At 66.3% G+C, this 56,384-nt stretch carries 51 protein-coding genes, 1 pseudogene and 1 riboswitch (2 of these 53 cut by a window edge); of the genes and pseudogenes, 27 read left to right on the top strand and 25 right to left on the bottom strand.

Annotation, left to right across the window (positions count from 1 at the left end; all coding sequences use genetic code 11):
• Positions 1 to 167, bottom strand: partial view of a threonine/serine exporter ThrE family protein gene (locus RAB71_RS03725; RefSeq protein WP_010340193.1) — the start only. 1,093 nt of this gene lie to the left of the window's left edge; only the first 167 of its 1,260 coding nucleotides appear in the window; the start codon lies at positions 165 to 167; the stop codon falls past the left edge of the window.
• Between the two features lie 100 nt (positions 168 to 267).
• On the opposite strand from RAB71_RS03725, the gene RAB71_RS03720 reads away from it, so the two are divergent.
• The 4 genes from RAB71_RS03720 (at position 268) to RAB71_RS03705 (ending at position 3,876) form a co-directional block, all read left to right on the top strand.
• Positions 268 to 1,380 carry an ABC transporter permease gene (locus tag RAB71_RS03720; RefSeq protein WP_010340194.1) on the top strand — a complete coding sequence of 371 codons (1,113 nt, stop codon included), beginning with the start codon at positions 268 to 270 and terminating at the stop codon, positions 1,378 to 1,380.
• A gap of 78 nt (positions 1,381 to 1,458) precedes the next feature.
• The gene (locus RAB71_RS03715) at positions 1,459 to 2,274 is read left to right on the top strand and encodes an ABC transporter ATP-binding protein (RefSeq protein ID WP_010340195.1); all 816 of its coding nucleotides are present in this window, start codon (positions 1,459 to 1,461) and stop codon (positions 2,272 to 2,274) included.
• A 4-nt stretch (positions 2,275 to 2,278) separates the two neighbouring features.
• Complete coding sequence (locus tag RAB71_RS03710; protein WP_010340196.1) at positions 2,279 to 3,205, top strand: MlaD family protein; 927 nt, start codon at positions 2,279 to 2,281, stop codon at positions 3,203 to 3,205.
• A complete protein-coding gene (locus tag RAB71_RS03705; protein WP_010340197.1) occupies positions 3,202 to 3,876 on the top strand; it encodes an ABC-type transport auxiliary lipoprotein family protein in 675 nt (224 codons plus the stop codon). The genes RAB71_RS03710 and RAB71_RS03705 overlap by 4 nt, the downstream gene beginning before the upstream one ends.
• Before the next feature lie 242 nt (positions 3,877 to 4,118).
• Here RAB71_RS03705 and RAB71_RS03700 read toward each other — a convergent pair whose 3' ends face one another.
• Positions 4,119 to 4,739 (bottom strand): alpha-ketoglutarate-dependent dioxygenase AlkB, encoded by a 621-nt coding sequence (locus RAB71_RS03700; protein ID WP_010340198.1) that lies wholly within the window; start codon positions 4,737 to 4,739, stop codon positions 4,119 to 4,121.
• Positions 4,740 to 4,852: 113 nt separating this feature from the next.
• Between RAB71_RS03700 and RAB71_RS03695 the strand changes: the two genes are divergently transcribed.
• On the top strand, positions 4,853 to 6,496 hold the full coding sequence (locus tag RAB71_RS03695) for an electron transfer flavoprotein-ubiquinone oxidoreductase (protein ID WP_010340199.1): 1,644 nt from the start codon (positions 4,853 to 4,855) through the stop codon (positions 6,494 to 6,496).
• Positions 6,493 to 8,559: a glycoside hydrolase family 99-like domain-containing protein gene (locus RAB71_RS03690; RefSeq protein ID WP_010340200.1), complete on the top strand. Its 2,067-nt coding sequence runs from the start codon at positions 6,493 to 6,495 to the stop codon at positions 8,557 to 8,559. The genes RAB71_RS03695 and RAB71_RS03690 overlap by 4 nt, the downstream gene beginning before the upstream one ends.
• Positions 8,560 to 8,577: 18 nt before the next feature.
• Here the strand turns inward: RAB71_RS03690 and RAB71_RS03685 are convergent, their stop codons facing one another.
• Entirely contained in the window at positions 8,578 to 9,210 is a 633-nt protein-coding gene (locus RAB71_RS03685; RefSeq protein WP_010340201.1) for a CoA transferase subunit B, read from the bottom strand.
• A 1-nt stretch (position 9,211) separates the two neighbouring features.
• The gene (locus RAB71_RS03680; RefSeq protein ID WP_010340202.1) at positions 9,212 to 9,949 is read right to left on the bottom strand and encodes a CoA transferase subunit A; all 738 of its coding nucleotides are present in this window, start codon (positions 9,947 to 9,949) and stop codon (positions 9,212 to 9,214) included.
• A gap of 133 nt (positions 9,950 to 10,082) precedes the next feature.
• On the opposite strand from RAB71_RS03680, the gene RAB71_RS03675 reads away from it, so the two are divergent.
• Together RAB71_RS03675 and RAB71_RS03670 are read left to right on the top strand one after the other, a co-directional pair.
• Positions 10,083 to 11,429, top strand: coding sequence for a phosphomannomutase/phosphoglucomutase (locus RAB71_RS03675; RefSeq protein ID WP_010340203.1), 1,347 nt, complete (start codon positions 10,083 to 10,085; stop codon positions 11,427 to 11,429).
• 55 nt (positions 11,430 to 11,484) lie between these two features.
• The gene (locus tag RAB71_RS03670; protein ID WP_010340204.1) at positions 11,485 to 12,888 is read left to right on the top strand and encodes a mannose-1-phosphate guanylyltransferase/mannose-6-phosphate isomerase; all 1,404 of its coding nucleotides are present in this window, start codon (positions 11,485 to 11,487) and stop codon (positions 12,886 to 12,888) included.
• Positions 12,889 to 12,975: 87 nt separating this feature from the next.
• On the opposite strand, the gene rfbD is transcribed toward RAB71_RS03670, so the two are convergent.
• The 4 genes from rfbD to rfbB form a co-directional block, all read right to left on the bottom strand.
• On the bottom strand, positions 12,976 to 13,890 hold the full coding sequence (gene rfbD, locus RAB71_RS03665) for a dTDP-4-dehydrorhamnose reductase (protein WP_010340205.1): 915 nt from the start codon (positions 13,888 to 13,890) through the stop codon (positions 12,976 to 12,978).
• Positions 13,887 to 14,444, bottom strand: coding sequence for a dTDP-4-dehydrorhamnose 3,5-epimerase (rfbC, locus tag RAB71_RS03660; protein ID WP_010340206.1), 558 nt, complete (start codon positions 14,442 to 14,444; stop codon positions 13,887 to 13,889). Before rfbC ends, rfbD begins: the two co-directional genes overlap by 4 nt.
• Positions 14,441 to 15,328 (bottom strand): glucose-1-phosphate thymidylyltransferase RfbA, encoded by an 888-nt coding sequence (rfbA, locus tag RAB71_RS03655; RefSeq protein WP_010340207.1) that lies wholly within the window; start codon positions 15,326 to 15,328, stop codon positions 14,441 to 14,443. Before rfbA ends, rfbC begins: the two co-directional genes overlap by 4 nt.
• A gap of 61 nt (positions 15,329 to 15,389) precedes the next feature.
• On the bottom strand, positions 15,390 to 16,445 hold the full coding sequence (rfbB, locus tag RAB71_RS03650) for a dTDP-glucose 4,6-dehydratase (RefSeq protein ID WP_010340208.1): 1,056 nt from the start codon (positions 16,443 to 16,445) through the stop codon (positions 15,390 to 15,392).
• A 236-nt stretch (positions 16,446 to 16,681) separates the two neighbouring features.
• Between rfbB and RAB71_RS03645 the strand changes: the two genes are divergently transcribed.
• The 10 genes from RAB71_RS03645 (at position 16,682) to RAB71_RS03600 (ending at position 27,602) form a co-directional block, all read left to right on the top strand.
• Positions 16,682 to 17,428, top strand: coding sequence for an electron transfer flavoprotein subunit beta/FixA family protein (locus RAB71_RS03645; RefSeq protein ID WP_010340209.1), 747 nt, complete (start codon positions 16,682 to 16,684; stop codon positions 17,426 to 17,428).
• Positions 17,428 to 18,369, top strand: coding sequence for an electron transfer flavoprotein subunit alpha/FixB family protein (locus tag RAB71_RS03640; RefSeq protein ID WP_010340210.1), 942 nt, complete (start codon positions 17,428 to 17,430; stop codon positions 18,367 to 18,369). Before RAB71_RS03645 ends, RAB71_RS03640 begins: the two co-directional genes overlap by 1 nt.
• 19 nt (positions 18,370 to 18,388) lie before the next feature.
• Complete coding sequence (locus tag RAB71_RS03635; RefSeq protein ID WP_010340211.1) at positions 18,389 to 19,366, top strand: lysylphosphatidylglycerol synthase transmembrane domain-containing protein; 978 nt, start codon at positions 18,389 to 18,391, stop codon at positions 19,364 to 19,366.
• A 121-nt stretch (positions 19,367 to 19,487) separates the two neighbouring features.
• Complete coding sequence (locus tag RAB71_RS03630) at positions 19,488 to 20,876, top strand: UbiA family prenyltransferase (protein WP_010340212.1); 1,389 nt, start codon at positions 19,488 to 19,490, stop codon at positions 20,874 to 20,876.
• Entirely contained in the window at positions 20,876 to 22,183 is a 1,308-nt protein-coding gene (locus RAB71_RS03625) for an FAD-binding oxidoreductase (RefSeq protein ID WP_010340213.1), read from the top strand. The genes RAB71_RS03630 and RAB71_RS03625 overlap by 1 nt, the downstream gene beginning before the upstream one ends.
• A 2-nt stretch (positions 22,184 to 22,185) precedes the next feature.
• The gene (locus RAB71_RS03620; protein ID WP_010340214.1) at positions 22,186 to 22,914 is read left to right on the top strand and encodes an SDR family oxidoreductase; all 729 of its coding nucleotides are present in this window, start codon (positions 22,186 to 22,188) and stop codon (positions 22,912 to 22,914) included.
• A 1-nt stretch (position 22,915) separates the two neighbouring features.
• Positions 22,916 to 23,860: an NAD(P)-dependent oxidoreductase gene (locus RAB71_RS03615; protein WP_010340215.1), complete on the top strand. Its 945-nt coding sequence runs from the start codon at positions 22,916 to 22,918 to the stop codon at positions 23,858 to 23,860.
• Between the two features lie 22 nt (positions 23,861 to 23,882).
• The gene (locus RAB71_RS03610) at positions 23,883 to 25,181 is read left to right on the top strand and encodes an NAD(P)/FAD-dependent oxidoreductase (protein ID WP_010340216.1); all 1,299 of its coding nucleotides are present in this window, start codon (positions 23,883 to 23,885) and stop codon (positions 25,179 to 25,181) included.
• Positions 25,178 to 25,582 (top strand): GtrA family protein, encoded by a 405-nt coding sequence (locus tag RAB71_RS03605; protein WP_010340217.1) that lies wholly within the window; start codon positions 25,178 to 25,180, stop codon positions 25,580 to 25,582. Before RAB71_RS03610 ends, RAB71_RS03605 begins: the two co-directional genes overlap by 4 nt.
• A gap of 49 nt (positions 25,583 to 25,631) precedes the next feature.
• Positions 25,632 to 27,602: a hypothetical protein gene (locus RAB71_RS03600; protein WP_234006605.1), complete on the top strand. Its 1,971-nt coding sequence runs from the start codon at positions 25,632 to 25,634 to the stop codon at positions 27,600 to 27,602.
• A 606-nt stretch (positions 27,603 to 28,208) separates the two neighbouring features.
• Here RAB71_RS03600 and RAB71_RS03595 read toward each other — a convergent pair.
• The 12 genes from RAB71_RS03595 to RAB71_RS03540 all read right to left on the bottom strand — a co-directional run bounded on the left by RAB71_RS03595 (position 28,209) and on the right by RAB71_RS03540 (position 42,205).
• Positions 28,209 to 30,674, bottom strand: coding sequence for a glycosyltransferase family 1 protein (locus tag RAB71_RS03595; RefSeq protein WP_234006606.1), 2,466 nt, complete (start codon positions 30,672 to 30,674; stop codon positions 28,209 to 28,211).
• Between the two features lie 52 nt (positions 30,675 to 30,726).
• Positions 30,727 to 31,695, bottom strand: a complete 969-nt coding sequence (gmd, locus tag RAB71_RS03590) for a GDP-mannose 4,6-dehydratase (protein ID WP_010340220.1) — start codon at positions 31,693 to 31,695, stop codon at positions 30,727 to 30,729.
• On the bottom strand, positions 31,692 to 32,612 hold the full coding sequence (locus RAB71_RS03585; RefSeq protein WP_010340221.1) for a GDP-mannose 4,6-dehydratase: 921 nt from the start codon (positions 32,610 to 32,612) through the stop codon (positions 31,692 to 31,694). Before RAB71_RS03585 ends, gmd begins: the two co-directional genes overlap by 4 nt.
• Positions 32,605 to 34,059, bottom strand: a complete 1,455-nt coding sequence (locus RAB71_RS03580; RefSeq protein WP_081481865.1) for a methyltransferase domain-containing protein — start codon at positions 34,057 to 34,059, stop codon at positions 32,605 to 32,607. The genes RAB71_RS03585 and RAB71_RS03580 overlap by 8 nt, the downstream gene beginning before the upstream one ends.
• Before the next feature lie 47 nt (positions 34,060 to 34,106).
• On the bottom strand, positions 34,107 to 35,351 hold the full coding sequence (locus tag RAB71_RS03575) for an ABC transporter ATP-binding protein (RefSeq protein ID WP_029561709.1): 1,245 nt from the start codon (positions 35,349 to 35,351) through the stop codon (positions 34,107 to 34,109).
• Positions 35,348 to 36,139 carry an ABC transporter permease gene (locus tag RAB71_RS03570; RefSeq protein WP_029561710.1) on the bottom strand — a complete coding sequence of 264 codons (792 nt, stop codon included), beginning with the start codon at positions 36,137 to 36,139 and terminating at the stop codon, positions 35,348 to 35,350. Before RAB71_RS03570 ends, RAB71_RS03575 begins: the two co-directional genes overlap by 4 nt.
• Positions 36,127 to 37,518 (bottom strand): glycosyltransferase family 4 protein, encoded by a 1,392-nt coding sequence (locus RAB71_RS03565; RefSeq protein WP_029561711.1) that lies wholly within the window; start codon positions 37,516 to 37,518, stop codon positions 36,127 to 36,129. The genes RAB71_RS03570 and RAB71_RS03565 overlap by 13 nt, the downstream gene beginning before the upstream one ends.
• 24 nt (positions 37,519 to 37,542) lie before the next feature.
• Positions 37,543 to 38,727 carry a cystathionine gamma-synthase gene (locus RAB71_RS03560; protein ID WP_010340226.1) on the bottom strand — a complete coding sequence of 395 codons (1,185 nt, stop codon included), beginning with the start codon at positions 38,725 to 38,727 and terminating at the stop codon, positions 37,543 to 37,545.
• A gap of 82 nt (positions 38,728 to 38,809) precedes the next feature.
• Entirely contained in the window at positions 38,810 to 40,180 is a 1,371-nt protein-coding gene (locus RAB71_RS03555; RefSeq protein ID WP_010340227.1) for a pyridoxal-phosphate dependent enzyme, read from the bottom strand.
• A gap of 190 nt (positions 40,181 to 40,370) precedes the next feature.
• Positions 40,371 to 40,589, bottom strand: coding sequence for a YdcH family protein (locus RAB71_RS03550; RefSeq protein WP_010340228.1), 219 nt, complete (start codon positions 40,587 to 40,589; stop codon positions 40,371 to 40,373).
• Positions 40,590 to 40,922: 333 nt separating this feature from the next.
• On the bottom strand, positions 40,923 to 41,795 hold the full coding sequence (locus RAB71_RS03545; protein WP_010340229.1) for an OmpA family protein: 873 nt from the start codon (positions 41,793 to 41,795) through the stop codon (positions 40,923 to 40,925).
• A gap of 17 nt (positions 41,796 to 41,812) precedes the next feature.
• Complete coding sequence (locus tag RAB71_RS03540) at positions 41,813 to 42,205, bottom strand: DUF4398 domain-containing protein (protein WP_010340230.1); 393 nt, start codon at positions 42,203 to 42,205, stop codon at positions 41,813 to 41,815.
• 99 nt (positions 42,206 to 42,304) lie between these two features.
• Between RAB71_RS03540 and RAB71_RS03535 the strand changes: the two genes are divergently transcribed.
• A complete protein-coding gene (locus RAB71_RS03535) occupies positions 42,305 to 43,444 on the top strand; it encodes a PilT/PilU family type 4a pilus ATPase (protein WP_010340231.1) in 1,140 nt (379 codons plus the stop codon).
• A 670-nt stretch (positions 43,445 to 44,114) separates the two neighbouring features.
• On the opposite strand, the gene maiA is transcribed toward RAB71_RS03535, so the two are convergent.
• On the bottom strand, positions 44,115 to 44,771 hold the full coding sequence (maiA, locus tag RAB71_RS03530; RefSeq protein ID WP_010343831.1) for a maleylacetoacetate isomerase: 657 nt from the start codon (positions 44,769 to 44,771) through the stop codon (positions 44,115 to 44,117).
• 89 nt (positions 44,772 to 44,860) lie between these two features.
• Positions 44,861 to 45,850, bottom strand: coding sequence for a fumarylacetoacetate hydrolase family protein (locus RAB71_RS03525; protein ID WP_010343830.1), 990 nt, complete (start codon positions 45,848 to 45,850; stop codon positions 44,861 to 44,863).
• A gap of 345 nt (positions 45,851 to 46,195) precedes the next feature.
• Between RAB71_RS03525 and RAB71_RS03520 the strand changes: the two are divergent.
• The 3 genes and pseudogenes from RAB71_RS03520 to RAB71_RS03510 form a co-directional block, all read left to right on the top strand.
• Positions 46,196 to 47,503 (top strand): annotated as a pseudogene (locus tag RAB71_RS03520) (DEAD/DEAH box helicase); the annotation flags it as partial.
• Positions 47,504 to 47,736: 233 nt separating this feature from the next.
• Complete coding sequence (gene queD, locus RAB71_RS03515) at positions 47,737 to 48,096, top strand: 6-carboxytetrahydropterin synthase QueD (protein ID WP_010343828.1); 360 nt, start codon at positions 47,737 to 47,739, stop codon at positions 48,094 to 48,096.
• A gap of 286 nt (positions 48,097 to 48,382) precedes the next feature.
• A complete protein-coding gene (locus RAB71_RS03510; RefSeq protein WP_010343827.1) occupies positions 48,383 to 48,760 on the top strand; it encodes a phasin family protein in 378 nt (125 codons plus the stop codon).
• A 271-nt stretch (positions 48,761 to 49,031) separates the two neighbouring features.
• Here the strand turns inward: RAB71_RS03510 and bioD are convergent, their stop codons facing one another.
• Positions 49,032 to 49,721 carry a dethiobiotin synthase gene (gene bioD, locus RAB71_RS03505; protein WP_010343826.1) on the bottom strand — a complete coding sequence of 230 codons (690 nt, stop codon included), beginning with the start codon at positions 49,719 to 49,721 and terminating at the stop codon, positions 49,032 to 49,034.
• A gap of 120 nt (positions 49,722 to 49,841) precedes the next feature.
• Between bioD and RAB71_RS03500 the strand changes: the two genes are divergently transcribed.
• The 3 genes from RAB71_RS03500 (at position 49,842) to btuB (ending at position 52,972) form a co-directional block, all read left to right on the top strand.
• Positions 49,842 to 50,324: a GAF domain-containing protein gene (locus RAB71_RS03500; protein ID WP_010343825.1), complete on the top strand. Its 483-nt coding sequence runs from the start codon at positions 49,842 to 49,844 to the stop codon at positions 50,322 to 50,324.
• Positions 50,321 to 50,743 carry a TfoX/Sxy family protein gene (locus tag RAB71_RS03495; protein WP_010343824.1) on the top strand — a complete coding sequence of 141 codons (423 nt, stop codon included), beginning with the start codon at positions 50,321 to 50,323 and terminating at the stop codon, positions 50,741 to 50,743. The genes RAB71_RS03500 and RAB71_RS03495 overlap by 4 nt, the downstream gene beginning before the upstream one ends.
• Before the next feature lie 25 nt (positions 50,744 to 50,768).
• A riboswitch (cobalamin riboswitch) is annotated at positions 50,769 to 50,987 on the top strand.
• 113 nt (positions 50,988 to 51,100) lie between these two features.
• Entirely contained in the window at positions 51,101 to 52,972 is a 1,872-nt protein-coding gene (gene btuB / locus RAB71_RS03490; RefSeq protein WP_010343823.1) for a TonB-dependent vitamin B12 receptor, read from the top strand.
• A gap of 184 nt (positions 52,973 to 53,156) precedes the next feature.
• Here the strand turns inward: btuB and gph are convergent, their stop codons facing one another.
• Together gph and dinB are read right to left on the bottom strand one after the other, a co-directional pair.
• Entirely contained in the window at positions 53,157 to 53,810 is a 654-nt protein-coding gene (gph, locus tag RAB71_RS03485) for a phosphoglycolate phosphatase (protein WP_029562215.1), read from the bottom strand.
• Between the two features lie 312 nt (positions 53,811 to 54,122).
• Complete coding sequence (dinB, locus tag RAB71_RS03480) at positions 54,123 to 55,193, bottom strand: DNA polymerase IV (protein ID WP_010343821.1); 1,071 nt, start codon at positions 55,191 to 55,193, stop codon at positions 54,123 to 54,125.
• Positions 55,194 to 55,393: 200 nt separating this feature from the next.
• Here dinB and fabA point away from each other — a divergent pair, with 200 nt between their 5' ends.
• Positions 55,394 to 55,909 carry a 3-hydroxyacyl-[acyl-carrier-protein] dehydratase FabA gene (gene fabA, locus RAB71_RS03475; RefSeq protein WP_010343820.1) on the top strand — a complete coding sequence of 172 codons (516 nt, stop codon included), beginning with the start codon at positions 55,394 to 55,396 and terminating at the stop codon, positions 55,907 to 55,909.
• Positions 55,909 to 56,384, top strand: the 5' end (the start) of a protein-coding gene (gene fabB, locus RAB71_RS03470) for a beta-ketoacyl-ACP synthase I (protein ID WP_010343819.1). 733 nt of this gene lie beyond the right edge of the window; only the first 476 of its 1,209 coding nucleotides appear in the window; the start codon lies at positions 55,909 to 55,911; its stop codon lies beyond the right edge, outside the window. Before fabA ends, fabB begins: the two co-directional genes overlap by 1 nt.

The raw sequence follows: 56,384 nt of genomic DNA, 5'->3' as shown, positions 1-56,384 counted from the left end.
GGCTCGCAGTCCAGGTCCAGTTGCTGCGACAGCGCCACCACCGCCGCCTCCAGCCGCTGCGCGGTGGTGCCGTAGGTGTGCAGTCGCCCGGCGATGTCGGAGACGAAGGCGATGCGCTGCGCGTAGGTCGCGTTGGCGGAGGGACTGACGGTGGGAGCGGCGGGCATGTCGGCTAGTATGGCGCGAACGCCGCGCCCGGCCACCCCGCCGCGATCACCACATCTGCAACACGGGCGAAACAGGTATGCTCGCGCACCGGACGCCCCCATGATCGAACCGCAACCGCCCAAACTCAGCCAGGACGACCGAGACCCCTCGCGGGTGCGGCTGACCGGCAGTTGGACCTTGGCCACCGCCCTGGCCTCCTCGGAAGTGCTGCGCGGCATGCCGGCCGGCACCACCGGCATCGACGCCAGCGGCATCGGCCAGCTGGATTCGGCCGGGGTGCTGCAGCTGATGCGCTACGCCACGCGCAACGGCATCGCCCACGAGGCGCTGGATTTCCGCCAGGATCACCGCGCGCTGGTCTCCACCATCGAGGACGTGGCCGACGACCGCCCCAAGCGCAAGCGCGACTATGGCTTCGCCGCGGCGCTGGAACGCCTGGGCTACGCGGTACACCGCAACGGCAAGGAAATCGTCGCCCTGGTCGGTTTCCTCGGCGAGACTCTGGTCAAGTTGCTGCGGCTGCTGCACGCGCCGCGCCGGTTCCGCCTGACCGCCACCGTGCACCACATGGAGCAGGTCGGCCTGGACGCGGTGCCGCTGGTGGCGCTGCTGTCGTATCTGGTCGGCGCGGTGATCGCCTTCCTCGGCTCCACGATCCTGCGCGACTTCGGCGCCGAGATCTACGTGGTGGAGCTGGTCAGCATCGCCTTCCTGCGCGAGTTCGCGGTGCTGCTGACCGCGATCGTGCTGGCCGGACGCACCGCCAGCGCCTTCACCGCGCAGATCGGCGCGATGAAGGCGCGCGAGGAGGTCGATGCGATCCAGACCCTGGGCCTGGACCCGATGGACCTGCTGGTGATCCCGCGGCTGGTGGCGCTGCTGCTGATGCTGCCGCTGCTGACCTTCGTGGCGATGATCGCCGGCCTGGCCGGCGGCGTCACCGTCGGCGCCTTCGACCTGGGCATCCCGCCGCAGATGTACCTGGCGCGCATGCACGACACCATCCAGATCCGGCACATGCTGGTGGGCCTGTCCAAGGCGCCGATCTTCGCCATCGTGATCGGCCTGATCGGCTGCCTGGAGGGATTGCGCGTGGAAGGCACCGCCCAGTCCGTCGGCGAGCGCACCACCTCCAGCGTGGTGCAGACGATCTCGCTGGTGATCATCATCGACGCGATCGCCGCGCTGTGGTTCATGAACATGGGGTGGTGAGTTGAAGCCGGGAATCGGAATTCGGGATTGGGGATTGGTTGAAGCCGGGCGCTGCGCGCCCGTGCGGGAGCTGTTGCTTTGACCAATCCCGAATCCCCAATCCCCAATCCCGAACTGGCCATCTCCGTCCGCGGCCTGGTCAATCGCTTCGGCAGCCAGACCGTGCACGAGGACCTGGACCTGGACGTGCGCCGTGGCGAGATCCTCGGCGTGGTCGGCGGCTCGGGGACCGGCAAGTCGGTGCTGATGCGCACCATCCTCGGCCTGCGCGATCCCGATGCCGGCAAGATCCAGGTGCTGGGCGTGGATACCGATTCCGGGCGCCGCGCCGATCGCCTGCATGTGGAGCGCAATACCGGCGTGCTGTTCCAGGACGGCGCGCTGTTTTCCTCGCTGACCGTCGGCGAGAACGTGCAGGTGCCGCTGAAGGAGCATTTCGGCGAATTGCCCGACAGCTGGCATTACGAGCTGGCGCTGCTGAAGGTGAAGCTGGCCGGCCTGCCCGCCGATGCGCTGAACAAGCTGCCCTCGCAGCTGTCCGGCGGCATGCGCAAGCGCGCCGGGCTGGCGCGCGCGCTGGCGCTGGATCCACCCCTGTTGTTCCTGGACGAACCCACTGCCGGGCTGGACCCGATCGGCGCGGCCGCCTTCGACCGGCTGATCCGCACCCTGCAGGAAGCGCTGGGCCTGACCGTGTTCCTCATCACCCACGATCTGGACACCTTGTACGCTATCTGCGACCGCGTGGCGGTGCTGGCCGACCGCAAGGTCATCGCCAACGCGCCGCTGGCCGAGATCGAGCAAGTGGACCATCCGTGGATCCAAGAGTATTTCCACGGCCCGCGCGCCCGCGCCGCGCGCGATGCCAAGACCGCCTGGACCGAGACCCCCTGAGCCCATGGAAACCAAAGCCAATTACGTGCTGATCGGCGCCTTCACCATCGTGGTGGGGATCGCGCTGCTGCTGTTCGGACTCTGGGCCGCCAAGTATTCCTCCGACCGCACCTGGCAGGAGTACCGCGTGGTGTTCCGCGAGGCGGTGACCGGCCTGTCGGTCGGCAGCCCGGTGCAGTACAACGGCATCGCGGTGGGCTCGATCACCGAGCTGACCCTGGCGCCGAACGATCCGCGCCAGGTGGTGGCGCGGATCCGGGTCAACTCGACCACGCCGATCAAGAGCGACACCCGCGCCAAGCTGGGCATCACCAGCCTGACCGGCCCGTCGATCATCCAGCTCTCCGGCGGCACCCCGGAAGCGCCGGCGCTGACCTCGATCGACAACAGCGACGCGCCGATCATCCAGACCACGCCCTCGGCGCTGCAGAACATCACCGACACCGCCAACCGCATCGTCGAACGCCTGGACGAGGTGCTCAGCGACCGCAACGTCGCCAGCATCACCGCCACCCTGCACAACCTGGAAACCATCAGCGGCGGCCTGGCCGACCGCGACCAGGGCATGCAGTCGCTGATCGTCAGCGCGCGCGATGCGGCGCGCAACCTGGACACCACGCTCAAGACCACCAACGGCACCATCCAGCGCCTGGACCAGAACCTGGTGCAGCAGTTGCCGCCGATCCTGGACAAGCTGGAGGACACGCTGAGCAAGCTGGACTCGGCCGCCGGCAATGCCGACAAGATCCTTGGCGAGAACCGCTCGGCGATCAACAGCTTCGCCAACGACGGCCTCGGCCAGCTCGGCCCGACCCTGACCGAACTGCGCGGTCTGATCCGCGACCTGCGCCGGGTCAGCGACCGCCTGGACAACAACCCCGCGCGCTACCTGCTCGGCCGCGACGCCCCGAAGGAGTTCAAACCCAAATGAAGCCGATGCGCGCCCTCTTCCTGCTCGCCGTGCCGGCCCTGCTGCTGGCCGGCTGTTCGCTGCCCGGCGGCAGCAAGGAGCCGGTGACGATCTACGCGCCGGACGTGCGGGTGACCGCCGACCCGGCCTGGCCGCAGGTGAGCTGGCAACTGGCGCTGACCAAGCCCAGCGCTGCGCGCGTGGTCGACAGTTCGCGCATCGCCGTGCGGCCGACGCCGGACGAACTGCAGGTGTACGGCGGCGTCAGCTGGGCGCAGCCGGCCACCGACATGCTTGAGGACATGCTGCTGCGCGCGTTCGAGGATTCCGGACGGATTCCGGGCGTGGCCCGACTCGGCACCGGGATCCGCGCCGACTACAAGCTGCTGCTGGACCTGCGCCGCTTCGAAGCGGACTACGCAGGGCGCACGGTGCCGTCGGCCACCATCGAACTCAACGCCAAGCTGCTGTACAGCGCCGACCAGCGCGTGGTCGCCTCGCGCACCTTCCTGGTGACCCAGCCCGCCGCCGGCACCGCCGAATCGCAGGTGGTCGACGCCTTCGGCCAGGCCATGTCGCAACTCGGCCACGACGTGGTCGGCTGGACCCTGCAGCAGGGCCAGGCCGACGCCTCGACCGCACTGGCGCCCAGCGTGCCACCGCCGGCCAGCCCGAAGCCGCCACGGCGCTGATTGGCCCCCCTCTCCCACCGGGAGAGGGGTAGGGGGTGAGGGTGCGACCGCCAGGGAGCCATCTCCTCCAGACGCCTCCCTGGCAACTCGTACCCTCATCCGTCCCTTCGGGGCACCTTCTCCCAAAGGGAGAAGGGATTAAGGCGTCGCCCCCCCCTCTCCCACCGGGAGAGGGGCCGGGGGTGAGGGTTCGGCCGCCAGGGAGCCATCTCCCCCAGACGCCACCCTTGCAACTCGCACCCTCATCCGCCCCTTCGGGGCACCTTCTCCCGAAGGGAGAAGGGATCATGCGCAATGCGGCGAAACGTCAGGTTGATCCGTTCGCCGACCGGCTTGGCGGTGCGCGGCAGGGCGTGTCGGTACAGGCGCTGGGTGTCGCCCGTCATCAGCAGCAGGCCGCCAGAGGTCAGCTCCAGCGCCTGCCGCAGCGCCGGCTGCTGACGATGGCGCAGCACGAAGCGACGCGTGGCGCCCAGGCTCAGCGAGGCGATCACCGGCGTCGGACCGAGTTCGCGCTCGTCGTCGCTGTGCCAGCCCATGGCGTCGCGGCCGTCGCGGTAGCGGTTGGCGAGCACGCTGTTGAATTCCACCCCAGTCTCGGCCGCCAGCCGCGCACGCAGCGGCAGCAGCGCCGCCGGCCATGGACGCGGCGCGAAGCGGGTGCCGGAATAGCGGTAGCTGGCGTCGGCGTCGCCGATCCAGCAGCTCAGCCGCGGCGAATCGACCAGCTTGCCGAACAGGCGGATGCGGTGCACCTCCCACGGCACTTCCTGCAGCAACTGCGCGCACAGCGCCGCCGCCGCGGCCGGGTCCAGCCACTCGGGATACCAGCGCAGATCGGCGCCGGGCAGGTCCAGTTCCATCGCGCCACGCTAGCATGCCTGCGGCCACCATACGCCTGCGTGCGGAATTTGCCCCTTCACGCGCAAACCCTGAAAATGCGGGCAGCCAGAACGAGCCAACGGGAGCGGAGCAGATGACGGGAACCGAGGGCGGCGCCAATGCGCCGGAGCCAGTGGAGCGCGACGTCATGGAATACGACGTCGTCACCGTCGGCGCGGGCCCGGCCGGGTTGGCGTTCGCGATCCGGCTCAAGCAGCTCAACCCCGACATCTCGGTCTGCGTGATCGAGAAGGCCAGCACCATCGGCGCGCATATCCTGTCTGGCGCGGTGATCGAACCGGGGCCGCTGGACGCGCTGCTGCCGGGCTGGCGCGACAACCCGCCGCCGATCTGCGTGCCCGCGGCCGAGGACGAGTTCTGGTACCTGAGCAAGGACGGCGGGCACAAGTTCCCGATGGTGCCGCCGGGCATGCGCAATCACGGCAACTTCATCGTCAGCCTCGGCGCGATGTGCGCCTGGCTGGCGCCGCAGGCCGAGGCGCTGGGCGTGGAGATCTACCCCGGCTTCGCCGCCGCCGAGACCCTGCACGCCGAGGACGGCACGGTGCTGGGCGTGCGCATCGGCGACATGGGCGTGGCCAAGGACGGGTCGCACAAGCCCGGCTACACCGCCGGCATCGATATCCGCGCCAAGGTCACGGTGCTGGCCGAAGGCGCGCGCGGACACCTGACCAAGCGCCTGATCGCGCGCTTCGCGCTCGACGCCGGGCACGATCCGCAGGCGTTCTCGATCGGCATCAAGGAGCTGTGGCAGTTGCCCGAAGGCCGGGTCAGCCCCGGCAAGATCGTGCACACCCTGGGTTGGCCGGCCGACAGCAAGACCTATGGCGGCAGCTTCCTGTATCACCTGGAGAACAACCAGGTGGCGCTCGGCTACGTCAGCGGCCTGGACTACCACGATCCCGAATACCGCCCGTGGGAGGCCTTCCAGCAGTGGAAGAACCACCCGATGATGAAGTCGCTGCTGGAAGGCGGCACCATCCTGTCGGCCGGCGCGCGCGCCATCGCCAGCGGCGGCTGGCAGTCGCTGCCGAAGGTGGAGATGCCCGGCGCGCTGCTGATCGGCGACACCGCCGGCCTGCTCAACGTGCCCAAGATCAAGGGCACCCACCAGGCGATCCGCAGCGGCATGCTCGCCGCCGAACACCTCGCCGCCGGCGCCGCGCTCGATCCGGCCGGCTTCGACGCGCGCCTGCGCGGCTCGGAGGTGATGGCCGAACTGCGCCAGGTGCGCAACATCAAGCCCGGCTTCAAGAAGGGCCTGTGGTTCGGCCTGCTCAACGGCGCCTGGGAGACCCTGGTCAAGGGCGCCTCGCCGTGGACGCTGAAGGTCGGCGCCGACTGGAAGAGCCTGGACCGGCTCGGCGAGCACGAGCAGCCCAAGCGCGACTACGTGCAGCGCGAACTGGCCCCGCGCGACCGCCTGCAGGGCGTGTACTTCGCCGCCACCGAGCACGACGAGGACCAGCCGGTGCACCTGCACGTGCTAGACCCGCAGATCTGCGTGACCCGCTGCACCGAGGAATACGGCAACCCCTGCACGCGCTTCTGCCCGGCGGCGGTGTACGAGATCGTCGACGACGCGGCCGGCAAGCGCCTGCAGATCAACGCCGCCAACTGCGTGCACTGCAAGACCTGCGACATCAAGGATCCCTACACGATCATCGACTGGGTGACGCCGGAAGGCGGCTCCGGGCCGAACTACCAGAACCTGTGAGCGCAGGCCTGCCCGCGCGCCTGAAGACCGCACTGTTCCTGACGCTGCGTGCCGGCTTCCGCGCTCTGCCGCTGTCGCAGGCACAGCGCGACCACCTGCGCGCGCGGTTCCTGGAACGCCATGCGGATCTGGTGCCGCCACCGCCGCGCGGACAGGTGGGCGGTGGATTCGGCGAGCGCCGGCCGCGCGCGCGCGCCGACGAGCGTGCGATCGGCTACGTGCCTTCGCAGCAGGCGCCGCTGCCCGCGCCGCTGCCGGCCACCGTGGTGGCGTTCTACCTGCCGCAGTTCCATCCGATCCCGGAGAACGATGCCTGGTGGGGCACCGGTTTCACCGAATGGCGCAACGTCACCCGCGCGCTGCCGCAATTCGAAGGACACGTGCAGCCGCGGCTGCCGGCGGACCTGGGCTTCTACGACCTGCGCAATCCGCAGAGCATGCGCCAGCAGGTCGCGCTGGCGAAGCAGTACGGCATCGGCGCGTTCTGCTTCTATTTCTACTGGTTCGGCGGCAAGACCCTGCTGGAGACGCCGCTGCGGCAGTGGCTGGACGATCCCACGCTGGAGCTGCCGTTCTGCCTGTGCTGGGCCAACGAACAGTGGTCGCGGCGCTGGGACGGCCGCGGCGACGACGTGCTGATGGCGCAGGCGCACAGCGCGCAGGACGACCTGGACTTCATCGCACACGTCGCCGACTACCTGCGCGACCCGCGCTGCCTGCGCGTGGACGGCCGGCCGATGCTGCTGGTGTACCGCCCGCACCTGCTGCCGGATCCGCAGGCCACCGCCACGCGTTGGCGCGACTGGTGCCGCGCGCACGGCATCGGCGAACTGCACCTGGCCTATGTGCAGGGCTTCGAGCGGCCGGACCCGCGCGACATCGGCTTCGACGCGGCGGTCGAGTTCCCGCCGAACATGAGCAATCCGCGCTCGCTGGCGGCCGACCAGCACCTGCTCAATCCCGACTACAGCGGTGCCGTGCTGGATTGGCGCGCCCTGGCCGCGGAGATCGCCGCGCGCCCGCTGCCCGACTACCTGCTGTATCCGGGCGTCAACCCGGGCTGGGACAACGAAGCGCGCCGCCCCGGTGCCGGCCGCGTCTATCTGCATCCCTCGCCGCGCGGCTACGAGGACTGGCTGCGCACCACGATCCACACGCGGCTGCAGGGGCGCCGCGCCGAGCAGCGCCTGGTGTTCGTCAACGCCTGGAACGAGTGGGCCGAAGGCGCCGTGCTGGAGCCGGATGCGCGACTGGGTCATGCCTATCTCGACGCCACCCGTCGCGCGCTTGCACCGCTGCCGGCGCGCGACACGACACCGCACGCGATCATCCACGCGTGGTATCCGCAGGTGCTGCCGGAACTGCTGGCGCAACTCGCCGCGAGCGCCCTGCCCTGGCGCCTGCTGGTCACCACCTCGCCTGAGCAGGCCGATGCCGTGCGCGCGCACCTGCACGCGTGCGCATTCCCGTTCGAGCTGATGGCGCTGGAGAACCGCGGCCGCGACATCCTGCCGTTCCTGCACGCGGCCGAGCGGCTGCTGCGCGACGGCGTGGACGTGGTGCTGAAACTGCACACCAAGCGCAGCACCCATCTGTCCAACGGCGATGCCTGGCGCAGCGAACTGCTGCAGCGCCTGGCGGGCGCCGACCGCGCCGCGCGCGTGCTGCAGGCCTTCGCCCAGGATCCTGCGCTCGGCCTGGTCGCACCCGAAGGCCATCTGCTGCCGTTGGCCGAGTTCTGGGGCGGCAACCGCGCGGGGGCCAACTATCTGCTGCGCCGCACCGGCCACAGCGACGCGCGCCTGGCGCAGGCGCAGTTCATCTCCGGCAGCATGTTCTGGGCGCGCCTGCAGGCGCTGCGGCCGCTGCTGGACAGCGGCCTGTGCCCGTCCGAATTCGAGCCCGAGCAAGGACAACTCGACGCCACCCTGGCGCATGCGGTGGAGCGGCTGGTCGCGCCGCTGGCCGAGTGCGTCGGCTATCGCGTCGCCACCGCAGCCGACCTGCTCGGCCAGCCGCTACCGGTGTCCGACGACTACGCCTACGCGCAGCGCAGCACCTGAGCGGCGCTGTTCCGGCGCTTAGCCGCGTCGGAACGGCACGCCGGTCTTGGCGGCCAGTTCCGCCTCGTCCACACCCTCGGCGGTCTCGACCAGCACCAGGCCGCTGTCGGTGACGTCGAACACGGCCAGGTCGGTGATGATGCGGTCGACCACGCCGACGCCGGTCAGCGGCAGGTCGCAGGCCGGCAGGATCTTGTGGCTGCCGTCCTTGGCCACGTGTTCCATCAGCACGACCACGCGCTTGACCCCGGCCACCAGGTCCATCGCCCCGCCCATGCCCTTGACCATCTTGCCGGGCACCATCCAGTTGGCCAGGTCGCCCTTCTCGCTGACCTGCATCGCGCCGAGGATGGCCAGATCGATATGACCACCGCGGATCATCGCGAAGGAATCGTGGCTGCCGAAGTAGCTGGCGCCGGCGCGGGCGGTGACGGTCTGCTTGCCGGCGTTGATCAGGTCGGCGTCGACCTCGTCCTCGGTCGGGAACGGGCCGATGCCGAGCAGGCCGTTCTCCGACTGCAGCCACACGTCCACGCCGTCGGGAATGTGGTTGGCGACCAGGGTCGGCAGGCCGATGCCCAGGTTCACGTAGGCGCCGTCGGTGAGTTCGCGGGCGGCGCGCTGCGCCATGTCGTCGCGGGTCCAGGCCATGTCAGGCGTCCTTCTGGCGCAGGGTGCGCTGTTCGATGCGTTTTTCGGGATGCGGGTTGTGCACGATGCGGTCGACGTAGATGCCGGGCAGGTGCACCTGATCCGGATCCAGGCTGCCGGTCTCCACCACCTGCTCGACCTCGGCGATGCAGAGCTTGCCGGCCATCGCGCAGGCCGGGTTGAAGTTGCGCGCGGTCTTGCGGAACACCAGGTTGCCGGCAGCATCGGCCTTCCACGCCTTGACCAGGGCCACGTCGGCGCGCAGCGCGGTCTCCAGCACGTAATGCTTGCCGTCGAATTCGCGGGTCTCCTTGCCCTCGGCGACCACCGTGCCGTAGCCGGTGGCGGTGAAGAACGCGGGGATGCCGGCACCGCCGGCGCGCAGGCGTTCGGCCAGGGTGCCCTGCGGATTGAATTCCAGCTCCAGTTCGCCGGCCAGGTACTGGCGTTCGAACTCCTTGTTCTCGCCGACGTAGGACGAAATCATCTTGCGGATCTGCCGCGTCGCCAGCAGCTGGCCCAGGCCGAAGCCATCGACGCCGGCATTGTTGGAGATCACGGTGAGACCGTTGACGCCGCTGTCGCGCAAGGCCGCGATCAAGGCCTCGGGAATACCGCACAGGCCGAACCCGCCGACCGCCAGGGTCTGTCCGTCCGCCACCACATCGGCCAGCGCCGTGGCCGCATCGGGGAAAAGCTTGCCGCGCCGCCCGCCCGCAGGGGTAGAGGTGTCGCCCATTCGCCAGCTCCGCATTGGAATGTAGACAGCTAGTTTAGCCGCTCGGGGACTGCGACCCCCGCCGCACCGCCGCAACGACCGATTAAGCGCCGTAACGTTACACTCGGGTTTCCCCCAACTAGGACCCTCTTCCATGTCGCTTCCCGCATTCAAGGCCTACGACATCCGCGGCCGCGTTCCCGACGAACTGAACGAGGACTTGGCCCGCAGGATCGGCGTGGCGCTGGCGGGGCAATTGGGCAGCGGCCCGGTGGTGGTCGGCCACGACGTCCGCCTGGCCAGCCAGGGGCTGCAGGACGCGCTGTCGGCCGGCCTGCGCGCCAGCGGCCGTGAGGTCATCGACATCGGCCTGTGCGGCACCGAGGAAGTGTATTTCCAGACCGACCACCTGCAGGCCGCCGGCGGCGTGATGGTCACCGCCAGCCACAATCCGATGGACTACAACGGCATGAAGCTGGTGCGCGAGAACGCGCGCCCGATCAGCTCCGATACCGGCCTGTTCGCGATCCGCGACACCGTCGCCGCCGACACCGCGGCGGCCGCCGAGCCGACCGCCGCCGAGCACCACCGTCCGGACAAGAGCGCCTACATCGAACACCTGCTCAGCTATGTCGACCGCGCCACGCTCAAGCCGCTGAAGCTGGTGGTCAACGCCGGCAACGGCGGCGCCGGCGCCATCGTCGACCTGCTCGCGCCGCACCTGCCGTTCGAGTTCGTGCGCGTCTTCCACGAGCCGGACGGGCACTTCCCCAACGGCATTCCCAACCCGCTGCTGCCGGAGAACCGTGCCGCCACCGCCGACGCGGTCAAGCAGCACGGCGCCGACTTCGGCATCGCCTGGGACGGCGACTTCGACCGCTGCTTCTTCTTCGATGCCGACGGCCGCTTCATCGAGGGCTACTACCTGGTGGGCCTGCTCGCGCAGGCGATCCTGGCCAAGCAGCCGGGCGGCAAGGTCGTGCACGACCCACGCCTGACCTGGAACACGATCGAACAGGTCGAGGAGGCCGGCGGCATTCCGGTGCTGTGCAAGAGCGGCCATGCCTTCATCAAGGAGAAGATGCGCAGCGAGAACGCCGTGTACGGCGGCGAGATGAGCGCGCACCACTATTTCCGCGAATTCGCCTACGCCGACTCCGGCATGATCCCGTGGCTGCTGATCGCCGAGCTGGTGTCGCAGTCCGGCCGCTCGCTGGCCGACCTGGTTGAGGCGCGCATGCGCAAGTTCCCGTGCAGCGGCGAGATCAACTTCAAGGTCGCTGACGCCAAGGCCGCGGTGGCGCGGGTGATGGAGCACTTCGCCTCGCACGCACCGACGCTGGACTACACCGACGGCGTCAGCGCCGAATTCGCCGACTGGCGTTTCAACCTGCGCAGTTCCAACACCGAACCGCTGCTGCGCCTGAACGTGGAAACCCGCGGCGATGCGGCGCTGCTGGAGCAGCGCACGCAGGAAATTTCCGATCTGCTGAAAGCATGATCGCTTTTTTTCCTTTCTCTTCCCCCTTCAACGGATCCATGGAGTCATTCCGTTCATGAGCGACATTCTGCCCATCATCCTGTCCGGTGGTTCCGGCACCCGTCTCTGGCCGCTGTCGCGCGAGGCGTATCCCAAACAGTTCCTGCCGCTGGTGGGAGACACCACCATGTTGCAGTCGACCTGGCTGCGCGCTGCGCCGATCGCCGGGCGTGCCCCCATCCTGGTGGCCAATGAAGAACACCGCTTCATTGCCGCAGAACAACTGCAGCAACTCGGCGTCACGCCCGGCGCGATCCTGCTCGAACCGAAGGGCCGCAACACCGCCCCCGCCATCGCGGTCGCGGCGATGGAGGCGATGCGTGAGGGGGCCGACCCGCTGCTGCTGGTCCTGCCATCCGATCACGTGATCCTGGACGAAGCCGCGTTCCAGGCCGCGGTCCAGGCCGCAGCGTCTTCGGCGGCCGACGGCAAGCTGGTGACCTTCGGGATCAAGCCGACCGCGCCGGAGACCGGCTACGGCTACATCAAGGCGGCTGCCGGCGTCGGCGCACGCCCAGTCGAGCGCTTCGTCGAAAAGCCCGACCTGTCCACCGCTCAGGGGTATCTGACCTCAGGCGAATACTATTGGAACAGCGGCATGTTCCTGTTCCGCGCTTCGCGCTATCTGGAAGAGCTGCGCAAGTTCCAACCGGCTATCGCCGACGCCTGCACCAAGGCGTGGCAGTCGGCCAAGCGCGACGCCGACTTCACCCGCCTGGACAAGGACGCCTTCGCCGCCAGCCCCTCCGACTCCATCGACTACGCGGTGATGGAGAAGACCGCCGACGCGGTGGTGGTGCCGCTGGACGCACAGTGGAGCGACGTCGGCTCGTGGTCGGCGCTGCTGGACGTGTCGCCGCAGGACGCCAACGGCAACGCCCACCACGGCGACGTGATCGAGATCGATTGCCGCAATACCTATGCCTACGGCTCGCGCCTGATCGCAATGGTGGGCCTGCAGGACGTGGTAGTGGTGGAGACCGACGACGCCGTGCTGGTCGGCCACAAAGAGCGGATCCAGGAGGTGAAGGAGGTGGTCGGCAAGATCAAGGCCAACGGCCGTTCCGAGGCCACCTGGCACCGCAAGGTGTACCGCCCGTGGGGCGCCTATGACTCGATCGACAACGGCCAGCGTTTCCAGGTCAAGCGCATCACGGTCAAGCCCGGCGCCACGCTGAGCCTGCAGATGCATCACCATCGTGCCGAGCACTGGATCGTGGTCAGCGGCACCGCCGAGGTCACCCGTGGCGACGAAGTGCTGCTGCTCACCGAGAACCAGAGTACCTACATCCCGCTCGGCGTGACGCATCGACTGAAGAACCCGGGCAAGCTGCCGCTGGAGCTGATCGAAGTGCAGTCGGGCAGTTATCTGGGCGAGGACGACATCGTGCGCTTCGAGGACACCTACGGGCGCACCTGAGGCCGATGCTGGACGCAAACGCAAAGAGCCGGGCACTGCCCGGCTCTTTGTTTTTCCGCTGCCTGGTGTTTTACCGCGTACGACAGGTCAGGCGGCCGGCGCTGCCGCAGCGAGTGTGCCGACCACCTGGTGCAGGCCATCGCGCCACTGCGGCAGTTCCAGCGCGAAATCGCGCTGCAGGCGCGACACGTCCAGGCGCGAATACGCCGGGCGCCTGGCCGGGGTCGGATACTCCGCAGTGGTAATCGGCAGCACCCGCGGCGCGCGCGGCAACAAGCCCGCCGCCGCCGCCTCGGCGAAGATCGCCTCGGCGAAGCCGTGCCAGGTGGTCTCACCGGTCGCGGTCAGATGCCAGGTGCCGGACGGCAACGTCGCGCGCTGCGCCAGCACGTGCGCAGTGACATCGGCGATCAGCGCCGCCGGTGTCGGCGTGCCGACCTGGTCGGCGACCACCCTGAGTTCGTCGCGGTCGGCGCCCACGCGCAGCATGGTGCGCAGGAAATTGTGCCCGTGCGCGGCGTACACCCAGGCGGTGCGGAAGATCAGGTGCGGCGCACCGGAGGCGCGGATCGCTTCTTCGCCGGCCAGCTTGGTGGCGCCATACACGCCCAGAGGTGCGGTCGGCGCGTCCTCGGGATAGGGCTGCGTGCCCTGGCCATCGAACACATAGTCGGTGGAGTAATGCACCAGCGGTGTGTCATGCGCCGCGCACCAGGCGGCGATCGCCGCCGGCGCTTCGGCATTGGCGCGGTGCGCCGCCTCGGCGTCCTGTTCGGCGCGATCGACCGCGGTATAGGCCGCGGCATTGACCACCGCCGTCGGCCGCAGCCGGTCCAGCACCTCGCCCAGGGTCTGCGGCTGGTCGAAATCGGCACGCTCACAGCCACTGCCGTCGGGCAGCTGGCCGCTGCGCGTGGTCGCGATCACCGGTCCCTGCCCGGCCAGCGCGCGCAGCAGTTCCTGCCCGACCTGGCCGTTGCCGCCGAAGACCAGCACGCTCATGGCTGGTAGACCGGCAAACGGTCCTGCGCAATGTCCTTCAGGAAGGGCGCCTTTTCGTCCTTGGCCGACAGCGCCGGTGCATTGATCGGCCAGTCCACGGCAATATCGGCGTCATCCCAGCGCACCGAAGCATCCGCTTCCTGGACGTAGACATCGGTGCAGAGATAGCTGAATACCGCGCGCTCCGACAGCACTGCGAACCCATGGGCGAAGCCTTCCGGAATCCAGAACTGCTTTCGATTCTCCGCACTCAAGATGGCGGCAACCCACCGTCCGAAGTAGGGCGAACCGCGGCGTATGTCCACGGCGACGTCATAGACCTCGCCCTCCAGGACGCTGACCAGCTTGCCCTGCGGCCGTGGCCACTGATAGTGCAAGCCGCGCAGCACGCCTTTGGAAGAGACGGAGACGTTGCTCTGCAGGAACACTGCAGGCAAGCCGACCTCTGCAAACCGCTCGGCATTCCAGCTTTCGAAGAAATGGCCGCGCGCATCACCGAACACCTTGGGTTCGATGACGGCACAGCCGGGGATCGCAGTTTCGATCAGGTTCAAAGAAGCTTTCCTCGTTTCGCCAGGGCCTGCAGATACAGGCCATAGCTATTCTTGACCATTGGAAGCGCCAAACGTTGCAATTGTTCGGCATCGATCCAGCCCTGCATGAACGCGATTTCTTCTGGGCAGCAGACTTGCAGCCCCTGGCGTGCCTGGATGGTCTCGATGAAGTTGGAGGCTTCGTGCAACGATTGATGGGTACCGGTATCCAGCCACGCATAGCCACGTCCCAGCGCTTCCAAGTGCAGTTGTCCTTCCTGGAGATAGCGCCGATTGAGATCGGTGATCTCCAGTTCGCCTCGGGCGGAGGGCTTCAGCTCTGCGGCATGCCGGCTGGCATCGCCGTCGTAAAAATACAGGCCCGTCACCGCATAGTTGGACCGCGGCACCGTGGGCTTTTCCTCGATATCGATCACCTTGCCGGACTGGTCGAACTCCGCCACGCCATAACGCTGTGGATCGTTCACCCAGTAGCCAAACACGGTCGCGCCGTGCGTGCGGGCATCGGCGCGACGCAAGGTCTCGGTCAACCCATGGCCGTGGAAGATGTTGTCGCCCAACACCAGACAGCTTGGCTTTTCGTCGACGAAATCACGCCCGATCAGATAAGCCTGCGCCAATCCATCGGGGCTGGGTTGCACCGCGTACTGGATCTCCATGCCCCACTGCGCCCCGTCTCCCAGCAGCCTGCGGAACAGCACCTGCTCGTGGGGCGTATTGATCACCAGCACCTGACGAATGCCCGCGAGCATCAGCACGCTGAGCGGGTAGTAGATCATCGGCTTGTCGTAGACGGGCAGCAATTGTTTGCTGACCGCCTGGGTGATCGGATACAGCCTGGTGCCGGACCCTCCGGCGAGGATGATGCCCTTGCGTTGGGTCATGGTCAGATTCTGTCGAAACGCTGCTTCGCGCAGCGGACATGAGGATCGAACGGCAACAGCATCATTGCAACGCGCCCATGCGTTCCAGCCGATAGCTGCCATCGAGCACGCCCTGCACCCAGTCCTGATGGCTCAGGTACCAGTCCACGGTGAGCGCGATGCCCTGTTCGAAGGTGTATTGCGGTTCCCAGCCCAGCTCGTTCTTCAGCTTGGACGCATCGATGGCATAGCGGCGGTCGTGGCCGGGCCGGTCGGCGACGTAGGTGATCTGGCTGGCGCGCGGCTTGCCGTCCTCGCGCGGACGCCGCGCGTCCAGCAGCGCGCAGATCGCCTGCACCACCTCGATGTTCTGCTTCTCCGAGTTGCCGCCGACGTTGTAGGTCTCGCCCACCTTGCCCTTGGCCAGCACGGTGCGGATCGCCTCGCAGTGGTCGCCGACGAACAGCCAGTCGCGCACCTGCTTGCCATCGCCGTACACCGGCAGCGGCTCGCCGGCCAGCGCCTTGGCGATCACCAGCGGAATGAGCTTTTCCGGGAAGTGATACGGGCCGTAGTTGTTGGAGCAGTTGGTGGTCAGCACCGGCAGGCCGTAGGTGTGGTGGAACGCGCGCACCAGGTGGTCGGACGCGGCCTTGGACGCCGAATACGGCGAATTGGGCGCATACGGGGTGGCTTCGCTGAACTTGCCGGTCTCGCCGAGCGTGCCGTAGACCTCGTCGGTGGACACGTGCAGGAAGCGGAACGCGTCGCGGCGGCCGTCCGGCAACGCCTTCCAGTGATCGCGCACCGACTCCAGCAAGCCGAGGGTCCCGACCACATTGGTCTGGATGAAGGCGCCGGGGCCGTCGATCGACCGGTCCACATGGCTCTCGGCGGCGAAATTGACCACGGCGTCGGGCTGGTGCTCGGCGAGCAGGCGGCTGACCAGATCGCGGTCGCCGATATCGCCGTGCACAAAGACGTGTTCGGGGTTGCCCTCCAGCGACGCCAGCGTGTTCAGGTTCCCGGCGTAGGTCAGTGCGTCCAGGTTGATCACGCGTACGCCGCGCGCCACTGCCTCGAGCACGAAATTGCCGCCGATGAAACCGGCACCGCCGGTTACGAGCCACGTCGCCAATGCCTTTCTCCTGTGTCTTGGCAGGCGCGCCAGACCGAATCGCTGGAGCGTAACCAGTAAGGATAACGCCCAGGAGGCAGTGCGATGCGCCTGCGCGACGGGCGCCGTTCAGTCCGCCGACCGGACTTGACCATACGCCCTCGCATGGTCCCCCGCGCCCGGTTAGAATCCTCCGACTGCCCCGTGCCAGCCGCCGCGGCCGGGCCTTCCCGCACTGCTGAAGGATCTCGTACACGATGAAAATCCTCGTCGCCTACAAGCGCGTGGTGGACTACAACGTCCGCATCCAGGTCAAGCCGGACGGCTCCGGCGTGGTCACCGAGGGCGTCAAGCTCTCCGCCAACCCGTTCGACGAAATCGCCCTGGAAGAGGCCCTGCGCCTGCGCGACGCCGGCATCGCCAGCGAGGTGGTGGTCGCCACCATCGCCCCGGCCGATGCCGCCGCGCATCTGCGCAATGGTCTGGCGATGGGCGCCAACCGCGCCATCCACGTGGTCGCCGACGCGGCGATCCAGCCGCTGACCGCCGCGCGCACCCTGCTCAAGCTGGTCGAGCAGGAGCAGCCGGACCTGGTGATCCTGGGCAAGCAGGCGATCGACGACGACGCCAACCAGACCGGGCAGATGCTGGCCACGCTGTGGGGCCGTCCGCAGGCGACCTTCGCCGGCAAGCTGGTGGTGGCCGACGGCAAGGCCACGGTGACCCGTGAGGTCGACGCCGGCTTGGAGACCCTGGAAGTGGACCTGCCGGCGGTGGTCACCACCGACCTGCGCCTGAACGAGCCGCGCTTCATCAAGCTGCCGGACATCATGAAGGCCAAGAGCAAGCCGCTGCAGACGCTGGCCTTCGCCGACCTGGGCGTGGAGGCCAACGACAGCCTCACCACCACCCACTACGCCCCGCCGGCCAAGCGCAGCCGCGGCGTGATGGTCAAGGATGCCGCCGAACTGGTGGCCGCACTCAAGCAGAAGGGGTTGCTGTAATGGCCAAGATCCTCATCGTCGCCGAACATCTCAACGGGCAGCTCAACGCCGCCACCGCCAAGTGCGTCAGCGCCGCGCAGGCGCTGTCGGCCGAGGCCATCGACATCGTGGTGCTGGCGTCCGATCCGGCCGCGGTGGCCGCCCAGGCCGCGCAGATCGCCGGCGTCGCCCGCATCCTCACCGTTGCCAACCCCGCCAACGCACACGCCATCGCGCAGGTGCTGGGCCCGCAGATCGCCGCGCTGGCCAAGGGCTACACCCACGTCTTCGGTCCCTCCACCACTTTCGGCAAGGACCTGATGCCGGTGGTGGCCGCCCTGCTCGGCGTCAACCAGATCTCCGACCTGATGGCGGTGGACGGCGACTACGCGTTCAAGCGCCCGATCTACGCCGGCAACGCCATCATCAGCGTGCAGGCCCCGGCCGACCAGATCGTGGTCGCCACCGTGCGCAGCGCCTCGTGGCCGGAAGCAGCGCAAGGCGGAAACGCGGCGGTGGAAGCGGCCAGCGTGGACGCGACGCTGCCGAGCCATACCCGCTTCGTCGGCCTGGCCGCGGGCAAGTCCGACCGCCCCGACCTGCAGAGCGCCAAGCGCGTAGTCTCCGGCGGCCGCGGCGTCGGTTCGGCGGAGAACTTCCAGATCGTCTACCAGCTCGCCGACAAGCTGGGCGCCGCGGTCGGCGCCTCGCGCGCGGCGGTCGACGCCGGCTACGTACCCAACGAACTGCAGGTCGGCCAGACCGGCAAGATCATCGCACCGGAGCTGTACGTGGCGGTCGGCATCTCCGGCGCCATCCAGCACCTGACCGGCATCAAGGACGCCGGCACCATCGTCGCGATCAACAAGGACCCGGAATCGCCGATCTTCGAGATCGCCGACATCGGCCTGGTCGGCGACCTGTTCACGGTGCTGCCGGAACTGGAAAAGGCGCTGGGCTGAGTCGCGCGGAGACCCAGGGATGATGCCGCACGGCGCCGACGGCGTGCCCGCGCCGCGCCACCGTGCGGATCATCTGGCGCTGTTCGTCGTGCTGCTGTGCGGCGGTTACCTGGCCGCCCTGTGGTGGATCGACCGCGGTAACGGCACGTTCGCCCGGCTGGGCACGATCTGGCCGTTGCTGGCAGTGGCGGTGCTGCCGGTCTCGGCCAGCTACCTGTTCCGCTTCTGGCGCTGGCGCTGGCTGCTGCAACGGCAAGGCCATGCAGTGCCGTTCTGGCTGGGCTGGGCCGCGTACCTGGCCGGTTTCGCCTTGACCGCCACGCCCGGCAAGGCCGGGGAACTGCTGCGTATCCGCTATTTCGCCCGCATGGGCGTACCGGCCGGGCGGACGTTGGCGGTGTTCGTGTTCGAGCGCGCCTCCGACCTGCTGGTGATCCTGGCGCTGTCGCTGTTGGCTGCGCCGGTCTTCCCCACCCTGGGCACCCTCGCCGCGGTGGTGTTGGGCTTTGTCGCCCTGTTGTTCGGCGCTGCGGCCTGGCCGGCCCTGCTGGCCTGGCTGGAGGGCGTGGGCCGGCGTCTGCCCGGGCGCTGGCTGCGGGGCACGGCGCAGTTCGCCGTGTTCGCCGCCATGGAACTGCGTGCCTGCCTGGGCACCACCCAGATGGTACGCAGCCTGATCGCGGGCGCCGGCGCCTGGGGCCTGACCTCGGCGGTCTTCGTCGGCTTGTGCCACGGCCTGGGCCTGCACCTGGACCCGCTGGTCGCGTTCGGCATCTACCCGCTGGCGATGCTGATCGGCGCGCTGTCCTTCGTCCCGGGCGGGGTCGGCACCACCGAACTGGCGATCGTGCTGATGCTGGACCGGCTGGGAGTCGCCACCGCCGATGCGATCGCGGTCGCGGTGGCCGCGCGGCTGGTGACGCTCTGGTATGCGGTCGCCGTGGGCGCCCTGGCGATGGGTGCGACCGAGTTCCTGCAACGGCGTCAAGCAGACTGAGCGAGGCCAGGGCGTGTCACGGGTATAATCGCGGCCCCACTGTGCATTGCCAGGCCGCAGAATGTCCGTCCCCCCCAGCCTTCCCGCCGATCGCCCGGCTGCTTCAGGGCGCGCGCTCTGCGTGGATCTGGATGGCACGCTGCTGAATTCGGACATCCTCTACGAGTCCCTGCTGGCGCTTCTGGCGCGCAACCCGCTGTACGTGTTCCTGCTGCCGCTGTGGCTGCTGCGCGGCAAGGCCGCACTGAAGCGCGAACTGGCCGCCCGGGTCATCCTCCCGGCCGAGACCCTGCCCTACAACGAGCACGTGCTGGAGCTGCTGCGCACCACGCCGCAGCGCCCGCGCGTGCTGTGCACCGCCTCCGACCAGTTGCTGGTCGCGCCGATCGCCGCGCACCTGGGCCTGTTCGAAGAGGTCATCGCCAGCGACGGCCAGCGCAACCTGTCCGGCCGCAACAAGGCCGACGTGCTGGTGCAGCGGTTCGGCGAAGGCAATTTCGACTATGCCGGCAATGGCCGCGTGGACCTGCACGTGTGGGACAAGGCCGGCGGCGCCTGGGTGGTCAACAACGGCAACGGCTTGCGTGCGGCCGCCGCCCAGCGCACCACCGTGCATGGGCACTGGCCGGCACAGCCGCGTACCCGCGCCTGGCTCAAGGCGCTGCGCCTGCACCAGTGGCTGAAGAACCTGCTGGTGTTCGTACCGCTGCTGACCGCGCATCGCTTCCTGGAGGGCGAGTCGTTGCTGCAATCGGTCATCGCCATGGTCGCGTTCGGACTGTGCGCCTCTGGCGTCTACGTGCTCAACGACCTGCTCGACCTCACGCCCGACCGCCAGCATCCGCGCAAGCGCAAGCGGCCGTTCGCCGCCGGCCGGCTGCCGCTGCTGCAGGGCCTGTTCGCCGCACCCGCGCTGACCGTGGCCGGACTGGCGCTGTCGCTGGCCTGCAACCTGCAGTTCACCCTGGTGCTGCTGGCCTATTACGTGATGACGCTGGCGTACTCGCTGCGGCTCAAGCGCATCGTGATGATCGACGTGGTGCTGCTGGCGGCACTGTACACCGTACGCATCATCGGCGGCGCCGTGGCCATCGACCTGGAACTGTCGTTCTGGCTGCTGGCGTTCTCGATGTTCATCTTCCTCTCGCTGGCGCTGCTCAAGCGCTACACCGAACTGCACGCGATGCTCGGCAGCGGCAAGACCAAGGCCAGTGGGCGCGCCTATTCGGTGGAAGACCTGGTGCTGCTGCAGTCGATGGGCGCGGCGGCCGGCTACATCGCGGTCATGGTGATGGCGCTTTACATCAACAGCCCGGAAAGCGTGCAGTTGTACCGGCACCCGAAGCTGCTGTGGCTGATCTGCCCGGTGCTGCTGTACTGGGTCAGCCGGGTCTGGATCGTGGCGCACCGCGGCGAGATGCACGACGACCCCATCGTGTTCGCCGCCACCGACCGGGTCAGCCAGGTGGTCGTGGTGTTGTGCGGACTGTTCGCGCTGAGCGCCATCTGATGGCCGATGCCGGGCAGTCCTGGGGACGCTATCCGCACGCGACGCAGACGCTGCTGCCGATCGCCGACCGGGCGGCGGCCCTGCCGGCTTTCGCCGGCAACGCGCTGCCGCGCGGAAACGGCCGCAGCTACGGCGACAGTTGCCTCAATCCCGACGGCACCCTGCTGTGTGCGCGCGGCCTGGACCGCTTCATCGGCTTCGACCCGGCGACAGGTCGGCTGCGCTGCGAGGCCGGGGTCACGCTCGCCGAGATCATCGACCTGGTCCTGCCGCAGGGCTGGTTCCTGCCGGTGACGCCGGGCACCCGCTACGTCACCGTGGCCGGCGCCATCGCCAACGACGTGCATGGCAAGAACCATCACCGCACCGGTAACTTCGGCCACCACGTGCGCGCCTTCGAACTGCTGCGCAGCGACGGCAGCCGCCGCCTGTGCACGCCGGACGCCGATGCCGACGGCTGGTTCGCGGCCACGGTCGGTGGGCTCGGTCTGACCGGGCTGATCACCTGGGTGGAGATCCAGTTGCGCCGCGTGCCGGGTCCGGCGCTGGAAACGGAGAACATCCGCTTCGGCTCGCTTGACGAGTTCTTTGCGTTGTCCGCGGCCTCGGCCGACAGCCACGAGTACAGCGTCGCCTGGATCGACTGCCTGGCCAGCGGCCGCGCCCGCGGCCGCGGCCATTTCACCCGCGCCGATCACTGCGCCGGTCTGCCCGAGGAACGCCCGGCCTCGCCCGGCAAGGGCCTGGCGATGCCGCTGACCCCGCCCGTCTCCCTGGTCAACAAGCTGTCGCTGCGGCCGTTCAACGCGCTGTACTACTGGCGCCAGCCCGCGCGCAGCAAGCGCCGGCTGAGCCACCTGCTGCCGTTCTTCTACCCGCTGGACGGCATCCGCCACTGGAATCGCATGTACGGCCCGCGCGGCTTCCTGCAATACCAGTGCGTGCTGCCGCCGGCCACCGCGCGCGACGGCGTGGACGCGCTGCTGGCGGAAATTGCCCGCAGCGGCAGCGGTTCCTTCCTGGCCGTGCTGAAGGAATTCGGCGACGTGCCTGCACGCGGCATGCTGTCCTTCCCGCGACCGGGCACTACGCTGGCGCTGGATTTCCCCAACGATGGCGCCGAGGTGCTGCGCCTGCTGGAGCGGCTGGACCGGATTGTCGACGCAGCTGGCGGCGCTCTGTACCCTGCCAAGGACGCGCGCATGTCCGCCGCCTCGTTCCAGCGTGCCTATGCCCGCTGGCAGGACTTCAGCCGCTATCTCGATCCCCGCTTTTCTTCCGGCTTCTGGCGCCGGGTCACGGAGTGAACATGCAACGCGTCCTCATCATCGGCGCCACCTCGGCCATCGCCGAGGCCACCGCCCGGCACTACGCCGCGCGCGGCGCGGCCCTCCACCTGCTCGGCCGCCAGGCCGCGCGCCTGGACGCGATCGCGTCGGACCTGTCGGCGCGCGGCGGCAAGGCCAGCGTCGGCGTGCTCGACGTCAACGACAGCGCCGGCCATGCGGCGGCCTTCGATGCCGCCTGGGCCGCGCTGGGTGGCGTGGACGTGGTGCTGATCGCCCACGGCACGCTGCCCGACCAGGCCGCGTGCGACGCCTCGGTCGACCTATCGATGCGCGAGTTCGCCACCAACGGCACCGCGACCATCGCCCTGTGCGCCGCACTGGTACCGCGCCTGCGCACGGGCGCGACGCTGGCGGTGATCTCGTCGGTGGCCGGCGACCGCGGCCGCGCCAGCAATTACCTGTACGGCAGCGCCAAGGCCGCGGTCAGCGCCTACCTGAGCGGCCTCGGCCAGCGCCTGCGCCCGGAGGGCATCAACGTGCTCACGATCAAGCCGGGTTTCGTCGATACGCCAATGACCGCCGCCTTCAAGAAGGGCGCGCTGTGGGCCAAGCCCGACCAGATCGCCAAGGGCATCCTGCGCGCGGTGGACGGCCGCCGCGCGGTCGCCTACCTGCCCGGTTTCTGGTGGGCGATCATGTTCGTCATCAAATCCATTCCCGAATTCGTCTTCCGCAGGATCAAGCTCTGACATGACCGACAAACACGCCAAGATCGTCATCACCGGCGCCGCGGGCCTGGTCGGCCAGAACCTGATCGTCGAACTGGAGCAGCAGGGCTACACCCAGCTGGTGGCGATCGACAAGCATGCGCATAACCTGCAGATCCTGCGCGAACTGCATCCGGCCGTGCGCGTGGTCGAGGCGGATCTGGCCGAGCCTGGCGACTGGGCGCGCGAATTCGAGGGCGCGGCGTGCGTGGCCCAGTTGCACGCACAGATCACCGGCAAGACCACCGACCTGTTCACCCGCAACAACCTGACCGCGACCGCGCACGTGCTCGATGCCTGCCGCGCGGCGAAGGTGCCGTACCTGGTGCACATCAGCTCCTCGGTGGTGAACTCGGTGGCCAAGGACGACTACACCAACACCAAGCGCGCGCAGGAAGAGATGGTGGTCGCCAGCGGCCTGCGCCACTGCGTGCTGCGCCCGACCCTGATGTTCGGCTGGTTCGATCCCAAGCACCTGGGCTGGCTGTCGCGCTTCATGGCCAAGACCCCGGTGTTCCCGATTCCGGGCGATGGCCGGTTCATGCGCCAGCCGCTGTACGAGCGCGACTTCTGCCGCTGCATCGCCAAGTGCATCGAGCGCGAACCCGACGGCGATGTCTACGACATCGTCGGCGACACCCGGGTGGACTACGTCGACATCATCAAGACGATCAAGCGGGTCAAGAAACTGCACACCGTGATCGTGCATATCCCGATCGGCTTCTTCGCCTTCCTGCTGCGCGTGTATTCGCTCTTCAGCTCCAAGCCGCCGTTCACCGCCGACCAGTTGAAGGCGCTGAGCGCCGGCGACGACTTCAAGGGCGTCGATACCGAAGCGGTGTTCGGCGTGCGCCAGACGCCGTTCGAAGACGCGATCCGCGAAAGCTATACCGACCCGCGCTACAGCCACATCGTGCTCAAGCGCTGACCCGTCATACGAGACCAGAACCATGAGTACATTCGCGATCGTCGGCAGCGGCCCCATGGGCCTGATGGCTGCCATGGAACTGCTGAAGAAGGGCCACCAGGTCGACGTCTACGAACGCGACGACCGCATCGGCGGCATGTCCGCGGACTTCGACTTCGACGGCCTGCGCATCGAGCGCTATTACCACTTCATCTGCAAGACCGATTTCCCGCTGTTCAAGCTGCTTGAGGACCTGAAGCTGTCCGACCGCCTGCACTGGACGGACACCAAGATGGGCTACTACTACCAGGGCAAGCTGCACAAGTGGGGCACGCCGTTCGCGCTGCTCGGCTTCCCGCACCTGGGGCTGGTCGACAAGATCCGTTACGCCCTGCACGTCATGCACACCAAGGGCATCAGCGACTGGACCGCGCTGGACAAGGAGAACGCGCGCGACTGGATCACCCGCTGGATCGGCCCCAAGGCCTACAAGGTGATGTGGGAGAAGGCCTTCGCACTGAAGTTCTTCGAATACCAGAACGACCTGTCCGCGTCGTGGATTGGCACCCGCATCAAGCGCGTGGCGCTGTCGCGACGCAACCTGTTCAACGAAAGCATGGGCTATCTGGAGGGCGGCTCGGCCGTGCTGCTGGAGCGCATGGCCGCAGAAGTGACGCGCCTGGGCGGACGCATCCTGCTGTCGCAGCCGATCGAGGAAGTCGCCTCGGTCGACGGCAAGGTCACCGGCATCCGCACCCGCGACGGCCATCATGCCTATGACGGCGTGGTATCGACGGCCCCGATCCAGTACGTGCCCGGCATGGTGCCCGGCCTGCCCACGGCCTTCGCCGACCAGGTCGCCGCGATCGAGAACATCCCGGTCGCCTGCGTGATCCTGAAGCTGTCCAAGCCGGTCAGCGAGAACTTCTGGATGAACATCAGCGACGAGCGGATCGCCATCCCCGGCCTGATCGAGTACAGCAACCTCAACCCCGGCAAGGGTCCGGGCGAGCACATCGTGTATGCGCCCTACTACATGCCCAAGACCCACCCGAAGTGGCAGTGGAGCAACCAGCAACTGATCGACGAGGTCATCAGCTACCTGCCGATGATCAATCCGGACTTCAAGCCGGAGTGGATCCGCGCCACCCATTGCCATCGCTACGAGTACGCGCAGACCATCTGCCCGCCTGGTTTCCAGGACATGCTGCCGCCGATGAAGACGCCGCTGCAGGGCTTCTACATGGCCGATACGGCGTATTACTACCCGGAAGATCGCTCGATCAATGAGAGCATTGCAGTAGGGAGCCAGCTCGCGCGAACGGCGCTGTCGCAGGCATGATCAGTCGTCAGTTCATCGGCTTTGTGGTCGTGGGAGGCATTGCTGCCGCGGCCAACTTTTCCTCGCGAATCCTCCTGAGCCATTGGCTCGCTTATGTCCCCGCTATCGCGCTGGCCTACCTGATTGGCATGACGATCGCGTTCGTGCTTAACCGCCAGTTCGTGTTCAAAAAAGCGGGAAACGCGCTGCATAAGCAGGCGTTCTGGTTCGTGACCGTGAACATACTCGCCATCTTGCAGACGATCGCGATCAGCTTGCTGCTGGCACGCTGGCTTTTCCCATCGGTCGGGTTCAATTTTTATCCCGAAGCCGTTGCACACGCCGTGGGCGTGATCACACCCATCTTCACGAGCTTTATTGGGCACAAGCATCTGAGCTTCAAGATCGCCTCACCGCAATGAACGCGCCTCGTTGAATTCGCCCTTCACGGATATTATAAATACGATGCTCATGAAATATACCAATGCCCTCCTTTTCCCCAAAGGGCCACCCACAAGTAGCTTGACCAAGCCAGATCTGCGGATGATCTTCTTTACCGCGTTCGTGGTGATCCTGTGCACCCAGTTCGTCGGAACATTCCAGTTCCTTTTTGGCCCCGCAGTCCTTGAATCCGGCGACTTCGCGGCGAATGGCCTGCAGATTGCCAACGCAGGAGCGTTGAAGGAGCTGCTGGGAAACTATTCTCGCTGGCACTTCCACCACCCTGGCCCGGCATTCTTCTACGTCTATGCGCTCGGTGAACTGGCCTTTTTCAAGCTTTTGCACTTGGTAAACAGCCCGCATCAAGCGCATGTCCTGGCTGGCATACTCCTGCAGAGCTTTTTTGTTGCCCTCTCGGCCAGCCTCTGTGCGCTGGTGTGCGACTCCAAGAGGGCTGCAAGCACCTTGGTACTGGCTGTCATCATCGTCCTGGGCCTGACGACCTTTGGAAGTCTCTCAAGCATCTGGCCGCCTCACGTTCTGTTCGGGCCGTTTCTTCTGTTGGTGATTGCAGCAGCCGCAGCATCTAGGGGAAAGGATTCGGGTCTGATCGCACTGGCGCTTGCCTTCGGATTCTGCGTGCATGGACACATAGCGCAGGCGGCGCTGGTCGTTCCCGTCGCCGCTTATGGAACCGTCGGCTGGATCCTGAGCACGGGTAGGAATTGGCGACAGCATGCTCGGACGCTGACGTGGCTGCTTGTGATGGCGTTTGTTTTTGCGCTCCCCATTCTCATTAACGCAATTTTTGTAAGGCCATCCAACATCCAGGAAGTTCTTGCCTACCTACACGCCAACCAAGATCCGTGCCCATCTTTTCCTTCCGCCCTGCGCTACATCCTGGGTTTCTGGCTGTTTGATGCGTATCCAGAGGCCGCCGCAAGCAACAATGTCACATTAGCAAGCGCGTGGCCTGCAGCTGTTTTTCTGTGCCTCTCCGCTCTAGCGATTCTCTTTGGCCCCCTGCGTCAGCGAACTCACGGGTACAGGAATGTGGCACTCGCCGCTGTGATCGCATTGGTCATGTCCATATTCTGGGCCACGCGTATTACAGGCCCTCTCTATGAATTCAACTCGTTTTATGTCTACGCCTTGGTCGCCATCAGCTTCTTCCTGATCATGGAAGGAGCTGCAGCGCTACTACAGAAGTACGCGAAACCCATCGCGCCCGCAGTTTTTTTGCTTGCTGGGGTTTTCATTATCTTAAGTTACAAACCCCACCCGGCATTCTCGAGCGCGGAAACATATACGCTTCCGTCTCAGATCATGCCCTCCGCGAAGGGGAAAACCGTGCTCGTTGATGTGACAACTGAGTCATGGCCCATGACGACCGCACTGGTGCTTGAGCTGGTCCGTGAAGGCGCATCGGTCTACGTGAACCGCGACTGGGAGTTCATGTTCGGGAAACAGCACTCCCTTGATCTTTTATCGCTCAACACGGTTTCCAGCCCCATATTCATCAATCCGCGCAGCGGGGAGAATCCCCCGAAGCAATCGCCGCTCAACCTAGATGCATTCTGCGTACCAGCAATGGCACAAAAAATGTACGCAGGAGACCACGCCATCGGCGAGGCTATTAGGGACTGTTCTATCGCTTCGTTTTCAACCACTGAACCGACAGGCGATTTCGTTTACTCCCTGGGAAATGGCGCCGCCCTGCAGTTCAAAGCGCATCGAGGCGATCGCATGACCTTACAAGTTGCGCCCTTCCTAGGAGGAAACATCAAGGAGCAACAGGTTGAAGTCCTGCTATCTGGTAAGCGGATCTACTCTGCTGCGCTGAAGGGTTCCGCTTCCGTGGAAACCACACTTGATTGTGACTTGTGCACCCTCGAAATCAGAACGCCAAATGCGTTTAGCCCTGTTTCCGCTGGGATTGGCGGGGATGGGCGACAACTCGGCTTTGCATTGCAGCGACTCGCTATCGAGCCAGTCCACTGAGTAACGCGACGTCGGCGGCGCCTGCTTTTGCGATCGCCGCCGACGTTATTTGCCTGACGAGCCAGATGACCTACTTGCTCAGCAAAAGGGCGCCATGCATGCCAGGCAGGGTTCATCTGGATCTGATATGACAATCGGATAGCTTTCGGAAGGGCATCACCCAGAAAACTGATGGTGGAAAAACTGCATCCATTCCGTTCATGCAGACCACATTTCGGGTAGGAATTGGATTTTCCAATCGTCAATGCCGGCGGCACATTGCTCAGGTGGGGCGCTGCTCGAATCTATCGACAGTAAATAGCGCCTGTTATTAGCGCGGCTCGCAAGAACACCATGTCATGGATGCATAATGAAGCGTCCCAGCACCTTGTGAAAAAATATGGTGTTTGATGACATGACCGACCGGCGCCAGCTCTACAACAGCGCCGTGATGGAAGAGCGATTAACCGACCCAACGGCGAAGCGAAGCTCTGTCCCGGCCGTCGATTTACATCCGAGCACGGTTGTCGGGTAATCCTTCTCGCGGCCATTCCTCCGGGAATGGCTACGAGCCGAACGGAAATTCAAAAGGAGTACCGGGCGGCTCCTCTAGCGCCAAGGCGCGCTCTAATACAGCAACTTCTCCATCAATCCACGCGAAGATTCGCGCCACGTCAAAGTCCGGATATTGGCCGGCACCTTCCACCCATCAGCCACACCGCGTTCGATTTCAGCTGCCAGCGCCTCTGCATCGCCTACCGGGAAGTAGCTTGCCTCCTCGCCCGCGATCTCCTTGAAAACGTCGAGATCGCTGAGCAAAAGCGGCTTGCCGCGACTACCTGCTTCTACCACGGGCAAACCAAACCCTTCCGCGATCGACGCCTGAACCAAGACGTCCACCCTGTCCATCAAATGGTGAAGGTCCGTATCGGAAACTCCCTGCAACCAGAAAAGTCGCGTGCCCAATTGCGGATGCGATTTGAGTTGCAGCACAAGCTCTTCGACATTCCATCCATGCTTGCCGACGATGGCCAACGCGACATCACCGCCACGTGCCCACACTTTTTCGAAGGCAGCAAGGATAGTGGCGTAGTCCTTACGCGGTTCGACCGTACCAATTGCCAGGACCAGCGGTCTGGCCCCTAATCCTTCCAGCAGCGAAGCAATCGTTTCTGAAGCCTGGCCGACGACCTGGCCAGACTCCAGATCGCTGCCCAGGTGCATAGCACGCGTCCAGGGTCTTGCCACCGGATGAGCAGGCTGCTCATCCAGGAAGCGCTCAAGATCCTGCCGCGTCGCCTCAGAAATGCAGACAAATCCATCCGCAGTGGCGGCAGCATGCTCAAGCCATCTCCGGAACGCCGGCGGCATGCCAGGATCGCAGGTGTGTGGCACCAGCAAGGGGATCAGATCGTAGACCATCCAGACCACCTCGCCGCCTGCAGCCGCCACCTGGGCGTGCAGGGCATCGAATCGTTCCGGACTCCACCACGACGAATCGAGCATCAACAGCAGATCGTTCGGCTTCACCGCAACTCGCATGCCGGCGTTGACCGTGTCAATTGGCATACCCAAGTGGCTGGAGGCGTAGTCACTTGCGTATAGGATGCCGTGCTCAGTCCAGCAAATAGGCTGAACCTCCACCTGAGCATCTTCAGCTAGCGCGTGAAGGCCGGCGCAATAATTGCGGACAACACGCTGAATGCCGCTGCGTGCATCCAGTCTCACCACCTCGCTGACATCAACTAGTATTCGGCGCCGACCTCGCGCAGCCGCAGCTGTCAGGCTTCCCTCCAAAGAGCCGCCCGCATCGGGCGCAGCAATAAGAAGCTCTGACCAGGCATCGATGTCGTCCTGCGTCACTCGCAAGCGGTCGAACTCGTCGACCTTTCCAAACTGAGGCTGCGCCGCCTTCGCTTCGCCTGCCAGAGTCCGCATCGCCGTGAGCGCGGTTTCAGCACAGGACGTCCAGTCATACTTCCAAGCATGAGCCTTGACGCCGGAAACCAACACCTCGCGAAAGGCCACATCTTCCAGCGCGGCTTCAAGAAGCGATGCAGCCGCGTCGATGTCGTGCGGGTCGAACAGGCAACGCGGATCATGCACGACTTCAGGCAGACTGCCTGTGTTGGCACTTAAAACAGGCGCACCAAACGCCATTGCCTCAAGCACAGGAAGACCAAAGCCCTCATAAAACGAAGGAAAATAGAACACTCGACACGCCCGGTACAATGTCGCTAACTCGACATCGTCGACCCGGCCAAGCACGCGCACCCGCGGCGCTATCTGCGAGAAGGCCCCTGCGAGCGCCTCTTTGACATCCGTACCGACTTGGGTGAGTACAAGCAGATATTTCTTCTGGAGGCTACGCGGCAACCGTGCGAACGCCTCGACCGCTCCCATGGTGTTCTTGCGCCAGTCCCCGTTGCCGACCATCAGCACGAAGGGCGCGTCTATGCCCCGACGCGCCAAGATAGTCTCATCCACAGGTAAATCGGCCTGCGCAATGGCAAGCATGTCCGGATCGAGTCCGGCATTGATTACGTGAATCTTTTCTGGAGAAATACCCAGTTGCTCGATCAAATCTACACGTGTCGCTTGTGAGATGGACAAAAAACAATCGAATTTACTGAAACTCTCACACTTGCGCGGATACCATTCAGCTAAGAACGGATCCGGCTCAAGATAACGATCGGGGTAAAGCAGCGGTATCACATCGTATGCAATGACTGCCGTTCCGGGTCGTGGATCCGCAGCCCAGTCAATTGCGGTTGTGTAGCTGCCACGCGTTTCAAAGTGGCTGGTATGCAACAGTGCATCCACACCCAATGATTCGAAGAATCTGCCACGAAGACGAGCGGCACTTTGCATCCGCAGCGCATCATGATCGACAAAAGCGTTTGTGGGGTAGTGCATCACTGTCGTTGCCGCACGCACATACTGATGGCGCAGGCGCGATCGCGCTTGACGCAGACGCGAAGGGTCCGCGCCATCAAGCGCCAACAGGATCTCGTCGTCCTGACGCTGACGCACCATTTCGGCAACTAAGTTGTCAGCATACCTGCCGATGCCGCGATCGCGAGAATCGGTCAAGCACGCCTGCATGTCGATAGCAAGACGCACCGTACTCCCCCTACTCAGTCGTTCAGATGGAGAGTCGACGCATATCCGCGTCCACCATCATTGTGATCAGCTGTTCCAGGGAGGTCTTGGGCTTCCAACCAAGCTTCTCCATCGCCTTACCAGGATTTCCGAGCAGCACGTCCACCTCGGCCGGACGGAAAAACTTCTCGTCGATCACCAAGTGATCGTCCATGTTCAGGCCTACGTGGCCAAAGGCGATTTTGCACATGTCGCGCACCGTCGTGGTGAGGCCGGTGGCAACCACATAGTCGCCACCTTCCTCCTGCTGCGTCATCAGCCACATCGCCTCGACGTAGTCTCCGGCAAAGCCCCAATCTCGCTTCGCGTCGATATTACCAAGGCGCAGTTCGCGCTGCTTGCCCAGCTTGATCCGAGCCACGGCGTCGGTGACCTTGCGGGTCACGAACTCAATACCCCGCAGCGGGGACTCGTGGTTGAAAAGGATGCCGCTCGAAGCGTGCATTCCAAAGCTCTCGCGGTAGTTCACCGTCGCCCAGTGCGCCATCAACTTCGCAACGCCGTATGGGCTGCGCGGATAGAAGGGCGTCGACTCGCTCTGCATCTCGGCCTGGATCAGGCCAAACATCTCGCTGGTGGATGCCTGGTAGAAATGGGCTTTGTCATTGACAATGCGCACGGCCTCAAGCACGTTGAGCGCGCCAACTCCATCGACCTGGGCCGTCAGAATCGGCTGCTGCCAAGACGACCCCACGAAGCTCTGGGCACCAAGGTTGTAAACCTCATCGGCCTTGGACACATGCATGGCGCGAATAAGCGACGACAGGTCCGTCAGATCGCCATCGAGCAGGACGACATCATTGGCAATCTCCAATTCGCGCAGGCGCCACAGCGTGTCGCTGCTGCGCCGGGCAAGGATGCCATACACCTTGTAGCCTTTGGACAGCAAAAGCCGGGATAGGTAGGCACCATCCTGGCCGGTGATCCCAGTGATCAGAGCGTTCTTACTCATTGATTTTTCCTTGCATGTTCGAGAATTTCAGACAGCGTTGATTGTATGTCGAAAGCCTGAGCCCAGCCGGTATCGCGCTGGAGTTTTGCCGAACTGGCCACCATGCGCCTCTGCTCGGCCGGTCGCATCTTGGCGGGGTCCTGGCGGACTTCCACTTCGATGCCGGTGAGACGGCACATTTCAACGAGCAAATCGCGAACGCGGCGCTCTACGCCAGACGCAACAATATAGGTTTCGCCGGACTTGCCACGCGCCAGCAAAGAAGCATAGGCCGAGACGACATCGCGCACATCGCTGAAATCGCGCGTCGTATCGATATCCCCAGCTTCGATCACCGGAGGCTGCCGCCCCGCAGCAATGGCGACCACCTGCCTGGCGAGAGAAGAAAGCACGAAACGATCATTTTGGCCAGCGCCCACGTGATTGAATGGGCGCGCAATCACCACGTCGAGCTTTTCGCTGCGGTGCCACTGCAGGCAGAGTTGCTCGGCGGCCCATTTACTGACGGCATACGGGTTGCGGGGCTCTGGCAGGAGCGCCTCGTCGACAGGGAGATTGCACTCGGGCACGCGCCCGTAGATGTCACCGGAGCTGACATACAAGAACCGCCCGGTGAAGCCTTTTCGAGCAAGTGCCTGAAGCAGATGCAGCGTGCCGATCAAGTTGATCTGCAGCGTCTCCTCAGGGTCGTCGAACGACTGCGGTACGAAGCTCTGTGCAGCGAGGTGGATTACCGCATCAGGGCACGCGTCACCCAATGCACTTTCGGTTGCGGCCATATCGCGCAAGTCGGTTCCGGCCTGCAACGGCACGGCCTCGACATCACCAAAGTACCCATGAGCCACGGCATCCAGCAGATGCTTTCCGACAAACCCGCCGGCACCGGTGACAAGAAGCTTCTTGCGAACATCATTCATGTGAATTTTCCCCACGATGGGCAACGATCGCATAGTCGGGAGCGACGTGCGTGCGTGCGATGAGGCTGTTGACAGAGGGCGATCCAGGCAGCGCGTCGGGAAGCAGAGAGGGGGCGCTCAACTCGCGCGCCTCGCTGAGCCGCTCGATTCTTGCATCCGGATAACCACGCGCCTCGACGACCCAACGCAACATCTCTGGCGGCAGTGGATTGCGATGGGTGGGATCCATGTAGAAATAGATCGTCGCCACATCCAGATTCTCGGGATTCGGCGTTTCCAGGATCAGCAGGCCGCCGGGCCGCAACACGTGACGACACACGTCAAGGAACTCCACAACACGGTCAAATGGCAAGTGCTCGACCAAGTGCATCGAGGTGACCGCGCCAACGCTGCCCGCAGGCATGGCACGGAGCACGTCGACTGCATCCCCTTCGATCACATCCAAACCTCGCGCCGTCGCATCATTGGCGAAACGTGAACTGAGGTCGACGCCGCGCGCATGCAGTCCTTCGTCACGCAACAACGCGAGCCACTCCCCACGCCCACAGCCAACGTCGATGACTGGGGCCTCCAACGTCCCCGCGCCGCACTCGCGAACGAACTGCAAATAGGGACGTGCACGCGCCTGAATCAGCGACTCGGGTCCACGGAAACGATCTTCGAAAGATGAATAGAGCGCGTCCAACTGTGGCGCAAGAGCGGCACGCCGCGCTTCCTCCTCAGCCAGTTGGCCTTCGCGCGCCTCCAGACGCGACAGGATTGCCTGATCACGCTCCAGGCGAGCGGGCAGCTCTCGCGCAAAACTTGCAATCTCGACAAGCGAGGACACGTTGGATTGCACCAGAATCTCCAGCGCCTTGCGAGCCTCCCGCAACGCAGAGAGCTCATGCTCGATCGCCTCAAGGCGGCCACCCGCCTCAAGGACGACATGATTGACGTGCCGCCCCAATCGATGAACCTCGCGCGCTCCGCGCACCTCCAGCCAGTCCAATTGCTTTCCGCGACGCCCTAGGCAGAGCAGCTCATATGCCCAGGAGAGAATGGGACCCACCAGCGGCTTGCGCTTCCAGCGATGCAGCAACCAGGCAAGACGCAACCCACGTACTGGTACGCCGACAGCCATGCCTTCGGGCGAAAAGCGCAGCGAGGCGATGACTTCCAGCTTGGTCTGCGCACCTCGACGTATCGCTTCGATATTCCCGAGAAACCCGGCCGAGTCCGGCGCACGACGCAACAGCACACGATACGCATTGCTGACGAAGTCGGCATCGTCCTGGGAAAGCAGGTCGGCCACCTCATAGACTTCTCGCGGCGGCGTTGCGGGTGCCGCCGCAGTCCATATTTCAAAGTTTTCCGGCCAAAACAGGGAATCGACGCCGGTGACTCCGGTTGCCGTTTTTCTGAGTACGGCCGTATTGATCTTCCGCAGGATCTCGCCCACGCTCATTTCCATCAGCGCTGGCGGGGAGGTGACAACGGGCTTCGGCTGCGACGTCACGGCAAGTGCTCTCCGCGCGGGACTTCGATCGACAGGATTGGTGGAATCCAGGCAGTACCAACAAAGGTATCGTGGCGGATATTGGCGACATTGAACACCAAGGCCAAGTCGCGCCAATGGTAATTCTTGACCAAATGGGTTTCGGCGCTAGCCAACGCCACAGAGACCGAGTACGTCCCAGGGCCTAGGTTCATAGGGAAGCGCGCCTCGGCGATTAATTGATCCCCCGCCTGCAGCCGCTCTTGAGTCTGGCCGGTGTGGTGGGTATTCGTGCCGAAAACCGGCTGGCCCAGACGATCCTTGATCATGTAGCCGAGCACGAGCCGGTCGATAGGCTCGTGAACGCGAATCTTGTAGCGCAGGGTCACCGCATCGCCCACGCCAACATACTCAACTGGATCACCCGCCTCGTCGAGAAGTTGAATCGACTCAAACACTGCCTCGCCAGTGCCCGATTCGGTCGCCGTACGACCGTCATCGGTACTTGCAGTCCTGACGCTCTTATTTTCCTTTTCGGCAATCAGGGCGTTGTAGTAATCCATGACTTCCTGCGGATCGCCATCTTTGATCAGCCGCCCCCCCTCGATCAACAGCGCGCGATCGCACAAGGCCTGAATGGCTCCAGGATCATGGGAAACAATCAGTAACGTCGTGCCGGCCTCACGAAACTCACGTATCCGCTTGAAGCACTTGTGTACGAAGTACGAGTCTCCGACCGATAACGCCTCGTCGACAATCAGGGTCTCCGGCCGCACAGCAGTCGCCACACTGAAGGCCACGCGCATTTGCATGCCGCTCGAGTAGGCACGGATCGGCTGGTCGAAGTACTCGCCAACCTCGGCAAACTCCTCGATCGATTCGAGCATCGATTCAATTTCATGGCTCGATGTCCCCATCAGGCCGAGAGCATGGCGGGCGTTCTCACGACCGGTCAGTTCTGCATTGAAGCCCAGTCCAAGCTCCAGAAGCGCCGAAATGCGCCCCGTGGCCATCACTGAACCTTCGTTTGGGCGGACTGTCCCGGTGATGATCTTGAGCAATGTGCTCTTGCCAGCGCCGTTCTGTCCGACCAGACCAACGGCTTCGCCGCGTCCAATCCGGAAAGAGATATTCCGCAGCACCCAATGCTCGGACTGCGGCTTGACGGGAATGCCGAACCAACTGGCGAAGCGCTGCAACTCGCTCCCGTAACTTCGGTAGCACTTTCCCACTCCATCGACTACCAGTACCGAATTGCTCATAGCGCATCCACCATCTCGGCCGAAGCGCGCCGAAAAACGAAAAACGAAAGCGCCAGTGCGACCAATGCACAAACGGCCGGATAGACAAGCGAGTTCTGCGGCGCACGACCATAAAGGAAGATGTCGTGGTATCCAGTCGCCAGTGCGGCGACAGGATTGAGTCGCAGGATCGCCTGGAACCTTTCAGGAACGACCTGTGCGGGATACGCAATCGGCGTCATCCAGAACCAGAACTGCATCACCACCGCCATGATCTGGCCGATGTCGCGTGCAAACACGTTGAGCGTACCGAGGAGCAGGCCGACTCCGGTCGCCAATGCGACGTTGATCAGCAGCAACAAGGGCAACCACAGCAGCGCCGGTGTCAGCGAGACGCCCAAGATCGGCACCAGCACCAAGATGACGGCGAGCAAGGCGACGTTCGTGACCAGTGCCGAACCGACCGCGACCAACGGCAAACTGATCCGCGGAAACTGCATCTTTTTGAGCAGCGAGCCATTGTCGATGAAAACGGTGAGGCAACGCTGCACGATCTCGGCGAAAGCGGACCAGCACAAGAGACCAGAAAGCAGGTACACCGCGAAAGCGAAGCGATTGTCGACGCCAGGCAGCTTGGCCGCGAGGACATTCGACAGCACGACCGCGAAAATCAATGCCTGCGCCAATGGCTGCAGCACGATCCAGAGGGTGCCCAGCTTGCTACGTGCAAGCCTGGAGCGGAAATCGTTGGCGATCGACGAGGCGATGAAGCCCCGGTAACGCCATGCTGCCGCAATCAATGATGACATGAGGTATCCGTATCGTAATAAGAATGTATCGCCGGACCGGCGGCAAGTTCGCGCAAGCGAGTCTCGATGGCGAGGGCAGCGCGCTGCGGCGAAAGAAGTGCACCAACGGACTTCGCCGCACGCCGCCCGATTTCCATTGCTTCGGCTGGGTTGTCGGCAAGCCTTTGCATGAACGCGGCCGCCTCTTCCACGCTGGGTTCGGCCCAAACATCGCCTGGCTCGTGTGGATACTCGCCCTCGCGCACGGGCACGAGCCGATATCCCACAAGCATCGCGTTGCCCGTCTCCATGAAGTCCAGGTTACCCGACCAGGCTGTCGCAATCACCGGCTTACCCATCGCCATGCACTCCGCCAACCCCAAACCGAAGCCCTCGGCCCGATGCAGCGAGACATACGCATCGCAGCAGCGCTGCAAGGCATAAACATGAGCGCGATCAATCACTTCGTCGCGCACGATGATCCGCGGGTCGGTCGCCGCCTCGTTGAGCAAGCGCCGAAACCAATCTTGGTGACGATAGCCATTGCTGGATTTCACCAGTAGGCGTACATCATCACGCCCCTTTGGAAACGCATGCTTGAACGCCGCAATCGCGGCATAGGGATTCTTGCGCTCAACCCAGGAGTTGAAGTCGAAGGTCGTCAGGAAGATGAATTTGCCTTCTTCAAGCCCAAAATCTGCGCGTTGCAGACCGCTGTCGCCAATGGCCGACAATGGCTGGGGTGCGCGCAAGATCGGCTTGTCAGTGATCCTGGAGAATGCATCTTCAATGAAGCGACTGGCGACCATGATTTCGTCGACCAAGCCAATTGCGGGAAGCCAAGCCTCCGGGACGCGCTGAAGCTCCCAGAACCAGCAGGCTATCAAATATTTTCCCGAGAGACGCTCGACGCCCACGAGCTCGAGTGCGCGCTCCAGATAATCCGGATTAACAAACATAATACTGATTGAATATGGCAGATTATCGCCAATCCACGCATCCAAACTGTGGTCGTCCCAACCATGCGGCAGGCCCAGGTCGATATCAAACAAGCGCACCGGCACCCCAGCCTCGATCAGCGCCCGCGCGTACATGCGCAGGCTCTCGCCCAGGCCGAACTGTCCTCGGACATAGCCAAGAATATTCACCCCCGGGCCAGCAGCCGCCTGCGTCGGTGCGACTGGGCCAGCGACCACCGATGGTAACGGGATATCCCATGCAGGCGTACGCGCGAAACGCGCGCTCTCGGCGGACGGTGCCGACAGCAGCCGAGCGGCGCCAACACGCCAGGAAAGTGGCAACTTACGATAAAGCACGCCCAGCCCGCTACGCTGCCTGATCCAGGCAGATAGATTGAGCAATAGCAGGCCTTTCGGCCCGCGCCGGCGAAGATCATTCACCGGAGGGGCTCCACCGCCACGCGCTCATGTCAGCGCGCGTTCCAGGTCGTGGCGCAAATCCCCCACATCCTCCACCCCCACGCTCAGCCGCACCAGCGCATCGCTGATGCCGAGCTGCTCGCGCCGCGCGACCGGCACCGAGGCATGGGTCATGACCGCAGGATGGTTGACTAGGCTTTCGACGCCGCCGAGCGATTCGGCCAGGGTGAACAGGCGGGTGCGTTCGCAGAAGCGCTTGGCCGCGCCGAAGCCACGCTTGAGCACGATCGAGACGATGCCGCCGTAGCCGGCCATCTGCCGGCCGGCCAGGGCGTGCTGCGGGTGCGAGGGCAGGCCCGGGTAGATCACCTTCTCCACCGCCGGGTGCGTTTCCAGCCACTGCGCCAGCGCCAGGGCGTTGTCGCAGTGCGCGCGCATGCGCAGCGGCAGGGTCTTCAGCCCGCGCAGGGCCAGGAAGCTGTCGAACGGGCCCTGCACGCCGCCCACCGAGTTCTGCAGGAAGGCCAGTTGCTCGGCCAGCTCGGCGTTGTCGCCGACCACGGCCATGCCGCCGACCATGTCCGAGTGGCCGTTGAGGTACTTGGTCGCCGAATGCACCACGATGTCCGCGCCCAGCGCCAGCGGCCGCTGCAGCAGCGGCGAGGCGAAGGTGTTGTCGACCACCACCAGCAAGCCGTGCTTGCGCGCGATCGCGGCGATCGCCGCGATATCGACGATCTTCAGCATCGGATTGGTCGGGGTCTCGATCCACACCATCTTGGTGGTCGGGCGGATCGCCGCCTCGAATGCAGCCGGGTCGGTCAGATCGACGAAACCGAACTCCAGCGCGGCGGTGCGCTTGCGCACGCGCTCGAACAGCCGGTAGCTGCCGCCGTACAGGTCGTCCATCGCGATCACGTGGCTGCCGCTGTCCAGCAGCTCGATCACCGTGGCGGTGGCGGCCATGCCGGAGGCGAAGGCGAAGCCGCGGCTGCCGCCCTCCAGGGCCGCCACGCAGCGCTCGTAGGCGAAGCGGGTCGGGTTGTGGGTGCGCGAGTACTCGAAGCCCTGGTGCTCGCCGGGGCTGGACTGGGCGTAGGTGGAGGTCGCGTAGATCGGCGGCATCACCGCGCCGGTGGTCGGGTCCGGGTGCTGTCCGCCATGGATGGCCAGGGTCGCCAGCGCCAGCGCAGCGCTGTCGCCATGGGGGTTCGACGTGTTGTCCGTCATGAAGGGTTACCGGAAAAGGGGCGTGATTCTAGCAGCGCGGTCTGAACGGCCCCATGCAGCGGGGCCGCGCCGACCGCAGGGATTACTGCACCCGGCGGCGCAGGTAGTTGAGCAGGTCGATCCGGGTGATCAGGCCCAGGAAGGCGCCCTCGTTCATCACGATGGCGACCTGGCCGCGGTCGAACACCGGCAGCAGGGCCTCGATGGGCGATTTGACGTCGAGCCGGTCGAGCTTGCTAACCATCGCCGTGGCCACGGGGTCGCGGAACCGCGCTTCGTCGCCATATACATGCAATAAGACGTCGCTTTCGTCGACGATACCGACCAGTTGGTCGCCTTCCATCACCGGCAGCTGCGACACGTCGTACAGCTTCATGCGCTGGTAGGCGGTGGTCAGCAGGTCCTTGGGGCCGACCACCACGGTGTCGCGCTGGCTGTACGGGCGCAGGATCAGGTCGCGCAGGTCGCCGTGCTGCGGGCGCTCCAGGAAGCCGTTGTCCAGCATCCAGTAGTCGTTGTACATCTTCGACAGGTACTTGTTGCCGGTGTCGCAGACGAACACCAGCACCCGCTTGGGTTCGGTCTGCGCGCGGCAGTACTTCAACGCCGCCGCCAGCAGGGTGCCGGTGGAGGAGCCGCCGAGGATGCCCTCCTTGGCCAGCAGCTCGCGCGCGGTGTGGAAGCTCTCGGCGTCGCTGATCGAATAGGCCTTCTTGACCCGGCTGAAATCGGAGATCGCCGGCAGGAAGTCCTCGCCGATGCCCTCCACCAGCCAGCTGCCGGACTTCTCGCTGACCGTGCCCTGCTCGATGTACTCGGTCAGGATCGAGCCGACCGGATCGGCCAGCACCAGTTCGGTGTGCGGCGAGGCGGCGGCGAAGGCGCGCGACAGGCCGGTCATGGTGCCGGAGCTGCCGCAGCCGAACACGATCGCGTCCAGCCGGCCGTCCATCTGCCGCAGGATCTCCGGGCCGGTGCCGAACTCGTGCGCGGCCGGGTTGTCGGGGTTGCCGAACTGGTTGATGAAGTAGGCCCCCGGGGTCTCGGCGGCGATGCGCGCGGCCAGATCCTGGTAGTACTCGGGGTGGCCCTTGGCCACGTCGGAGCGGGTCAGCACCACCTCGGCGCCCATCGCCTTGAGGTTGAAGATCTTCTCCCGGCTCATCTTGTCCGGGACCACCAGGATCAGCTTGTAGCCCTTCTGCTGGGCGACCAGGGCCAGGCCGATGCCGGTATTGCCGGCGGTGCCCTCGACCAGCACCGCACCGGGCTTGAGGTCGCCGCGGCGCTCGGCCGCCTCGATCATCGACAGGCCGATGCGGTCCTTGATCGAACCGCCGGGATTGGCGCTTTCCAGCTTCAGGTACAGCTCGCACACACCGGTGTCGAGCTTGCTGGCCTTGACGATGGGGGTGTCGCCGATCAGGTCGAGTACGGAGGAGTGAATGGCCATCGGGTCCGAATGCGTCGCGCCGCGGCAGCGGCTGGACCGGGCATTATCCGCGCTCGGGGAGGGAAAGTCAGAGAATGCGCGCCGCAGGGACGAAAAAAGCCGCGGTCGCGGCTTTCGGAGGGGATGACGCGGACGGTGGCAAGCCGACGAGGAGGCCAGCCACCGCCCGCGACAAGAGGGAATAGTACGGTCAGTGCGGCTTCTGCTCGTAAAGGCGCAGCAGCTTTTCCTTGGCGGCGAGCTTTTCGCGCTTCATCTGCGCCAGGGTGACATCGTCGATCGGCAGCACGCCGAGCTCGGCGTCCATGCACTTCTTGTCCAAGGTCTTGTGGCGCTGGTAGAGCTGCTTGAACTCCGGATCGGACTTGATCAACGCGTCGATTTCGGTCTGCGGTTGCCCTTCGAACATAGGAATAGCCTCCTTCAGCTGGAAACAAGAACGCCCCGGCCGCTGCGGCACGGGGCGTTGCCTGGGAGCGGAAGCGCGCGAGCCGCCGGCTGCACCGCCACAACGCCTGGAACCGCGGTTCCTGCGACGTCGGATTGCGGTGCGCGCCACTGCGTCATCGGCTCGGACTCCTCCGTTGGCACCAGGCGGCGGGAGTGCCGCCTGGACTACCGACCCTACGCTTCCCTACCGTCGCGGACAAGAGAAGCAGGCCCGCTTTGCCGCATTCAGTTGCTCGGCGCTCAGGCCCAGGGAAAAACCCCGTTAAACGCCTGGGCGCAGGGCACGACGCACTTAGGGCGCGATCACAACTTCGGCCGAGCGGGCCTTGGTCGACGCCCCCTTCTTGCCAACCGCCTGCATCCGGTTGGCGGGCACGCCGCCGCTGACCAGCGCCGCGCGCAAGGCATCGGCGCGCTTCTGGGCCACGCCGGCGTCGGTGTCGTAGGCCTCGATCCGCACCTTGCCCTTGCTGATCTGCAGGTATTGCGACAGGGCCTTGGCCTGGTTCGTGGCGTCGCCCGAGAGCGCCGCCTTGCCGGCGCCGAAGGCCGCGCCGGAGAAGGTGAAGACCTCCCCGCGGGTCTCGAAGCGCGAGGCCGGCAGCTTGGTGCCGGCGACCAGTTCGGCCTCCTCGCGCGCCAGCTTGGCCGACTTCTGCTGCGCGGCGCTGAGCTTGGCGGTCTGCTGTCCGGCCACGCTGGCCAGGGCCGCATCGGCATCCGCGCGCGCCGCCTGTTCGGCCTCGGCGGCCTGGCGCAGATTCTCGGCTTCCTCGGCCTGGATCTGCGCCTGCACGCGCAGGCGCTCGGCTTCCTGACGAGCCCGCGCGGCCTCGCGGCGGCTGGCCTCGATCAGCAGGTCGCTGCGGGTCTTCTCCAACTGGTCGACCTGGCGCCGGGCGATTTCAGCGCGGGCCATGGTCTCGGCGATCTCGACCCGGCGCTCGGCCAGGTAGCGCGCCTCGTCGCGCTCCTTGCGCTTGGCGTTGGCGAAGTTGGCCACCGCCTGCTGCGCCTGTAGGCGTTCGTAGGCGGCGACATCGGCGTTCAGCGGATCGGCCTGCAGTGCCACCAGGCGCTGGTTGAGCACGGCCAGTTCCGGGTCGTCGGCGGCCATCGCCCCCAGCGGCGCCAGCAGCAACGCCAGCAGGGCCAGGCGGCGCATTCCGTGCAGGGCGCGGCTCATGGACGGCCCTCCCCGGTGCCCAGGGTCTGTTGCAGTTGGGCCACCTCGGCCTGGCGCTGCTTCAGTTGCGCATTGGCCACCGCCTCCTCGCTGCGCGCGCGCGCCAGGTCGGCATCGGCGGCCACGCGCAGCGCCAGCTGCGGCGCGGTCTTGCGCTGGCGGCGGTCGAGTTCGGCCTGCTGCGCCTGCTCCAGGCCCTGGCGGGCGCTGGCCAGCAGGTCCGGCGCGTACTGGTCGGCATCGGCCTGGATCGCACGCTGCACCGCCTGCTGCGCGGCCAGCAACTCCGGCGAGGCCACCTGGGCGAACGCGGCCGGCGCGGCGAACAACGCCAATGCGCAGGCCATCACATACTGCTGACAACGGAAGTGTGCGAAGCTAGTTTTCATCTAGGGGGGCCGTGGACGGAGACGTCGATCACGGCCATTGTCGGAAGCCTGTGGCGCGCTTGCAACGGGCGATTGCGGATTGTTGGGGAACCATTGCGCATGGATATCGGCTATTTCCTGAAGCTGATGACCGAAAAGAACGCCTCGGACATGTTCCTGACCACAGGAGCACCGGTCTATATCAAGATCGAAGGCAAGCTGTACCCGCTCGGCGCCACCGGCCTGCCGCCGGGCATGGTCAAGAAGATCGCCTATTCGCTGATGGACGAGGGCCAGGTGCCGCAGTTCGAGCGGGAGCTGGAATTGAACATGGCCATCGCCCTGCAGGACGCCGGGCGCTTCCGCGTCAACGTGTTCAAGCAGCGCGGCGAGGTCGGCATGGTGATCCGCGCGATCCGCAGCAAGATCCCCAGCATCGAGGAGCTGCACCTGCCGCAGGTGCTCAAGGACGTGATCATGACCCCGCGCGGGCTGGTCCTGGTGGTCGGCTCGACCGGCTCGGGCAAGTCCACCTCGCTGGCGTCGATGATCGACTACCGCAACAGCACCACCACCGGGCACATCCTCACCATCGAGGACCCGATCGAATACCTGCACAAGCACAAGATGTCCATCGTCAACCAGCGCGAGGTGGGCCTGGACACCCACGCCTTCCACAACGCGCTGAAGAACGCAATGCGCGAGGCGCCGGACGTGATCCTGATCGGCGAGATCCTGGACGCGGAGACCATGGAGGCGGCCATTGCCTTCGCCGAGACCGGGCACCTGTGTCTGGCCACCCTGCACTCCAACAACGCCGACCAGACCATCGAGCGCATCCTCAACTTCTTCCCCGAGAGCGCGCACAAGAACGTGTTGATGAACCTGTCGCTGAACCTGCGCGCAGTGATCTCGCAGCGTCTGGTCAAGGACAACACCGGCCGCCGCCGGCCGGCCTCGGAAGTGCTGCTGAACACGCCGATGATCCGCGACCTGCTGCGGCGCGGGCAGGTCCACGAGATCAAGCAGGCGATGGAGGAGTCGCTGGAGGACGGCATGGAGACCTTCGACCAGTGCCTGTTCCGCATGGTCAAGCAGGGCCAGATCGAGCAGGAGGAAGCGCTGCGCGCGGCCGACTCGCGCGACGGCCTGGCCCTGAAGTTCCGCCTGTCCGAAGGCGGCAGCGGCGAACACGACCCCTACGCCGACTACGACAGCGGCCCCAGCGCCGCGCCGCGCATCACCCACGGCTTCGTCTGAGAGCATCGCCGCAAGCAATGCGGCGCTTATGCAGGAATAGGTGCGCAGGGGCGGCTTCAGCCGCGACCGGGCGTTCGCAGACGCTTGGTCGCACTGGTCCCGCAGCGACGGCGGCAACGGCGGACCGGGGGGGCCAGCGGCGGTCGCCGCGGGGTCGCCCTTTCCGGGGCCAATGCCACGTCCAGGCTGCTGCGCGTCGGGACTGAAGTCCCTCCCACAGTGCACCCAGTGAGTTCGCCGCAAGCGCGCGTGGAAGCGACCTCGTAGGAGCGGCTTCAGCCGCGACCGGGCGTTCGCAGACGCTTGGTCGCACCGGTCCCGCAGCGACGGCGGCAACGGCGGACCGGAGGATCCAGCGGCGGTCGCCGCGGGTCGCCCTTCGAGACAAACGCCACGCCCACGCAACTGCGCGTCGGGACTGAAGTCCCTCCCACAGTGCACCCAGCGAGTTTGCCGCAAGCGCCTGTGGAAGCGACCTCGTAGGAGCGGCTTCAGCCGCGAGCGGGCGTTCGCAGACGCCAGTCGCGCTGTCCCGCAGCGTCGGCGGCAACGGCGGACCGGGGATCCAGCGGCGGTCGCCGCGGGTCGGCAGGCATGGCGGCAACTTCGGCCGATCGCGTATATCGGCAGACCGGTCGCGGCTGAAGCCGCTCCTACGACACGGCGAATTTCACTGTGCGTCCGGCTGGTGTTCCGGACGTGCCGCGTCGAAGGCCGGCAGGGCCAGGCAGGCGCGCTCGATCCGCTCCAGGGTCGGATAGGCCTGCAGGTCCACGCCGAAACGGCGCGCGTTGTACAGCTGCGGCACCAGGCAGCAATCGGCCAGGCCCGGCTGCTCGCCGTGGCAGAAACTGCCGGTATCCGGCGACTCGGCCAGCAACTGCTCCAGCGCGTCGAAGCCGACCTGCATCCAGTGCCGCATCCACTCCTCGCGCTCGGGTTGCGGCACGTTCCAGGCGCTCTCGAAGAACTGCGCCACGCGCAGGTTGTTGAGCGGGTGGATGTCGCAGGCGATCAGTTGCGCCAGGCCGCGCACGCGGGCGCGGTCGATCGGCGCATCCGGCAGCAGCGGCGGCTCCGGCCAGCGCTCGTCCAGGTACTCCAGGATCGCCAGCGACTGGCGGATCGGCTGGCCGTCGTGGCACAGGGTCGGCACCAGTTCCTGCGGATTCAGCCGCGCATATTCCGGCGAGTGCTGCTGCCCGCCGTCGCGCACCAGATGCACCGGCAACGACTGGTAGGCCAGCCCCTTCAGCTCCAGCCCGATGCGCACCCGATACGCGGCGCTGGAGCGCCAGTAGGTGTAGAGCTGCAGTGCCTCGTCCATGCCCGCCTCCGTCTGCGCAATCGACAACGATACCGGTGGACACCTGGGCTGCGGCGCCGCCGGTCGCCCCGGCACCGCCGCCGGCCGGGTCAGGGCAGCGGCGCCTGCTCGATGCGCTGCTCGATCGCGCCGAAGATGCTCACTCCGTCACGGTCCAGCATCTCGATCCGCACCACGTCGCCGAAGGACATGTACGGCGTGCTCGGCTTGCCGTCGCGCAGGGTTTCCACGGTGCGCTGCTCGGCGAGGCAGGAGGCGCCGCGCGCGGTGTCCTGGTTGGCGATGGTGCCCGAGCCGACCACCGCGCCGGCCGCAAGCGGCCGGGTCTTGGCCGCGTGCGCGACCAGCTGCGCGAAATCGAACTGCATGTCCTCGCCGGCTTCCGGCGCGCCGAACCAGGTGCCGTTGATGTGGGTCAGCAGCGGCAGGTGCACCTTGTTGTCGCGCCAGGCCTCGCCCAGTTCGTCGGGAGTGACGAACACCGGCGACAGCGCCGAACGCGGCTTGGACTGCACGAAGCCGAAGCCCTTGGCCAGTTCCGGCGGAATCAGGTTGCGCAGCGACACGTCGTTGACCAGGCCGATCAACTGGATGTGCGCGGCGGCCTGCGCCGGCGTCACCCCCATCGGCACGTCGTCGGTGACCACCACGATCTCGGCCTCCAGGTCGATGCCGTAGTCCTCGCTGACCACCTTGACCGCATCGCGCGGGCCGTAGAAACCGGCGCTGACCGCCTGGTACATCAGCGGGTCGGTGTAGAAGCTCTCCGGCACCTCGGCGCCGCGCGCGCGGCGCACGCGTTCGACGTGCGGCAGGTAGGCGCTGCCGTCGAGGAACTCGTAGGCGCGCGGCAACGGCGCCGCCAGGGCCGCCATGTCCAGGTCGAACTGGCCGTCAGCGCTGCCGTCGTTGAGCGACTCGGACAGGGCGTTCAGGCGCGGGGCGAGGTTGCTCCAGTCCTCCAGCGCGCGCTGCAGGGTCGGCGCAATGCCGGTGGCGCGCACCGCGCGGGTCAGATCGCGGGACACGACGATCAGGGTGCCGTCGCGACCGCCTTCCTTCAGGGAACCTAGCTTCATGTCCGTCCAGTGCTGGGGGCTGAGCGGGCGATTGTACGGCCAGACAGCGGCTTGGTTTCAACTGAAACGGACCCGCATTTTGTGCAGCGCGCCAATTCAGGTACACTGCCCCGGTCTGCATGCGGCCGTCCGTTTCCCTCAGGGACCGCCGGCGAGGCCAGGATCGCAACGATCCGACTCGCCCGCCCCGCCCGACGCCTTTCGTGGTGCCGACGAACCCCAGCCTCGCGCTGCGGGTTGATCCACCCTCTCGCAGCGCGGTTCACGGGAACGCTCCGAGCCTCACCTACTTGCGCCTGCGCGCCGGGTCCGTCCCGGCGTCGGCGCGTTATCCGGAGCATTCTCATGTCGTTCGAATCCCTGGGCCTTGCGCCCTTCCTGCTGCGCGCGCTGGCCGAGCAGGGCTACGAAACCCCCACCCCGATCCAGGCGCAGGCCATTCCCGTCGCCCTGGAAGGCCATGACCTGATGGCCGGTGCGCAGACCGGCACCGGCAAGACCGCTGCGTTCGGCCTGCCGCTGCTGCAGCACCTGGGCACCTCGCCGCAGACCGTGGGCGCCGGCCCGCGCAAGCCGCGCGCCCTGGTGCTGACCCCGACCCGCGAACTGGCCACCCAGGTCCACGACAGCCTGCGCGGCTACAGCAAGTACCTGCGCATCCCCAGCGCCACCATCTACGGCGGCGTGGGCATGGGCAACCAGCTCGACGCGCTGCGCCGTGGCGTGGATCTGCTGATCGCCTGCCCGGGCCGCCTGCTCGACCACCTCGAGCGCCGCAGCGTGGACCTGTCCGGCATCGAGATCCTGGTGCTGGACGAGGCCGACCGCATGCTCGACATGGGCTTCCTGCCGTCGATCAAGCGCATCCTCGCCAAGCTGCCGCGGCAGAACCGCCAGACCCTGCTGTTCTCGGCCACCTTCGAGGAAGGCATCAAGCAGCTGGCCCGCGAGTTCATGCGCGACCCGCAGGAAATCCAGGCGACCCCGAGCAACACCGTGGCCGACACCATCGCCCACCGCGTGCACCCGGTGGACGGCGCGCGCAAGCGCGAACTGCTGCTGCACCTGCTGGCCGCCGACTCGCGCAAGCAGACCCTGGTGTTCGCCCGCACCAAGCACGGCGCCGACAAGCTGACCACGTTCCTGGACAAGTCCGGGATCAAGGCCGCGGCGATCCACGGCAACAAGAGCCAGGGCCAGCGCCTGCGCGCACTCGGCGACTTCAAGGCCGGCCGCATCACCGTACTGGTGGCTACCGACATCGCCGCGCGCGGCATCGACATCGACCAGTTGCCCAAGGTCATCAACTACGACCTGCCGATGGTCGCCGAGGACTACGTGCACCGCATCGGCCGCACCGGCCGCAACGGCGCGCAGGGCGAGGCGGTGTCGCTGGTGGCGCAGGACGAGGCCAAGCTGCTGCGCGCGATCGCACGCCTGCTCAAGCGCGACATGGACATCCGCGACGTGCCCGGTTTCGAGCCGGTCACGCCGATCCGCTGGGGCAACAACAATCCGCCGGACGAGCGTCCGGGCGGCCAGCGTCCGCCGCGCCGCGGCAGCCACGCCCGCCGCGGCCACGGCGATGCGCCGGCGCACGCGCATGCCGGCAGCAAGAAGCCCGGCGGCAACCACGCCGACGGCGCGCGCCGTCAGGGCCAGGGTCGCCGCCAAGGCAACGGCGGCAACCGTCCTGCCGCGCCGCGCTGAGCCATCGGCGGCCGAGCGCCTCGCACGCACCCAGGCCGCCCTTCGGGGCGGCCTTTTTTGTCCGCTCTGCCCGGACATCACGCGCCTGTCGCCAGCCCTGCAGCACGCCACGTCATGCGTTTCGCGCGCCCCGCACCGCGCCATGCCGCTCCACCCCTGACCGTACAATGCCACCCATGGATATCTTCAAAGTTTTCACCCTCGAAGCCGCGCACCGCCTGCCCAACGTGCCGCCCGGCCACAAGTGCGCGCGCCTGCACGGGCATTCGTTCCGCATCGAGCTGCACGTCAGCGGCGAACCCGGCGCCGAGAGCGGCTGGGTGATGGATTTCGGCGACATCAAGGCGGCGTTCCGCCCGCTCTACGACCAGCTCGACCACCACTACCTCAACGACATCGACGGGCTGGACAACCCCACCAGCGAGCGCCTGGCGATGTGGATCTGGGAGCGACTCAAGCCGGCGCTGCCGCTGCTGAGCGAAGTGGTGGTGCACGAGACCTGCACGTCTGGGTGCCGGTATCGCGGGCCGGGTTGAAGAAGGCTGGGAATGGGGAATGGGGAATGGGGATTGGGGAATCGTAAGGGCGGCACTGCGACGACCGAGGGTCTCCAGTGACGGCCCGCTGTTCCTCATCGCGCGCAGTTGGCGCCCGCCGGAGGCGTGGAGGCATCCGGCGAGGGCTGGCGAAATTGCGCCAAGTAATTGATCTTAAAAACAGTTTGAACGGATCCTGAGCAGCTTCAGAAAATTTTGTTGCATTGCAGCAGAATGGGCGTATGTTGCACTGCAACAGCAGTCGGCATTCCAACGGAGTTGCATGATGTCCGCTCAATTCAACGACCAGTTCAGCAGCTACACCCAGCAGTTCGCCGCTGCCGCGGCGCGTGCCAACCGCCTGGCGCTGGAGAGCGCCGAGAGCGTGTTCGGCGTGCAGTTGAAGACCTTCGAGAAGAACGTGTCGGCCACCACAGGCTTCCTCGGCGAACTGACCGAGGCGCGCGACCTGGGCACCGTGCAGGCGCTGTGGCCGAAGGGCCTGCAGATCGCCCGCGACAACTTCGAGCGGCTGGCCACGGCCAACCAGGAAGTGTTCGGCCTGGGCCTGAAGACCTCCGAGGCCATCGGCCAGCTCGCCAAGCACCAGTTCGAGGCGGCGACAGAACAGGCCGCGCCCAAGGCCAAGCCCGCCGCGAAGTAACACCCGATTCGACGTCGCTGCGGTCCGCCGCCCGACGCACCCTCGGTCTGCATGGGTCCCTCCCCCCGTGCAACCCCAAGGCCCGGTAGATCCCTCCCTCTACCGGGCCTTTTTTTTGTGGGTGGGATTTGGGAGTGGGGATTCGGGATTGGTTGATCGCGTGCGTCCCCGGCGTTCCTGTCTTTCTTTGTGGGAGAAGCTGCTGCACCGATGCTTCATCAGTGAGACGTCGGGACTGAAATCCCTCCCACACAACCCGCCCGGTAGTCGATCAGCCCGGCGACATGCCCGCCCACGGCTGCAACTGCGCCGCCAACTGCTCGGCCTGCGGTTGCGGCCGGTACGGCAACCGCCCCCAGCACGGCATCGGCAGGCGCGCACGCAGCATCGCCATGTTGTCGTCGATGCGCTCCATCGCCGGGTCGATCTCGTTGCCGATCCAGCCGATGCACTGCAGGCCGTCGGCGGCGATCGCCGCGGCACTGAGCCGGGCGTGGTTGAGGCAGCCCAGGCGCAGGCCGACCACCAGCACCACCGGCAGCCGCAGCGCGCGTGCCAGATCGGCCTGGTCCAGCGTCGCCGACAGCGGCGCCGCCCAGCCGCCGACGCCTTCCACCACCACCACGTCGGCCTGCGCGCGCAGACGTTCGAACGCGGCCGCGATCGGCGCCAGCTCCAGCTGCACGCCGGCATCGGCGGCGGCCAGTTCCGGCGCCAGCGGCAACGGCAGCGCGTACGGATTGAGATCGTCATAGCGCGGGCGTGGCGCGCTGGCCTCCTGCAGGGCCAGTGCGTCCTCGTTGCGCCAGCCCTCGGCCTCGCGGGTGCAGCCGCTGGCCACCGGCTTCATGCCCACCGCGCGCTGACCGCGCGCGCGCAAGGCATGCAGCAGCGCGGTGCTGGCGATGGTCTTGCCGATGCCGGTATCGGTGCCGGTGACGTAGAAGGCGGGAACAGCCATGCGAGCGAAACCCTGTCGGTTGGCCGGCGGGACGCGCGGCGGCGCGCAGGATAGCCGGGCCCGCCGCGCGCGTCAGCCGCCGCGGTGCCGGCGGAGGCATCGCGCTGCTAGACTCGCGCGATGTTCGCCTCGTCATCGCTCACCGGCAGCAAGCCGGAACAGTACGCCCAGTTGCTCGACCAGGCCCGCGCCCTGGTCGCCGGGGAGCCCGACCGCATCGCCAATGCCGCCAACTTGGCGGCGCTGGTGTATCACGCGCTGCCGCGGCTGAACTGGGTGGGTTTCTACCTCTACGACGGCAAGGAACTGGTGGTGGGGCCGTTCCAGGGCCTGCCCGCCTGCGTGCGCATTCCGCTGCACAAGGGCGTGTGCGGCGCGGCTGCCAGCACCGGCCAGACCCAGCGCATCGACGACGTGGAGGCCTTCCCGGGGCACATCGCCTGCGATGCGGCCTCGCGTTCGGAACTGGTGGTGCCGCTGCTGCGCGACAGCGCGCTGGTCGGCGTGTTCGACCTGGACAGTCCCGACCTGGCCCGCTTCGACGCCGACGACCAGCGCGGCCTGGAAGCGATCGCCCAGGTCTTCGTCGACAGCCTGCGATGAGCACCACCAAGCTGCGCAATATCGGCCCCAAGAGCGCGGCGTGGCTGCGCCAGGTCGGCGTGCGCACGCAGCAGGACCTGGAGGCGGCCGGCGCGGTCGGCGCCTTCGTCAAGGTCAAGCGCGCCGGCTTCAAGCCCAGCCTCAACCTGCTGTATTCGCTGGAGGGCGCGCTCAGCGGCTGCCACTGGCAGGAACTGTCCGAGGCGCGGCGCGCGCAGTTGCTGGCCGAACTGGAAACCGCGACGGCGGCGCTGCCGGCGCAGCGCGGCCTGCCGGTCGCCGGGCCGGTGGCGACCACCCATTTCGACCGCGACGACACGCACGGCGACGATGACGGCACCTACGCGCAGGAGACGCACGACACGCCGGTGGGCGACCACCACGGCGACGACGACGGCCACGGCGCACACGCCGACTGAGCCGCGCAGGCAGCGGCGATCGCGTACAATCGCGCCGCTTCAAGGTGACCCGCCGGCTCCGGCCAGCGGGTTGAAACGGGAAGCCGGTGCGTCTTGCGACAAGGCCGGCGCTGCCCCCGCAACGGTAAGCGATCCGCGCTGACGACCTGCGCCACTGTGCCCTGGGCATGGGAAGGCGTCGCAGCCGGGAGGTCCACCTCCCTGATCGCCAGCCCGGAGACCGGCCTTGCAGTTCACTGGTTGCGATGCGGAGGGCGTCGCGGCGTGCCGCGCCGTGTCCGGCGCCGTCCGCTTGCACCTTCCGTTCGCGACTCCCTTGCCGTCACAGCGCGCAGCCGCGCGCCGGAGTTGCCACCCATGTCGTCCCGCCTGCTTTCGGTCGCGATCGCGTCCGCCCTGTCCCTGCCCGCGCTGGCCCACGCCGCCGATGCCGCCACCGACCTCGACCAGGTCCTGGTCACCGCCACCCGCACCCAGATTTCCGTGGAGGACAGCGTGGTGCCGGCGCAGGTCATCGACCGCGCCGAGATCGAGCGCAGCCAGGCCACGTCGCTGGCGCAGCTGCTGCAGGGCCGCGCCGGCATCGGCGTCTCCAACCAGGGCGGCCTGGGCAAGCTGACCACGCTGAACCTGCGCGGCAGCGAATCGGACCACGTGCTGGTGCTGGTGGACGGCGTGCGCATCGGCTCGGCCAGCGCCGGCCTGGCCGCGTTCCAGGACCTGCCGCTGAGCCAGATCGAGCGCATCGAGATCGTGCGCGGCCCGCGCTCGAGCCTGTACGGCTCCGACGCGATCGGCGGCGTCATCCAGATCTTCACCCGCCGCGGCGGCCAGGGCTTCCAGCAGAACCTGAGCCTGGGCGGCGGCAGCCATGGTCTGCGCGAAGCCGGCGCCGGCTTCAGCAACCGCGGCGAGCGCGGCTGGCTGGCCGTGCAGGGCGGCTACCAGAAGACCGACGGCATCAATGCCTGCAACGGCTCGGCCACGCTGTTCGCCGGCTGCTTCGTCGACCAGCCCGATCGCGACGGCTACCGCAACGTCTCGCTGAGCGCGCGCGGCGGCTACGCGCTGAGCGACACACTGCGCGTCGAAGGCCAGGCGCTGAACATCGACAGCCGCAACGAATACGACGGCGATCCGCTGTTCGCCGGCAACGAGGCCGACAACACCCAGCAGGTGTTCAGCGGCAAGCTCGACTGGACGCCCTCCGATCGCCTGCACCTGGCCGCGCAGCTGGGCCGCAACGTCGACGACGCCGACAGCTACTACCGTGCGCCGGGCGCGCGCACCCGCAGCTTCATCAGCACCTTCGACAGCCGCCGCGACACCGCCGCGCTGCAGGGCGACATCAGCCTGGCCGAAGGCCATCTGCTCAGCGTTGGCAGCGACTGGCAGCGCGAGCACGTCACCAGCACCACCGCCTTCGACGTCGACAGCCGTGACAACACCGGCGTGTTCGCCGAGTACCAGGGCCGCTTCGGCGCGCAGCAGGTGCAGGCCAGCGTGCGCAGCGACGACAACGAACAGTTCGGCGAGCACACCACCGGCAGCCTCGGCTGGGGCCTGGCGTTGGCGCATGGCCTCAAGCTCACCGCCAGCGTCGGCACCGGCTTCAAGGCGCCGACCTTCAACGACCTGTACTACCCGTTCGCCGGCAATCCGGACTTGAAGCCGGAGCGTTCCAAGAGCGGCAACCTCGGCATTGCGCAGTACGCCGACAGCTGGAACTGGACCTTCAACGCCTACGAGACCCGGGTCAAGGACCTGATCTCCTACGACGCGGTCAGCTTCCTGCCGGTCAACGTGGACGAGGCGCGCATCCGCGGCGCCGAACTGACCGGCTATGCGCTGCTGGCCGGCTGGGAACTGTCGGCGCAGCTGAGCCACACCGATCCGCGCAACCGCAGCGACGGCGACAACCGCGACAACTGGCTGGCGCGCCGCGCGCAGAACACCGCGCGCCTGGACGTGGACCGCGGCATCGGCCCGGTCAAGCTCGGCGTCACCGTGTTCGGCAGCGGCCACCGCTTCGACGACGCGGCCAACCGCGTGCGCCTGGCCGGCTACGGCACCGTCGACCTGCGCGCGGAATACGCGTTCACCCCGGACTGGACGCTGCAGGCCAAGGCCAGCAACGTGTTCGATCGCGACTACCAGACGGTGAACTGGTACAACCAGCCGGGCCGCGAATACGCGCTGACCCTGCGCTACGCGCCGGCGGCGCGCTGACGTCATGCGTCGCGCCGTGCCGCAAGGCGTGGCGCGACGCGACAGCTCAGACATCACACGCGTCTTTTTGTAGGAGCGGCTTCAGCCGCGATGGGCTTTATCGGGAAAACCCATCGCGGCTGAAGCCGCTCCTACAACATAACCGGGACCTTCGCGTTGCACCGCGGCGCTGCGCGACCATCGCTCAGCGCAACTGCAGCAGCTCGCGCAGATCGTCCATCAGCAGCACCACGTTGGCGGTGGCCAGATCCAGGTCGCGCGGATAGCCGTAGCGCACCAGCGCCACCGGCATGCCGGCGGCGTGCCCGGCCTGCAGGTCGGTCCCCGAATCGCCGACCATCAGACAGCGCGCCGGCGGCTGCGCGAACTGCTGCGCCAGGTGCAGCAACGGCGCCGGGCTGGGCTTGCGCTCGGGCAGGCTGTCGCCGCCCAGCACCGCGGAAAACAGCTCCGCCACGCCCAGATGCTGCAGCAGCGGCGGCACCATCGCCGACGGCTTGTTGGTGCACAGCGCCAGCGTCACGCCATCGGCATGCAATTGCGCCAAGGCCTCGGCCGCGCCGGGATACAGCCGCGGACTGCGCAACAGGCATTCGGCGTAGTGGCGCATGAAGGTCGGCATCACCGCATCGAGCGGCGTGGCGTCGCCGGCGTGTCGCCAGGCGGCCTCGACCAGCTTGCGTACGCCCTCGCCGATCCAGCCGAGCACGGTCGCCTCCGGCACCCGCGGCAGGCCGAAGTCGGCCAGCGTGCGGTTCAGCGCCTCGGCGATGTCGGCGCCGCTGTCGACCAGGGTGCCGTCGAGGTCGAACACCACCACTGCATACGGAAACGTCATGTCGTGCCAAGACAGGGGGAAGAGGTGTGCATTGTAGGTGGCGCACGGCCGGTATGCGGTCGCGGCAAGGCCGATCAGCATGGCCAGACGATGAAGTCCGTGTTTCCCATCCTTGCACGCACATGTGGGAGGACTTCAGTCCCGACGCGGGATGGGCAAATGCCACGTTCCCGGTTCACTCGCGTATCCCTTGGCGTTCAATCCACGCATGGCGAGGATGCGGCTGCCAACTTGGCATCCTCCACGACGGCGACAACCCGTTTCAATCCACGTATCAGGCAGAACACCATACAGCCTCCGTGCGTGACCACCTCAACCGAACAAGCGCCCCTGCGCCTGTGCGGGTGTGGGCTCGTGAAAGCCGGACAGGCCCACGCCGACCAGGCGGTAGCGGGTGGACGCCGGCAGGTCCACGCGCGCGCGCAGCGCCAGGGCGATGTCGATCAAGGTCTGCAGCGACTCCGGCGGCTGCTCGGGGGTGAAGCTGCGGGTGAGGATGCGGAACTGCGCGGTCTTCAGCTTCAGCACCACCGTGCGCGCGATGCGTTCGGTGCGGCGGGTGGCGTTCCAGGTCTTCTCCGCCAGTTGCCGGATCGCCGGCTCCAGCGCGTCCAGCGCCAGGTCTTCGGCGAAGGTGTCCTCGGAGGAGATCGACTGCACCGGCTGGTCCGATTCCACCGGACGTTCGTCGATGCCGCGCGCGCGCTGGTACAGGCGCAGGCCGAAGCTGCCGAAGCGCGCCTCCAGTTCCGCTTCGCTGCGCGCGCGCAGGTCGCCCACGGTGGCGATGCCCAGTTCCGCCAGCTTGGCCTCCATCACCTTGCCCACGCCGGGCACCTTGTTCACCGGCAACGGGGTCAGGAAGGCTTCCACGCGATGCGGGCGGATCACGAACTGGCCGTCGGGCTTGCGCCAGTCCGAGGCGATCTTGGCCAGGAACTTGTTCGGCGCGATCCCGGCCGAGGCGGTCAGTTCGGTTTCGGCGCGGATCTGCGCGCGGATGGTCTGGGCGATCTCGGTGGCGGTGCGCAGCTCGCCCTTGGGCGCGGTGACGTCCAGGTAGGCCTCGTCCAGCGACAGCGGCTCGATCATGTCGGTGTGGCGCTGGAAGATCTCGCGTACCTGCCGCGACACCGCCTTGTAGCGGGCGAAATCCGGCGGCACGAAGATCGCGTCCGGGCACAGCCGCTCGGCGCGCAGCGCCGGCATCGCCGAGCGCACGCCGAACACGCGCGCCTCGTAGGAGGCGGCGCACACCACCGAGCGCATGCCGCGCCAGGCCACCACCACCGGCTTGCCGCGCAGCGCCGGATCGTCACGCTGCTCCACGGACGCGTAGAACGCATCCATGTCGACGTGAATGATCTTGCGCATCGACCCCATACCCTACGCCTGCGAACGGTGTGCGCATGATAAGCCCGGCACTGCGCACGGACTGAGAATGTGCGCCTTGATCCGGCGCAGTGCGCGCGCCGTCGACGCTGCCGACACTACGCGTGCGTACGGATAAAACGTTTGATTGAACGCGCAAGGCTCATGCACTCTTGCGCGCCTCGACTGTCTGGCCTGGGAATGTTCCGTTCATGAGTCGTCTGTCTTCCTATTCGCGCGAGCAATTGCTCGCCAGCGCACGCGGCGAGCTGTTCGGCGCCAACGCCGGGCGCCTGCCCAACGATCCGATGCTGATGTTCGACCGCATCGTCGCCATCGACGAGACCGGCGGCGCGCACGGCAAGGGCGTGATCCGCGCCGAGCTGGATATCCGCCCGGACCTGTGGTTCTTCGGCTGCCATTTCATCGGCGATCCGGTGATGCCCGGCTGCCTGGGCCTGGATGCGATGTGGCAGCTGACCGGCTTCTTCCTGACCTGGCTGGGCGCGCCCGGCCGCGGCCGCGCGCTGGGCGTGGGCGAAGTGAAGTTCACCGGGCAGGTGCTGCCGAGCGCCAAGCAGGTGGTGTACGAGATCGACATCAGCCGGGTGATCAACCGCAAGCTGGTGATGGCGGTGGCCGACGGCCGCATGTCGGTGGACGGGCGCGAGATCTATACCGCCAAGGACATGCGCGTGGGCCTGTTCACCTCGACGGAGGCGTTCTGATGCGGCGCGTGGTCATTACCGGAATGGGCATCACGTCGTGCCTGGGCAACGATTTGGACACCGTGGCGCGCGCCTTGCGAGAAGGTCAGTCCGGCATCCGCCACAACCCGCAGGCGGTGGAAGCAGGCCTGCGCAGCCAGGTCGGCGGCGACGTGCAACTGGACCTGGACGCGGCGATCGACCGCAAGCTCAAGCGCTTCATGGGCGATGCCTCGGCCTACGCCTACCTGGCGCTGCGCGATGCGCTGGCCGATGCCGGCCTGGACGAGGCGGCGATCAGCGACCCGCGCATCGGCCTGATCGCCGGCTCCGGTGGCGGCTCCAGCCACTGGCAGGTGGAAGCGGCGGACCTGCTGCGCAACCGCGGCGTGCGCAAGGTCGGCCCGTACATGGTGCCGCGCACGATGTGTTCGGCGGTGTCGGCCAGCCTGGCCACCGCGTTCAAGATCAAGGGCGTCAGCTACTCGCTGTCGGC

The sequence above is a fragment of the Xanthomonas sacchari genome (genome assembly GCF_040529065.1).
GTDB classification, from domain to species: domain Bacteria; phylum Pseudomonadota; class Gammaproteobacteria; order Xanthomonadales; family Xanthomonadaceae; genus Xanthomonas_A; species Xanthomonas_A sacchari.
Note: the sequence above shows the minus strand (reverse complement) of the source record. Positions and strands in the feature narration are given on the sequence as shown.

Excerpts from the sequence above, each read along its gene's own strand:
- RAB71_RS03535 (WP_010340231.1), top strand. The coding sequence starts at position 42,305 with ATGGATATCGGCTATTTCCTGAAGCTGATGACCGAAAAGAACGCCTCG.
- RAB71_RS03545 (WP_010340229.1), bottom strand. The coding sequence starts at position 41,795 with ATGCGCCGCCTGGCCCTGCTGGCGTTGCTGCTGGCGCCGCTGGGGGCG.
- dinB (WP_010343821.1), bottom strand. The coding sequence starts at position 55,193 with ATGGGGTCGATGCGCAAGATCATTCACGTCGACATGGATGCGTTCTAC.
- RAB71_RS03675 (WP_010340203.1), top strand. The coding sequence starts at position 10,083 with ATGTCGCTTCCCGCATTCAAGGCCTACGACATCCGCGGCCGCGTTCCC.
- btuB (WP_010343823.1), top strand. The coding sequence starts at position 51,101 with ATGTCGTCCCGCCTGCTTTCGGTCGCGATCGCGTCCGCCCTGTCCCTG.
- RAB71_RS03580 (WP_081481865.1), bottom strand. The coding sequence starts at position 34,059 with ATGAGCGTGGGCGAGATCCTGCGGAAGATCAATACGGCCGTACTCAGA.
- gph (WP_029562215.1), bottom strand. The coding sequence starts at position 53,810 with ATGACGTTTCCGTATGCAGTGGTGGTGTTCGACCTCGACGGCACCCTG.
- RAB71_RS03560 (WP_010340226.1), bottom strand. The coding sequence starts at position 38,727 with ATGACGGACAACACGTCGAACCCCCATGGCGACAGCGCTGCGCTGGCG.
- RAB71_RS03625 (WP_010340213.1), top strand. The coding sequence starts at position 20,876 with ATGGCCGATGCCGGGCAGTCCTGGGGACGCTATCCGCACGCGACGCAG.
- RAB71_RS03575 (WP_029561709.1), bottom strand. The coding sequence starts at position 35,351 with ATGAGCAATTCGGTACTGGTAGTCGATGGAGTGGGAAAGTGCTACCGA.
- fabA (WP_010343820.1), top strand. The coding sequence starts at position 55,394 with ATGAGTCGTCTGTCTTCCTATTCGCGCGAGCAATTGCTCGCCAGCGCA.
- RAB71_RS03550 (WP_010340228.1), bottom strand. The coding sequence starts at position 40,589 with ATGTTCGAAGGGCAACCGCAGACCGAAATCGACGCGTTGATCAAGTCC.
- RAB71_RS03525 (WP_010343830.1), bottom strand. The coding sequence starts at position 45,850 with ATGAAGCTAGGTTCCCTGAAGGAAGGCGGTCGCGACGGCACCCTGATC.
- RAB71_RS03605 (WP_010340217.1), top strand. The coding sequence starts at position 25,178 with ATGATCAGTCGTCAGTTCATCGGCTTTGTGGTCGTGGGAGGCATTGCT.
- RAB71_RS03700 (WP_010340198.1), bottom strand. The coding sequence starts at position 4,739 with ATGGAACTGGACCTGCCCGGCGCCGATCTGCGCTGGTATCCCGAGTGG.
- RAB71_RS03495 (WP_010343824.1), top strand. The coding sequence starts at position 50,321 with ATGAGCACCACCAAGCTGCGCAATATCGGCCCCAAGAGCGCGGCGTGG.
- RAB71_RS03710 (WP_010340196.1), top strand. The coding sequence starts at position 2,279 with ATGGAAACCAAAGCCAATTACGTGCTGATCGGCGCCTTCACCATCGTG.
- RAB71_RS03685 (WP_010340201.1), bottom strand. The coding sequence starts at position 9,210 with ATGGCCTGGACCCGCGACGACATGGCGCAGCGCGCCGCCCGCGAACTC.
- RAB71_RS03645 (WP_010340209.1), top strand. The coding sequence starts at position 16,682 with ATGAAAATCCTCGTCGCCTACAAGCGCGTGGTGGACTACAACGTCCGC.
- RAB71_RS03670 (WP_010340204.1), top strand. The coding sequence starts at position 11,485 with ATGAGCGACATTCTGCCCATCATCCTGTCCGGTGGTTCCGGCACCCGT.
- RAB71_RS03510 (WP_010343827.1), top strand. The coding sequence starts at position 48,383 with ATGTCCGCTCAATTCAACGACCAGTTCAGCAGCTACACCCAGCAGTTC.
- RAB71_RS03620 (WP_010340214.1), top strand. The coding sequence starts at position 22,186 with ATGCAACGCGTCCTCATCATCGGCGCCACCTCGGCCATCGCCGAGGCC.
- bioD (WP_010343826.1), bottom strand. The coding sequence starts at position 49,721 with ATGGCTGTTCCCGCCTTCTACGTCACCGGCACCGATACCGGCATCGGC.
- RAB71_RS03600 (WP_234006605.1), top strand. The coding sequence starts at position 25,632 with ATGAAATATACCAATGCCCTCCTTTTCCCCAAAGGGCCACCCACAAGT.
- RAB71_RS03610 (WP_010340216.1), top strand. The coding sequence starts at position 23,883 with ATGAGTACATTCGCGATCGTCGGCAGCGGCCCCATGGGCCTGATGGCT.
- RAB71_RS03705 (WP_010340197.1), top strand. The coding sequence starts at position 3,202 with ATGAAGCCGATGCGCGCCCTCTTCCTGCTCGCCGTGCCGGCCCTGCTG.
- maiA (WP_010343831.1), bottom strand. The coding sequence starts at position 44,771 with ATGGACGAGGCACTGCAGCTCTACACCTACTGGCGCTCCAGCGCCGCG.
- rfbD (WP_010340205.1), bottom strand. The coding sequence starts at position 13,890 with ATGAGCGTGCTGGTCTTCGGCGGCAACGGCCAGGTCGGGCAGGAACTG.
- RAB71_RS03570 (WP_029561710.1), bottom strand. The coding sequence starts at position 36,139 with ATGTCATCATTGATTGCGGCAGCATGGCGTTACCGGGGCTTCATCGCC.
- RAB71_RS03585 (WP_010340221.1), bottom strand. The coding sequence starts at position 32,612 with ATGAATGATGTTCGCAAGAAGCTTCTTGTCACCGGTGCCGGCGGGTTT.
- RAB71_RS03540 (WP_010340230.1), bottom strand. The coding sequence starts at position 42,205 with ATGAAAACTAGCTTCGCACACTTCCGTTGTCAGCAGTATGTGATGGCC.
- RAB71_RS03695 (WP_010340199.1), top strand. The coding sequence starts at position 4,853 with ATGACGGGAACCGAGGGCGGCGCCAATGCGCCGGAGCCAGTGGAGCGC.
- RAB71_RS03720 (WP_010340194.1), top strand. The coding sequence starts at position 268 with ATGATCGAACCGCAACCGCCCAAACTCAGCCAGGACGACCGAGACCCC.
- RAB71_RS03680 (WP_010340202.1), bottom strand. The coding sequence starts at position 9,949 with ATGGGCGACACCTCTACCCCTGCGGGCGGGCGGCGCGGCAAGCTTTTC.
- RAB71_RS03640 (WP_010340210.1), top strand. The coding sequence starts at position 17,428 with ATGGCCAAGATCCTCATCGTCGCCGAACATCTCAACGGGCAGCTCAAC.
- queD (WP_010343828.1), top strand. The coding sequence starts at position 47,737 with ATGGATATCTTCAAAGTTTTCACCCTCGAAGCCGCGCACCGCCTGCCC.
- RAB71_RS03500 (WP_010343825.1), top strand. The coding sequence starts at position 49,842 with ATGTTCGCCTCGTCATCGCTCACCGGCAGCAAGCCGGAACAGTACGCC.
- gmd (WP_010340220.1), bottom strand. The coding sequence starts at position 31,695 with ATGAGTAAGAACGCTCTGATCACTGGGATCACCGGCCAGGATGGTGCC.
- RAB71_RS03635 (WP_010340211.1), top strand. The coding sequence starts at position 18,389 with ATGATGCCGCACGGCGCCGACGGCGTGCCCGCGCCGCGCCACCGTGCG.
- RAB71_RS03555 (WP_010340227.1), bottom strand. The coding sequence starts at position 40,180 with ATGGCCATTCACTCCTCCGTACTCGACCTGATCGGCGACACCCCCATC.
- rfbA (WP_010340207.1), bottom strand. The coding sequence starts at position 15,328 with ATGACCCAACGCAAGGGCATCATCCTCGCCGGAGGGTCCGGCACCAGG.
- RAB71_RS03615 (WP_010340215.1), top strand. The coding sequence starts at position 22,916 with ATGACCGACAAACACGCCAAGATCGTCATCACCGGCGCCGCGGGCCTG.